The sequence below is a fragment of the Pseudomonas sp. 5P_5.1_Bac1 genome, from assembly GCF_025466015.1.
GTDB lineage: Bacteria > Pseudomonadota > Gammaproteobacteria > Pseudomonadales > Pseudomonadaceae > Aquipseudomonas.
In genome coordinates this window covers 1-56,268 of record NZ_JANLNX010000056.1, presented here as the reverse complement: position 1 = coordinate 56,268, position 56,268 = coordinate 1, and the positions used below count along the sequence as shown (strand labels likewise).

Below are 56,268 nucleotides of genomic sequence, written 5' to 3'. Positions count from 1 at the left end.
ACTGCGGGCCGGGGCCGCCTGGGGCGCCGGCGCAGGTGGCGCACCCCAGTTGGATTGCGGAGCGCTGCCAGGACCATCACGCCAGCCGCCGCCGCTCGAAGGGGCCGGCGCAGCCGCAGGCTGGCTCGGCGCCGGACGGGTACCGGAACCGAAGATGCTCGACAGGAAACCACCACTGCTTTGCTGCGCCGGCGCACTCGCGGCGGCGGCGGCCTGGGCCTTTGCCGCCGCCAATTCGGTCTGCAACTGCCGGTTCTGCTCGTCGAGGCGCTTGATCGCAGCCTCCTGGACCAGGATCGCCTGGGCCATGTAGTACGGCGCGGCGGCGTGTTGCTGAACAAGGCCCGCGATATGAGCCTGGGCCTGGGCATCCCGCGGTGCGCCTTCGGCTTCGGCCTGGCGCAGCCTGGCGAACAGGCCATCGATCAGGGTTTGTTCTTCGTGATTCATGACGCGACCTCTCTAGTACGGTTGCAGTGAACATGAAGACAAGCATCGCCAATTCAATGCGACACCGGCATGAAACTTTGTTCAGATTCGGCCCCTGCGCTAAAGTGGCCGCTTGCTTTGGACTTCGAAAACGACCCATGAATCCGCTCAGCGTTCTGCGTGACTCCCTGTATTTCTTCCGCCGCCACCTGATCAGCATCGCCGGCCTGTGCCTGCCGCTGGTGATCATCGAGGCCCTGTGCACTCAATTGCTCTACGGCCAGTTGGGCGATGAAGCCTCGCCCGCCTACGGCTTGTTGGTGGGGCTGCTGTTCTACCCGCTGTACAGCGCCGCCCTGATCCTTTATCTCGACGCCCGCAGTGACGGCCATGAGCCGCTCAAGCGCAACCTGATGGCGCGGGCCCTGCAGTTGTGGCCGTCCTTCGCCCTGCTGGTGCTGCTCAGCTCGCTGCTGATCATGGCGGGCATCTCGCTGTTCATCCTGCCCGGCATCTGGGTGATGACCAATCTGGTGTTCGCCGAGTACCTGCTGGTGCTGCAAGGCCGCGCGCCGATCGCCGCCATGCGCGAGAGCTTCCAGATGGTCAACGGCCACTTCTGGCGGATCCTGGTGTGCATGCTCGGGGTCATGGCGCCGCTTTGGCTGTTCAACGGGCTTACCCTGGCGATGCTGCCCGAGCAGGTCAGCCCGGTACTGGAACTGCTGGTCAATGTGCTCAACAGCTTCGTGCAACTGTTCAGCACGGTGGTGCTGTTCCGCCTGTTCATGCTGATAAGCGAGTCCACCCCGGCGCGTTCCTGAACCCCGGGGCTATGCTCAATCGTCACACCCGACCTTGCCGAGCCCGATGACCCGACTACTGCGCAACCTCCTGCTGATACTGCTGTTGATCGCCGTCCTGCTCTGGCTGCTGGCCTGGCAGGCGGGTTGGCGACCGGAGCCGGAAGAAACGGTGCCGGTGGCCTGCACCGCCCCGGCCAAGCCGCTGATTCCCGGCCAGCAGCTCAAGGTGATGAGCTGGAACGTGCAGTACCTGGCGGGCAAGCGCTATGTGTTCTGGTATGACGAGGCCAAGGGCGACGACCGCCGCCCCACCGAACAGGACCTGGCCGTCAACCTCGATGAAGTGGCGCGGGTGATCCGCGCCGAGCAGCCGGACATCGTCCTGCTTCAGGAGCTGGACAACAACGCCAAGGCCAGCGATTACCAGGACCAGTTGGCCCTGCTGCGCGAACGTCTCGCCGACCTTTACCCCTGCGCCGTCCAGGCGTACCAGTGGAAAGCCGAATTCGTCCCCGACTGGCATATCGCCGGCAGCGTCGGCCGCACCCTCGCCACCCTCAGCCGCTACCCGATCCAGCAGGCGCAGCGGATCCAGTTGCCGCGGGCGTCCGACAACCTCCTGAGCCGTTTGCTCCAGCCGCAACAGGCGGTGCTGGTCAGCTACCTGCCGTTGCGCGAGGGCGGTCAGTTGGCGGTGCTCAACACCCAACTGGCGCAGCATGAACCGGGCAGCGACGTGCAGGCGCGCCAGGTCGCCGAGCTGGAGCGATTGCTCGACCAGTTCGAACGCCAGGGCACGCCGTGGTTGATCGGTGGGGATTTCAATCTGCTGCCGCTGGGGCAGTACCGGCGGTTGAAGCCGGAACAGCGCCAGTTCTATTCGGCGGACAGTGAGCTGCATGTGCTGTGGGACAAGTACCCGATGATCCCCGGCAATGCCGAAGCCACCGGCGCCGATCGTTCGGCGTGGCTGACCCATTTCCCCAATGACCCGCAACTGGACGGGCCGGACCGGACGCTGGATTACCTGTTCCACAGCCCGAAACTGCGTCGGGTGAATGCGCAGGTGTTGCAGCAGGACACGTTGGAGATTTCCGATCATTTGCCGGTGACAGCACGGCTGTTGTTGCCGATGCCGCCGGAGTCCTGAGCAGGGGAGTTCTGGTGCACGTCAGTAGATTGTCTGCGCGCTCAAGATCGAGCGCCGCCCGCGCGGCGCTCGATCTCAAGCACGCACCCCATCACCCGGCATGCACATCAAACACCCCACCCTTAGATCAGTACTGCTGCCCCGGCACCCAACTGGTCCCCGCCAACGGCACCCGCGCCATCGCCGCCGCTTCCACCGTCAGCGCCACCAGATCCTCGGGGTCAAGGTTGTGCAGGTGCGACTTGCCGCACGCCCGCGCCATGGTCTGCGCTTCCAGCACCAGCACCCGCAGGTAATTCGCCAAACGACGCCCCGCTTCCACGGGATCGAGGCGCTTGGACAGTTCCGGGTCCTGGGTGGTGATGCCCGCCGGGTCGCGGCCGTTCTGCCAGTCGTCGTAGTAACCCGCCGCCGAACCGATTTTCTTCAGTTCTTCATCCAGCCGCGGATGGTTGTCGCCCAGCGCCACCAGCGCCGCGGTGCCGATCGCCACCGCATCTGCCCCCAATGCCATGGCCTTGGCGACGTCGGCGCCGTTGCGGATGCCGCCCGACACGATCAACTGAACCTTGCGGTGCATGCCCATCTCCTGCAGCGCCTGGACCGCCTGCGGAATGGCCGGAAGAATCGGAATGCCAACGTGCTCGATGAACACTTCCTGAGTCGCCGCGGTGCCGCCTTGCATGCCGTCGAGGACGATCACATCAGCACCGGCCTTCACCGCCAGCTTGACGTCGTAGTACGGGCGGCTGGCGCCGATTTTCACGTAGATCGGTTTTTCCCAGTCGGTGATTTCCCGCAGCTCGGCGATCTTGATCGCCAGGTCGTCCGGGCCGGTCCAGTCCGGGTGACGGCAGGCGCTGCGCTGGTCGACGCCGATCGGCAAGGTGCGCATGCCGGCCACACGCTCGGTGACTTTCATCCCCAGCAGCATGCCGCCGCCGCCCGGCTTGGCGCCCTGGCCGAGGACGATCTCGATGGCGTCGGCCTTGCGCAGGTCATCCGGGTTCATGCCGTAGCGCGACGGCAGGTACTGATAGACCAGGTGCTGCGACTGGCCGCGTTCTTCCGGGGTCATGCCGCCGTCACCGGTGGTGGTGCTGGTGCCGGCGATGGTGGCGCCACGGCCCAGTGCTTCCTTGGCGTTGGCCGACAGCGCGCCGAAGCTCATGCCGGCGATGGTCACCGGGATTTTCAGGTGGATCGGCTTCTTCGCGAAGCGGGTGCCGAGCACGACGTCGGTGCCGCACTTCTCGCGGTAGCCTTCCAGCGGATAGCGCGACACCGAGGCGCCGAGCAGCAGCAGGTCGTCGAAGTGCGGCAGCTTGCGCTTGGTGCCACCACCGCGGATGTCATAGATGCCGGTCTCGGCGGCGCGCTGGATTTCCTGGATGGTCAGGCGGTCGAAGGTCGCGGACTCGCGCAGCACAGGGGGTTGTTTTTCGCTCATGGGAATACTCCTCGCCGCAGGTCAGTAGGCGGATGCGTTATCGACTTTGAAGTTGTAAAGCTGGCGAGCCGAGCCGTAGCGTTTGAAGCTCGCCGGGTCTTCGGCGAAGCCGGCGCGGTTGAGCAACTCGGCCAGTTCGCTCAGGTGCTCGGCGCGCATCTCTTTCTCGATGCAGTCCGAGCCCAGCGACTTGACCGTGCCCTTGACGTAGATGCGCGTCTCGTAGAGCGAATCGCCCAGCGCATCGCCGGCATCGCCGCAGACCACAAGGCGCCCGGCCTGGGCCATGAAGCAGCTCATGTGGCCGATGCTGCCGCCGACCACGATGTCGACGCCCTTCATGGAAATCCCGCAGCGCGCGCCGGCATCGCCCTCGATCACCAGCAGGCCGCCATGGGCGGTGGCGCCGGCGGCCTGGGAAGCGCTGCCTTTGACCCGCACCGAGCCGGACATCATGTTTTCCGCGACGCCGACGCCGACGTTGCCGTGCACGGTGATGCAGGCTTTCTGGTTCATGCCGGCGCAGTAGTAGCCGGCGTGGCCCTGGATATCGATACTCACGGCCTGGTTCAGGCCCACCGCCAGGTTGTGCTTGCCGTCCGGGTGGCTGACCAGCCACTCGCGGTCCTGCACCTCGCCGTGCAGGGTCTGGTTCAGTTCACGCACCGTGGCGCTGGAAAGGTCGATGGTTTTCATGTGCGGGGCTCCTCAGGCACGTTCCCAGATGTACATGGTGGCGGGTTCGGGCTCCCAGACTTTCGCCTTGTCGATGCCCGGCAGGCTGGCCAGCGCCTGGTATTCGGAGGCCATGGCGACGTAGTCGTCGGTCTCGGCAAGGATCGCCGGCTTGCAGGCGATCGGGTCGCGGATCACGGCGAAGCCGTTGCGGGTGCCAATGGCGAAGGTGAAGAAGCCGTCGAGGTCTTCGAGGGATTTATCCAGCGCCTCTTTCAGGCTGTCGCCCTGGCGCAGGCGCCAGGTCAGGTAGCCGGCGGCGACTTCGGTGTCGTTGTCGGTCTCGAAGGTGATGCCTTCGCGTTTGAGTTCCTGGCGCAGGCGGAAGTGGTTGGACAGCGAGCCGTTGTGCACCAGGCACAGGTCGGCGCCGGTGGAGAACGGGTGGCTGCCTTCCATGGTCACGGCGCTTTCGGTGGCCATGCGGGTGTGGCCGATGATGTGGCTGCCTTTCATCCCGGCGAGGCCGAAGCGCTCGGAGATTTCTCGCGGCAGGCCCATGCCCTTGAGGATTTCGATGCTCTGGCCGGCGCTCATGATGCGCACGTCCGGGGCCAGTTCGGCGAGGGCGGTGCGCACCGGTTCCTCGGCGCTGTGGGCCTTGAGCACGGCGGCGCTGGCGTTCTGGAACCAGTCCAGCGAGCAGCCGAGGCGGCCTTCCAGCTCGCCCATCAGGTGTTTCCAGTCGTAGCCGAGGTCGGTGGCCTGCAGGGTCAGCTTGACCCAGCCGTCGGCGACTTCATCACCGTAGATAGCGAAGCCGGCGCTGTCCGGGCCGCGGTCGGTCATGGCTTCGAGCATGGGTTCGAACAGTTTGCCGAGCTGGCCTTCAAGCTCGGGCTTCTTCAGGTAAAGGCCAACGATTCCGCACATGGCATGTCTCCTTGGGGCAGATGAAATTGGAGTGGTTGTCAGAAAAATTCGGTGTAACGCTGGATCTCCCAGTCGGAGACGTGGCGGCTGTACTCCACCCATTCCATGCGTTTCTGGCGGATGAACTCGTCGACGATCCCGGCGCCCAGCACTTCGCGGAACAGCGGGTTGGCGGCCAGGGCGTCGGTGGCTTCCTTGAGCGACTGCGGCAGGGTCTTGATGCCGCGAGCAGCGATTTCTTCGAGGCTGAGGTTGTAGAGGTTCTCGTTACACACGAAGTCCGGTTCCAACTGGCGCTCGATGCCGTCGAGGCCGGCGGCGATGATCGCGGCGGTCACCAGATACGGGTTGCAGCCAGCGTCCGGCAGGCGGAATTCGAGGCGGCCGTAAGGCACGCGGACCATCGCTGAACGGTTGTTGGAGCCGAAGGCAATGAACGCCGGGGCCCAGGTCGAGCCGGACAGCGAGCGACCGACGACCAGGCGCTTGTAGGAGTTCACCGTCGGCGCGGCGAAGGCACACAGCGCGGGGCCATGAGCCAGCAGGCCGGCGGCGAAGTGATAGGCCATTTTCGACAGGCCCATGCCGCTCGGGTCGCTCGGGTCGTGGAACAGGTTCTTGTTGGTCGCGCTGGCGATCGACAGGTGGAAGTGCATGCCGTTGCCGGCGCGCTTCGGATCGGGCTTGGGCATGAACGAGCAGATCATGCCCATGTCATTGGCGATCTCGCCGGCGGCCATGCGGAAGAAGGTGAAGCGGTCCGCCGACTCCATGGCGTCGCTGTAGGTGTAATTGATCTCGAACTGGCCGTTGGCGTCTTCGTGGTCGATCTGATAGATGTCGAAGCCCACCGGCTGCAGCGCTTCGGTCAGGCGCTCGAGGAATTCCCGCGAGCGCGACAGGCCCTTGTAGTCGTAGCAAGGCTTGTCGAGGTTGTCCGAGGCGTCCACCAGTTGCAGCTTGCCGCCGGCGTCGCGGCGGAACAGGCTGAATTCCGGTTCCAGGCCGGTGTTGAGGATCCAGCCTTTGTCAGTCAGGCGCTGCACCTGCTGTTGCAGCACGTAGCGGGTGTCGTAGGGCCAGGGCTCGCCGTTGACGTGGCCGATGCAGACGATCCGGCCGTAGCCCGGCTGCCAGGGCACCGGCACCAGCGTGGACAGGTCGCCCTTGGCCATGAAGTCCGGACCGTGGGGTTCCATGCCCATGCCGCAGATGGCGAAGCCGGCGAAACCGGCACCGTCCTCGGCCACCGCCTTGAGCCCGTTGACCGGAACGGATTTGGTCTTCGCGGCGCCATGGATATCGACGAACTGGGCCAGCACGTACTTGATGCCGTGCTGTTCGATGATGCGCTGCGTTTCAACTGGCAACATGATTCTTCACTCCTGGAAAAGGGCAAGGCGGTCGATAGAAGGCAGGCGAACAAGGACGGAACGCGCCAGCATCTGTGCCCGAAGAAGCGAAACCCGCGGTGGGAAGCTGGCCTGGATCATGTGAATTCCAATCAGGAAATTTAGTTTCCTTGCAGGAATGCAATGCCCTTGCCAATTTTTCAGCGGCCAACAGAAATGGCCCCGGCGTTGCACCGGTCTGCTGTTTATATGGGAAACTCTCTTTCACCCGAGGAAAGTCCCGGCGCCCTGACCCGGCGCCGGGATCTTTTTTGCACTTTCTCAGTGCGAAATTAAATTTCCTGAACCGAAAACAAGCAGGATTGACCGACCGTGAATACCGAGACCCCGCCTCGCCTTCGCCTGGAGCAGTACCTGGGCATGCAGATCCGCCGCGAGCGCCAGGCCCAGGAGCTGAAACTGGCCGATGTGGCGCGCATCGCCGGGATCAGCCAAGGCATGTTGAGCAAGATCGAAAACGCCCAGGTGTCCACCAGCCTGGATATCCTCAGCCGCCTGTGCGACGTGCTGGGCATGCCGATGTCGAAGTTGTTCAGCCAATATGACCAGCCGGACGGCAACGCCATCCTGGTCAAGGCCGGCGAAGGGATGGAAGTGGTGCGCCGCGGCACCGAGAAAGGCCACACCTACCACCTGCTCAACCACACCCGTGGCCCGAAGAAGAATTTCGAGGCGTACATGGTGAGCATGGATGACGCCAGCGAAGAGTTCCCGACCTTCGCCCACCCCGGCACCGAGTTCCTGCACCTGCTGGAAGGTGAGCTGGTGTACCGGCATGGCAACCAGCTCTATCACATGCAGGCCGGCGACAGCCTGACCTTCGACGGTGATGTGCCGCATGGGCCGGAGAAGCTGGTGCAGGTGCCGATTCGGTTGTTGTCGGTGATGAATTACGGCAACGAATGAAGTGCTGATCGCGACGGCGTCGAGCCGTCGCGAAACATGCCCAGCGTCACCCTCGCAAAAGTTTCCTACCAAGATAAAAATTTTCCCCACAGGCTAGACCTGCACCTTCCTTTCGCCTATAAAAGCGCAAAAGGAATATTTTATTCCCACCAATAAATAATCTTCACCGACAAAACGTCGCTTCACCGCTGAAATTTCCGCCTTGCGAGAGCTGCCGCCACTCCACCCGAGGACCTGAAATGCAACACGCCACCAGCCACTACATCCTCAAGATCAGTTGTCCGGCAACGTCCGGCATCGTCGCGGCGGTTACCACTTACCTGGCGGAAAAAGGCTGCTACATCAGCGAAATGTCGCAGTTCGACGACGAGACCAGCGGGCGTTTCTTCATGCGTGCGGTGTTCCGTTTCAACGATCACTACGAAGGCGACATCGATGAGGTCGAGCAAGGCTTCGACCCGGTGGCCCGGCGCCTCGACATGCAGTGGAGCCTGCACGGCAGTTCGCAACCGATGCGCGTGTTGCTGATGGTCAGCAAATACGACCACTGCCTCGCCGACCTGCTCTACCGCCACCACAAGGGCGAGATGGACATGCAGATCACCGCCATCGTCTCCAACCACCTCGACCTGCGCCCGATGGCAGAACGCGAGGGCATCCGCTTCATCTACCTGCCGGTGACCCGGGACACCAAGTCGCAACAGGAAGCGGCGCTGCTGCAGATCGTCGAAGAAACCGGCACCGAGCTGGTGGTGCTCGCCCGCTACATGCAGATCCTCTCCGATGACCTGTGCAAACAGCTTGCCGGCCGCGCCATCAACATCCACCACTCGTTCCTGCCCGGCTTCAAGGGCGCCAAGCCGTACCACCAGGCCTACGCCCGCGGCGTGAAGCTGATCGGCGCCACCGCGCACTACGTGACCTCGGACCTCGACGAAGGCCCGATCATCGAGCAGGAAGTGCAGCGCGTGGACCACAGCTACCTGTCCGACGACCTCGTCAACGTAGGCCGTGATACCGAAACCGTGGCCCTGTCCAAGGCGGTGAAATACCACCTGGAGCACCGGGTCTTCCTCAACGACGACCGCACGGTGATCTTCCGGTGAACACGCCCATCTCCCCCAAAATCATCGACGGCAAGGCCGCCGCCGCCCGCGTCCTCGCCGAAGTGAAAAGCCAGGTGCAGGCGATGGAAACCGAAGGCATCACCCCCGCGCTGGCGGTGGTGCTGGTCGGCCAGGACCCTGCCAGCCAGGTCTATGTGCGCAACAAGGTGCTGCGCGCCGAGGAATGCGGCATTCGCTCGCTGGAACACAAACTGCCGGCGGAGACGGATGAATCCGCGCTGCTGGCGCTGATCGCGCAGTTGAATGCCGACCGCGACGTGCACGGCATCCTCGTGCAGTTGCCGCTGCCGGGGCATATCGACGAAACCCGCGTGCTCCAGGCCATCGACCCGCTGAAAGACGTCGACGGCTTCCACGCCGAGAACGTCGGCGGCCTCAGCCAGGGCCGCGACGTGCTCACGCCTTGCACGCCCGCGGGCTGCCTGCGCCTGTTGCACGACACCTGCGGCGACCTCGCCGGCCTGCACGCGGTGGTGATCGGCCGCTCCAATATCGTCGGCAAGCCGATGGCCGCGCTGCTGCTCAAGGCGCACTGCACGGTGACCGTGGTCCATTCGCGCAGCGCCAACCTGAAGGAACTGTGCCGCCAGGCCGACATCGTCGTCGCCGCCGTCGGCCGCCCGCGCCTGGTGGACGCCGACTGGCTCAAGCCCGGCGCGGTGGTGATCGATGTCGGCATCAACCGCATCAGCGAAGGCGAACGCTCGCGGCTGGTGGGTGACGTCGATTTCGACAGCGCCCTGCCCACCGTCTCGGCCATCACCCCGGTGCCCGGTGGCGTCGGCCCGATGACCATCGCCTTCCTGATGAAAAACACCCTGACCGCCGCCCGCCTGCAACAACCGGCGTCGGTCACTTTCGCTGAGCATCCGGAGGCCGCATGCCCTTCAATCTCCTGAAATACGGCCTGAGCTCCGAATACCCGGCGGAAGTCGATCTGCCGCCGCCGACCGAACTCAAGCCGTCCTACGACGTGGTCATCATCGGCGCCGGCGGCCATGGCCTGGCCATCGCCTATTACCTGGCCAAGTACCACGGCATCACCAATGTCGCGGTGCTGGAAAAGTCCTATCTCGGCGGCGGCAATACCGCACGCAACACCGCGGTGATCCGCTCCAACTACCTGACCAGCGAAGGCGTGCGCTTCTACATCGAGTCGGTGAAGATGTTCCAGGAGCTCTCCAACGAGTTCGACTTCAACATCATGTACTCCGAGCGCGGCCAGCTCACCCTGGCCCACACCGACGCCACGGTGCGCGCCTTCCGCCAGCGCGCCGAAGTGAACAAGCACTTCGGTGGCCGCACCGAGATGCTCGACCGCCAGCAGATCCGCGAACTGGTGCCGACCCTCAACCTCGACCCCGGTCACCTGCCGGTGATCGCCGGGCTCTGGCACATCGACGGCGCCACCGCGCGCCACGACGCCGTGGCCTGGGGCTACGCCAAGCAGGCGGCCAAGCGCGGGGTGGAAATCCACCAGCTCACCGAAGTGCAGGACCTGGTCATCGAGCACGGCCGCATCACCGCGGTGAAGACCAACCGCGGCACGGTGAAGTGCGGCTGCGCGGTGCAAGCCATCGCCGGCGCCAGCTCGCTGATGCTGCAAAAGGCCGGGATTCGCGCACCGATCCACACCTACCCGCTGCAAGCCATGGTCACCCAGCCGTTCAAGCCGTTCCTCGACCCGCTGGTGAGTTCGTCCGCCCTGCACTGCTACGTGCAGCAGACCAGCCGTGGCGAAATCGTCTTCGGCGGCGGCTCCGATCCGTACCCGCTGTACAACACCCGCTCGACCCTCGACCTCAAGGAAAGCCTGCTGGCCCACGCCATCGAGATGTTCCCGTTCATGGCCAATGCCAAGCTGATGCGCCAGTGGGCCGGGATCACCGACATGACCCCGGACTACAGCCCTATCATGGGCCTGTCGCCGGTGCAGAACTATTACCTCGATGCCGGCTGGGGTACGTGGGGCTTCAAGTCGACGCCGATCTGCGGCAAGACCATGGCCGAGTTGGTGGCCAGTGGTGGCCGCGTGCCGGAGCTGATCAAGCCGTTCGCCCTGGAGCGCTTCAGCACCTTCCAGCAGGTCAACGAAATGGGCGCCACCGCGGCCAGCCACTAAGGGGAACGTCATGAAAATCATGCACTGCCCGCTCAACGGGCCGAGAAACATCAGCGAGTTCACCTACGGTGGCGAGTTCAAGGCGATGCCCGACCCGGCCACCTGCAGCGACACCGAATGGGCCGACTACGTGTTCAACAGCGACAACCTCGCCGGCGTCGTCCGCGAGTGGTGGCTGCACAACGCCTCCAGCTACTGGTTCCTCGCCGAGCGCCACACCGTCACCGACCAGATCATTCGCACCTTCGACGCGAAGGAAATCTTCACCCAGCGGGTCGAGTTCGCCCCGCGCACCGAGGAGATCGCCGGATGAACCGCCTCCCCGCTCCGATGGGCCTGCTGATCGACCGCGAGCAGCCCCTGCGTTTCAGTTTCGACGGCACCGACTACCAGGGCTTCGCCGGCGACAGCATCGCCAGCGCCCTGCTCGCCAATGGCCGCTGGCTGCTCTCGCGCTCGTTCAAATACCACCGCCCGCGCGGCCCGCTGACCATGGCCGGGCAAGACGCCAACACCCTGGTGCAACTGCCGGACGAACCCAACGTGCTGGCCGACGCGCACGCCATCGACGCCGGCATGACCGTCACCGGACAGAACTTCAACGGCTCGCTGGACAACGACAAGGACGCGTACCTGGGCAAGTTCTCGCGCTTCATGCCGGTGGGTTTCTACTACCGCTCGTTCTACAAGCCCAAGGGCATGTGGAAAGTCTGGGAGCCGCTGATCCGCAAGAAAGCCGGCCTCGGCGTGCTCGACCTGAACTTCAAGCCGCAGTACTACGACAAGGCTTACCTGTTTGTTGATGTGGCGATCATCGGCGCCGGCCCCGCCGGACTCAGCGCCGCCCTCACCGCCGCCAATGCCGGGGCGCGGGTGCTGCTGGTGGAACAGCAGGCGCTGCTCGGCGGCTCGCTGACCTACGCCCGCTTCGACGCCGACGGCCAGCGTGCGCACACCCTGCGCCGCGAACTGGTGGACGCGGTGCAAGGTCACGCCAATATCCAGGTGCTGACCCAGGCCACCTGCAACGCTTGGTTTACCGACAACTACCTGCCGGTGATCCAGGGCCGGCGCATGTACAAGGTGCGGGCGAAGCAGTGCATCGTCGCCGCCGGGTCCTTCGACCAGCCGGTGGTGTTCCGCAACAACGACCTGCCGGGCGTCATGCTCGCCAGCGCCGCGCAACGGCTGATGAAGCTGTACGCGGTCAAGCCGGGCAACTGCGCAGTGGTGCTGAGCGGCAACGACGACGGCTACCTCGCCGCCCTCGACCTCGCCGAACAGGGCGTGAAAGTCGCGGCGCTGGTGGACATGCGCCAGCAACCCGCCGACATGGCACTGAAAGTCGCGCTGGAGAAACAGGGCATCCCCGTGCATGTCAGCAGCACCGTCTATGAAGCGCTGCACGACAAAGGCATGCGCCACGTCAGCGGCGTGGACATTCGCCGCATCACCGCCCAGGGCCAGGTCGCCGAACAGGGCCTGACGCTGGACTGCGACCTGCTGTGCATGTCCGCCGGCTACATGCCGGTCTACCAGTTGCTGTGCCAGGCGGGCGGCAAGCTGGCCTACGACGAACAGCGCGCCGAGTTCGCCATCAGCGGGCTGCCCGACGGCCTGACCGTCGCCGGTTCGGTGAATGGCCGCCATCAACTGGACAACGTGCTGCTCGACGGCAGCCGGGTTGCCGCCGCCGCCGTGCAGGCGCTGGGACTGGCGCCGGGCATCGGCGACGTCACCTTCGCCGGCGAGGCGCGGGTCAATTTCGACTGGCCGATCTTCGCCCACCCCAAGGGCAAGGATTTCGTCGACTTCGACGAAGATCTGCAAGTGCGCGATATCGTCAACGCCACCCGCAGCGGCTACCGCGACGTGCAACTGGTCAAGCGCTTCTCCACGGTCGGCATGGGCCCGTCCCAGGGCCGCCACTCGGCGCTGCCGACCGCGCGACTGGTCGCCCAGGCGACCCAGCGCAGCATCAGCGAAACCGGGGTGACCACCGCCCGTCCGCCGTTCGAAGCGGAAAAACTCGCCCATGTCGCCGGCCGCGCGTTCGACCCGTATCGGCAGACCGCCATGCACAGCCGTCATGTCGCCGCCGGCGCCAAACTGATGCCCGCCGGCATCTGGCAGCGCCCGGCCTTTTACGGCCAGCCCGGCGAGCGCGAGCGCTGCATGCAGGACGAGGTTCGCCAGGTGCGCGAGAAGGTCGGCCTGATCGACGTCTCGACCCTCGGCGGCCTCGACGTGCGCGGCGCGGATGCCGCCGAGTTGCTGGAGCGCATGTACACCATGCCGTTCAAAAAACAGCCAGTCGGCCGCACCCGCTATGGCCTGATGACCAACGAGCATGGTGTGGTGATCGACGACGGCGTCATCGCGCGCATGGCCGAACACCACTTCTACGTCACCGCCACCACCAGCGGCGTCGACCGCATCTACCAGCAGATGCTCAAGTGGAACGCGCAATGGCGCCTGGACGTCGACATCACCAACGTCACCGCCGCCCTGGCCGCGGTGAACGTGGCGGGGCCGCTGTCGCGCAAGGTGCTGGAGAAGGTCTGCGCGGACGTCGATCTGTCCGCCGAGGGTTTCCCTTATCTGGCGGTGCGCACTGGCCGCGTGGCGGGAATTCCGGCGCGGCTGATGCGGGTCGGTTTCGTCGGTGAGCTGGGCTACGAGATCCATGTGCCGGCGCGCCATGGCGGCAAACTCTGGGACGTGCTGATGGAAGCCGGCGCCGCGTTCGGCATTCGTCCGTTCGGCGTGGAAAGCCAGCGCCTGCTGCGCCTGGAAAAAGGCCACGTAATCATCAGCCAGGACACCGACGGCATGACCCACCCCGGCGAGATCGACATGCAGTGGGCGATCGGTCGCAAGAAGCCGTTCTTCGTCGGCAAGCGCTCCATCGAGATCCTCGAACGCCAGCCGCTCAAGCGCAAACTGGTGGGCTTCAGCCTGCCCAAGGGCAGCAGCCAGCCGCTGGAAGGTCACTTGGTGCTCAGCGGTGCGGACATCAGCGGCAACGTCACCTCCTGCGAGTACTCCGCGACGCTGGGCCAGATCATCGGCCTGGCCTACGCCGGCGCCGACCAGGCCGAACCGGGCATGCGCATTCCGATCCGCGTCGAAGGCGGCGAAGTGGTCCAGGCCACCGTGGTGAAACTGCCGTTCTACGACCCCGCCAACCAGCGCCAGGAGCTCTGAGCCATGACCAGCCTCAACCCTATCGAGCGCTGCGCGCTCATCGACCTGACCGACCTGCCGCGAGTGGGCTTTCGCGGCGCCGATGCCGCCGCCTGGCTGCAACAGCGTGGCTACGAACTGCAGCCGGCACCCAACCAGGCCGTGTTTCTCGCCGACGGCACGCTGGTGGCACGGCTGTCGCATACCGAGTATCTGCTGCTGGGCAGCCTGGTGGATCGCGGCGAGCGCATTGCCACCGAAGAAGCTGGCTGGCAGTTCAGCGAGCAGCGCAATTATCTGCTGCCGCGCCAGGACAGCCATGCCTGGGTGCAGTTGTCCGGGCGGCATGTTGCCGAGGTGATGGCCAAGCTGTGCGGCGTCGACCTGCGCAGCGAAGCCTTCCCTGTGGGGAGCGTGGCGCAGACCTCGGTGGCGCGGCTCAATGCGATTGTGATCAATGCCGGGAACGCGGAGTTGGCGCGGTTCCACATTCTTTTTGATCGGGCTTCGTTGGCGTATTTCCAGGACGCGCTGCTGGATGCGATGGGGGAGTTTGGGGGGTTGCCGGTGAGCCTTGAGAGTTTGCTTGGCTGATCTATTTTGGGGCCGCTCTGCGGCCCTCTCAGGAGACCCCAATGACCGCCATCGAACCCACCGACTACCACGTCCCCGCGCTGCAACGCGGCCTCGCCATCCTCGGCATGTTCAACGCTCGCCAGCGCACCCTGAGCATGCAGGACATGGCCGAGCGCCTGGCGGTCAGCCCCTCCGCCGTCTACCGCATCGTGCAAACGCTGGTGGACATGGGCTACCTGCGCAAGGTCGGGCGCAGCGATTTCGAACTGGGCAGCCGGGTCATCTCCGACGGCTTCGCCTACCTCGCCAGCCGCGACATCGTCGAAGTCGCCATGCCCCACCTCAACGACCTGCGTGACCGCACCTCGCTGTCCTGTCACCTGAGCATTCGCGAACAAACCGACAGCCTCTACATCTACCGCGCCTTCGCCCCGCAGCGCCTGACGGTGAACATCCCCATCGGGACCCGCCTGCCCTGTCACGGCACAGCCCTGGGCCGGGTACTGCTGACGGCCTTGAACGACAACGAACTGAGCCAGCTTTACCAGCACGTGCGCCTGGACGACTACCCGCCGCCAGCGCCCCGCACCCTGCCGGAACTGCGTCAGTTGATCGCCCAGGACCGCGAGCGCGGCTGGGTGCTGCACCGCTCGGATTACTCCACCGCCATCGCCACCGGGATCCGCGATCACAGCGGCGCCATCACCGCCGCGATCAACCTGTCCGGGCCGGATGCGGTGATGAACACGCCCGCAGCGCAGGAGGCGTTTCTCGATGCCCTGCTGGCGGCGAGCGGGGAGATTTCGGCGGCACTGGGGTTCAACGCCTGAAGGCGCTAGCGCTCTAGACCGGGCATCTCGGCAATCACACCTTGCGCGCATGCACTATCAATTCGCTTACGGTGCTTTGTCCCCGGCTGCTAGCCTAGCCCGCACACAGGACACGTTCGGCAGGTATCGCCGCCGCGCAGTTTCATGCGTGCAACCGTATAAAAAAAATAACGGGACTCCAGATGACCACTACCCAACACACCCTCACCGCGAAGGGTGACGAACAGCTTCGTCGCGTGCTCGGGCTGCCCGCCCTGGTCTTTTTCGGGCTGGTGTACATGGTGCCGCTCACCATCTTCACCACCTACGGCATCGTGACCGAAACCACCGGTGGCAGAACCGCAGGCGCCTACCTGGTGACCCTCGCCGCCATGCTCTTCACCGCCGCGTCCTACGGCATCATGGTTCGCCGCTTTCCGGTAGCGGGTTCGGCTTACTCCTACACCAATATCGCCTTCGGCTCGAATGTCGGCTTCCTCGCCGGCTGGTCGCTGCTGCTCGATTACCTGTTTATCCCGATGATCAACTACCTGTTGATCGGGCTGTTCCTGAACATCGCCTTCCCCGCCATTCCGGCCTGGGTTTTCGTCCTGGTGTCGATCGCCCTGGTGACCGTGCTCAACGTCCTCGGGATCCGCTCGGTGGCCAAGGCGAGCAACCTGATCGTCGGCGCGCAGGTGATTTTCATCGTCGTGTTCGTGGCCCTGTCCTGTAACTCACTGGGCAATGCCGGACCTGTCGATTACCTCTCGCCGCTGCTGGGCGACGGTAGTCAGCCTGGCTTCAACCCGCTGATGGCTGGCGCCGCGATCCTGTGCCTGTCGTTCCTGGGCTTCGACGCCGTATCGACCCTCGCCGAGGAAACCCGTGACGCCCGCCGCACCGTGCCGCGCGCGATCATGCTGACCACCCTGGCGGCGGGCGTGCTGTTCACCCTGCTGGCCTACCTCAGCCAGTTGGCGATCCCGGGCAGCCACTTCGAAAACGCCGACACCGCCGCCAATGAAGTGATGTTCACGGTCGGCGGCCAGTTCCTCGCCAACTTCTTCACCGCGGCTTTCGTGGCGGGCAGCCTGGGCTCGGCACTGGCTTCGCAAGCGGCCGTCTCGCGGATCATCTACAGCATGGGCCGCGACAAGCTGCTGCCGGAGCGCTGCTTCGGCACCCTGTCGGCGCGCTTCGGCACCCCGGTCAACGCGACCCTGCTGGTGTCGCTGATTTCGTTGGTGGCGCTGGTCATCGACCTGGGAACGCTGGCGTCACTGATCAGCTTCGGCGCACTGGTGGCCTTCTCGGCGGTGAACATGGCCGTGCTGCGCACCCACCTGTTCGCCAAAGGCCAGCCGAAAAACCTGCTGCTGCACGGCGTGGTGCCGCTGGTCGGCCTGGCCCTGACGCTGTGGCTGTGGACCAGCCTGTCCGCCCTGACCCTGAGCATCGGCCTGGCCTGGTTCAGCGTTGGCGTGGTCTACCTGCTGGTGCTGACCAGCGGCTTCCGGCGCAACGTGCAGGTTGCTGACTTTTCGGAAGCTGGCTGAGAGTCACCTGAAACCTGAGTGCGCTTTACGGCGCACTCAGGTCCCCCGCGGCTTGGCCCGCGCCGTTGCTTCCGCCACCAGCGGATCATCCGGCCAGTAGTGCTTCGGATACCTCCCCTTCAAATCCTTCTTCACTTCGGCGTAGGTACTGCGCCAGAAGTTCGCCAGGTCCTGGGTCACCTGCACTGGCCGCCGCGCTGGCGACAGCAGGTGCAGCAAGACCGTCTGCCGACCTTGGGCGATGCGCGGCGTGTCGGCCAGGCCGAACAGTTCCTGCATGCGGACCGCCAGCACCGGCGGGTGCTCGCTGTAATCGACGCGGATGTTCGAACCCGAGGGCACGCTGATATGCACCGGCGCCCATTCGTCCAGGCGCTGCGGTAGCGGCCACGGCAGCAAATTGCGCAGGATCGAGGAGAGGTCGAGCTGGGCGAAGTGGCTCAGGCGGGTGACCTTGCCGAGATACGGCTGCAGCCAGTCCGGCAGGGTCGCCAGCAAGGCGTCGTCGCTCAGGTCCGGCCATTCGCTCTCAGCCCCCGCGGCGAGATCGAGTTGGCGCAGCAGCGTCACCCGCGCCTGCCACTGGCGCAGTTCCGGGGTCCATGACAGTAGCGCCAAGCCCTTGCGTCGCACCAGGTCGAGCAAGGCGCGGGCACGGGCGTCGGCGTCCAGGCCGGTCAGCGGTTCGCGGCTGAGTACCAGTTCGCCAAGCTTGCGCTGGCGCTCGGCGCGCAGGACGTTTTCCTTTTCATCCCACTCCAGTTGCTCGACCACGCTGACCTGCTCGGCGAGCACGTCATCGAACAGCGCCGGATCAAGCTCGGCGGCCAGGTAGATGCGCTCTTCGCGCTGGCCCTGGCGGCTGCCGAGATCGGCGACCACCAACCAGGGCTCTTTCATCAAGGCATCGGCCTCGCCGAACTGCGCGGCGCGACCATTGGCCAGCCGGTACTCCGCGCCGCCAGCGCGGCGCTGCTGGGCCACCCGGTCCGGGTAGGCCAGCGCCAGCAGCGCGCCGAGCCAGCGCGGGTGATCCGGGTCGGCGACGGCGGCGCCGGCTTTGCCCCGCAGATAGCCACGGTACTGGCGCGACAACTGCCGCGCCCGCTGCACGCCACCTTGGCCGCCACGGTTGGCGCGGGTTTCGCCGCTGAGCAGGCTCAAGCGGCTGTGCAGGTCGGCGCCCGCACCGCGAAGAATGTCGCGCTCGCCGAGCAAGGCGGCGACATCACAGGCCATCGCGGTCAACCCCAGGTCCTGGCCGCGCAGCAACAGGTGGGCGATACGCGGATGCGCCGGCAGTTCGGCCATCGCCTGGCCGTGCGCGGTGAGGCCGAGGCGCTCCGCCGTCAGCGCGCCCAGGCGCAGGAGCAGGTCCTGGGCCTGGGCGTACGCGGCGGCGGGCGGTACATCGAGCCAGCGCAATTGCGCCGGGGTCACGCCCCAGCGGCTGAGTTGCAGGGCCAGCCCGGAGAGGTCGGCCTGGATGATTTCCGCGGTGCCATAGGCCGCGAGTTGCTCGTGCTGGGCCTCGGACCACAGCCGGTAACACACGCCCGGCTCCAGACGCCCGGCGCGACCCGCACGCTGGGTCGCGCTGGCGCGGGAAATACGCTGGGTATCGAGGCGGGTCATGCCGCTGCCCGGGTCGAAACGCGGCACCCGCGCCAAGCCGGCATCCACCACCACCCGCACGCCATCGATGGTCAGGCTGGTCTCGGCGATGTTGGTCGCCAGCACCACCTTGCGCGTGCCCGCCGGGGCCGGCTCGATGGCGGCGCGCTGGGCGGACAGGTCAAGTTCACCATGCAGCGGGCACAACAGGACGTCGGCGCGGCCATCCAGTGCGTCCTGCAAGGACTGATGCACGCGGCGAATCTCGGCCTGACCCGGCAGGAACACCAGCAGGCTGCCGCTTTCGTCGTCCAGCGCCTGCAGCACCGTGTCCACAACCCGTGGCTCGATGTACTCGCCTGGCTGGAACGGCCGGCTCCAGCGCATCTGCACCGGGAACATGCGGCCTTCGCTGCTGATCACCGGGGCGTCGTCGAGCAGCGCCGACAGGCGTTCACCCTCCAGCGTCGCGGACATCAGCAGGATTTTCAGCGGCGAATCATCGCGCAGCAGTTCGCGACCATTGAGGCTCAGGGCCAGGGCGAGGTCGGCATCAAGGCTGCGTTCGTGGTACTCGTCGAAGATCAGCAGGCCGACGCCCTCCAGCGCCGGATCGTCCTGCAGACGGCGGGTGAGGATGCCTTCGGTGACCACTTCGATGCGCGTGCGCGGGCCGACCTTGCTGTCCAGGCGGATGCGATAACCGACCGTCTCGCCCACCTTTTCGCCCAGTTCGCTGGCCAGTCGTTCGGCGGCAGCGCGGGCGGCCAGGCGCCGTGGTTCGAGCATCAGGATGGTCTGCCCGGCCAGCCACGGCTCGTTCAGCAGCGCCAGCGGTACGCGGGTGGTCTTGCCGGCGCCAGGCGGTGCTTCGAGCACGGCTTCGTGGCGTTGCGCCAAGGCTTCGCGCAGCGCTGGCAGAACGGCATCAATCGGTAAGGAAATCATGGTAGCCCTCAAACAATGGGGCGAGTATAACGGCGAACCCACCCTGCCCTATCATGGTCTTATCCCCTGAAGCCGGCCTTTTGCCGGTATCGTTGCGGCTTTCATTGCGGAGACTCTCAATGCGTATTTCTTCCCGTGTCACTGGCGGCGCCCTGATCGCGGCCCTGCTGACCCAGCTCACGGCCTGCGGCACCCTGTTCTACCCCGACCGCCGCGGCCAGATCGAAGGCAAGATCGACCCGGTGATCGTCGCCCTCGACGCGGTCGGCATCCTCTTCTATGTGATCCCCGGCCTGATCGCCTTCGGCATCGACTTCGCCAGCGGCGCGATCTACCTGCCGGGCGGCAGCACCGCGCAAGTCTCGCCAGAGAAGCTCAACGAAGCCATCGGCGCTGACGGCAAAGTGGACAACACCCGCCTGCAAGCCATTATCGAAAGCGAACTGGGCCAGCGTCTGCCGCTGAACGACCCACGCCTGATCCAGCACAAAGGCAGCACCGAACAACTGGCGATGTACGGCCTGGTTCCTGCCGCCTGACATGACCACCACCTCCGCCGAGCACGCTCGCCTGCTGCGCCTCGCCACCCGCGCTTCGCTGGCGGTGGCGTGCATCCTGATCGTCAGCAAGGCGATCGCCTGGTGGCTCAGCGGCTCGGTCAGCCTGCTGGCCGGCCTGACCGATTCGCTGCTCGACGGCGCCGCGTCCTTTCTCAACCTGATCGCCGTGCATTACGCGCTGCGCCCCGCCGATGAAGATCACCGTTACGGGCACGGCAAGGCCGAAGCGCTGGCGGGCATGGCGCAGGCGCTGTTTATCAGTGTCAGTGCGGTGCTGATCGCGTTTCAGGCCGTGGAGCGGCTGCAGAACCCTCAGCCGCTGGGCAATGCCGGGCTGGGCGTGGCGGTGATGGTGTTGTCGCTGGTGCTCACCGTGGCGCTGCTGATGGTGCAAGCGCGGGTGATCCGCATCACCGGCTCCACGGCGGTGCGGGCTGATTCGCTGCATTACCGTTCCGACCTGCTGCTCAACGGCAGCATCCTCGTCGCCCTGTTGCTGGCAGCGTTTGGCTGGCCGCAACTGGATGCGTTTTTCGGCTTGGGGATTGCGGTCTACATCCTCTGGAGCGCGCTGACCATCGCTCGCGAGAGCTTTGCCACGCTGATGGATGAGGAATTGCCGGCGGATGTCAGCGAGCGGATGCTCGGTCTGGTGTGTGCGGTGCCGGGCGTGGCCGGGGCGCATGACCTGCGCACGCGGGTTTCGGGAAATCGCTGGTTCGTGCAGGTGCATCTGGAATTGCCGGGGGCGTTGCCGCTGACCCAGGCGCACGGGTTGTGCGAGGACGCGGCAGCGGCGATCACACGGGAGTATCCGCGGGCCGAGGTGCTGGTACATGCGGATCCGGTTTAGGGGTGATCTCCAGGGCCTCAATCGCGGCGGTTCGGCACCCCGACACGCCAGCGATTGAGCCCCAAGATCAGTTGACGCTATACCCCCGCCCCGCCATGCAAGCCCCCATCGCCCGCCGATAGGTGTCCGCCACCTGCACCGGTGGCGCCTGGTTGGCATAGGCCGGGTCGAAACCACTCTGCTCCACCGCCCAGCGATGGCATTGGTAGCGGTCCTGCTCGACCTGCTGCGGCGGCTGGCCCTGCATCGGATAGGCGATCACGTCATAGCCACTGCCCTGCACCGGCACCGGCTGCTGGACCTGCGGCGGATTGACCACCACGTAGTCGCGGCTGTCATTCAGGTACTGGTAATAGGTGTCCGCCACCAGGAAGAACAACGCCCCGCCGATCCACATCTCGCGGGCGTAATCCGGCAGGTAGCTCACCCGCACGCCGTAAGGCGGGGTCACCACGACGTAGCCGCCGCCATGCGGGCGATACCAGTAGCCGCCAGAGAAAAAGTAGTCCTGGCCGCGATACGGCACCCGCGAAAAACGATCAGGGAAACGGTCGATGGTGTGTCCCGGCCGGTATTGCGGTCCCGGGCCCCAGCCATTGCCATGCCCGCTGGGGCGGCCGTTCCAGCTCGGCTGCTGCGGCCGTTGACCGCCCTGGTTGCCCTGCCAGTTCGGATTACCCTCGTTGCGCCGGGGGATGTCCTGGTAATGGCCCTGGCGCGGCGGCTGGGTCTGTCGCACCTCGTCAGGCCGCTGGCCCAGCGGCGATCCCTGCTGGTGCTGCTCGCCACCTCGGGACTCCGAAGGCCCGCGGTGATCCCGCTCGTCATCGGCATGGACGCCCAGGCTCAGGCAGAGCACGCCGACACCCACCAACGGCCAGATACGCAAGGTCATGCTGTTCCTCTTTCATCGTAGGAAATGATCACAGCGCCACTCTAGCAGGCGCAGTTCCGGTCGCCAGATGAAATCTCGGACATTAAAAAAGGGCGACCGTTGGGTCGCCCTTTGAGAATTTTGTCCTGGCTCGGCGCTTGTGACGCCGGCTCACCTCACACCTGTCTTGTGGACCGTGTGTAGCCCGGGGGCCAAGCACAACCCTGTGGGATTGCTGGCCGCGACTGTCCTGATTGAGTCAGTCGCCGTGGACGTGTGTCCGGGCAGTGATTCTGGAAACAATCATAGGAAAATAGAGGTGATAGAGGATTGCGAAGATTGCGGAAAAAAACACCACTTGCGCAATTTTTTACTAAATATTAATAATTGTCAGCAATTCAAACAGAAAAGGCCTGATCGATGAGCAAGCTGGACCGCTATGACCTGAGCATTCTCGCCGAATTGCAGCGCGACGCACGCATCTCCAACCAGGAACTCGCCGAGCGCATCGGGCTGTCGCCCTCGCCCTGCTCGCGACGGGTCAAGCAACTGGAAGACGACGGTTTCATCTCCCGCCAGGTCGCGCTGCTGGACCGCAAAAAGCTCGGCCTGAGCCTGACTGCCTACGTGCTGATCGGCATGGACCGACACACACCCGAGCGTTTCGAGACCTTCGAAGCGGCGATCCGCAACCTGCCGCAGGTACTGGAATGCAGCCTGGTCACCGGGATGGACGCCGACTACCAGCTCAAAGTGGTGGTGCCGGACATGGATCATTACCAGAAACTGCTGCTCGGTCACCTGACCCGTATCGAGGGCGTGACCAGCGTTCGCTCAAGCTTTGTCCTGAATCAAGTGTTGGCCAGTACGGAGCTGCCGCTGACGCACCTGCGTTAGTCAGCCCTGAGGGTGAGGCGTATACTTGCGCGCCTCACGCCGCCGGAGAAAATCGATGGATCCTGTGTTGTTCGAAGAGTGGATGATGACCATCCTCGTCACCATCCTGATTGGTTTCATGGGCTTCATCGTCTGGGACCTGGCAAAGAAGTCCAAGGCCGGCAAACTCGGCACGTTCATCCTGTTTTTCGCGCTCGGCCTGGGTGTCCTCGCCTTCGTCATCAAGAGCGTGGTGATCACCTGGATCGAGCTTCATCAGTAAGCCTCAGCGCTTCGCAGGCACTTCCTTCCACTGGCCTGGCTCAAGCCCGTCCACAGTCCAGTCGCCGATCCTGACCCGCACCAGACGCAGGGTCGGCAGCCCCACCGCCGCGGTCATTCGTCGCACCTGGCGGTTACGCCCTTCCTTGATGATCAACTCCAGCCAAGAGGTCGGCACGCTCTTGCGAAACCGCACCGGCGGATTGCGTGGCCAGAGGTCCGGCTCTTGCAGTTGCCGGGCCTGGGCCGGCAGGGTCATGCCGTCATTCAGTTCGACGCCGTCGCGCAGGCGCTGGATCTGCTCTTCGTTCGGCTCGCCTTCCACCTGCACCCAATACGTTTTTGGCAGCTTGTGCTTCGGGTCGGCGATGCGCGCCTGCAACTGGCCGTCGTTGGTCAGCAGCAGCAGGCCTTCGCTGTCGCGATCGAGGCGACCGGCGGGATAGACGCCGGGCACCGCGATGAAATCCTTGAGGGTCGCCCGCCCCTCGCCGTCGCTGAATTGGGTCAGCACGTCAAAAGGCTTGTTGAACAGGATCAACCGCGACTCGGCCGGCGGCGCCTTGGGCGGGCGTCGCGGACCGGCGGGTTTTGCCGCGGGGCGGCGCGGCGTGGAGCGTGGGGGTAACGGCATGGGGCCTCAGCGGAACGGCGGCTCGTCAAAACTGCGCAGTTTACGCGAGTGCAGCGAGTTCAGTTCGGTGCGCAGCAGATCGAGGGCGGCGATGCCGATCTTCAAGTGCTGGCTGACGGCGCGGTTGTAGAAGGCGTTGGCCGCGCCCGGCAGCTTGATCTCGCTGTGCAGCGGCTTGTCGGAGACGCACAGCAACGTGCCGTACGGCACCCGCAAGCGATAACCCTGAGCGGCGATGGTGCCGCTTTCCATGTCCACCGCCACGGCGCGCGACAGGTTGATCAACGGTCGTTCCTGAGCCCAGCGCAGTTCCCAGTTGCGGTCGTCGTAGGTCAGCACGGTGCCGGTGCGCAGGCGTTTCTTCAGTTCGTCGCCACGTTCGCCGGTGACCTGCGCCGCCGCTTCCTGCAAGGCCATCTGCACTTCGGCCAGGGCCGGGATCGGAATGTTCGGCGGCACCACGCGGTCGAGAATGCCGTCGCGCCGCATGTAGGCGTGGGCCAGCACGTAGTCACCGATGGTCTGCGACTGCCGCAGGCCGCCGCAGTGGCCGATCATCAGCCAGCAATGCGGACGCAGCACCGCCAGGTGGTCGGTGATGTTCTTGGCGTTGGACGGGCCGACGCCGATGTTGACCAGGGTGACACCATCGCCATCGGCGGCGATCAGGTGATAGGCCGGCATCTGGTAGCGGTGCCAGACCACCCCGGCCACCAGCGCCTGGGCCTCGCCGTTGTCCATGGCCTTTTCGATGATGACGTTGCCCGGCAGGACCATGCGCACGAAGCGCGGGTCGTCGCGCAATTGTTCAAGGCCATGGCTGATGAACTGGTCGACGTAGCGGTGGTAGTTGGTCAGCAGGATCCACGGCTGCACATGGCGCCAGTCGCTGCCGGTGTAATGCACCAGGCGGCGCAGCGAGAAGTCCACCCGCGCGGCGTCGAACAGCGCCAGCGGCAGGGTCTCGGCGCTGCCCCAGTCGTACAGGCCGTCAGCGATACCATCGGTGGCGGCGGACAGGTCGGTGCTCGGGAACACCCGCGCCAGCGCCGCGGCGGTGATGCCGGTGCCGGCCAGTTCATCGCCCTGCTCGACCACGTAGGGGTAAGGAATGTTCTGTTCGCTGACGCCCACTTCGACGGTGACGGTGAAGTCCTGCATCAACGGGCGCAGTTGCTCCAGCAGGTAGCCTCGGAACGCCGCCGGATGGGTCACGGTGACGCTATAAGTGCCCGGCAACTGGACCTTGGCGTAGGCCCGGGTGGTGGCGGCGACCTCACCGTTGTAGTGATAGGTCAGGCGCAGTTCGGGATAGCGGAACTGCGCACGCTCGTCCGCATCCGGCTCGGTACGGTCCTTCAGGTAGCGCTTGAGCGCCTGGCTCAAGGCGGTAGTCGCGTTTTCGTGCAGGGCCGCGAGGCGATCGACAGCTTGCTCGGCGGTTTCTACGACAACGAAGGCTTCATCAAAACGGCTCACTGGTTACTTCCTGTCTGACATGCAGGTTTCCATCTTGCCTACATCCGCGGCCAAAGGCACGCCCGTTCAGAGCGGCCAGGCCGGCGTGGCCCGTTGCACCAGCGCGGCGACGTCCACGCCTCGCGGCAAGGTGCCATAGACCCGCCCGCCGCCACTGAGCCGGCTGGCGATAAAGGCGTCGCTCACCGTGGCGTTGCCCGCCTCCAGCAGCAGCTTGGCCTGCAGACCGACGGCGATTTCTTCGACCAGTTGCCGGGCGCGGTACTGGATATCGCCGGTGTCGGCGAACGCCGCCTTGAGGTTGCCGATATGCGCGGCCAGACGCGGGTCGCCGTGGCCGTCGCCGAGTTCGGCGAACAGGCTGTCGAGAACACCCGGCTCTTTGGACAACGCCCGCAGCACGTCCAGGCACTGGACGTTGCCCGAGCCTTCCCAGGTCGAGTTCACCGGCGCCTCGCGGTACAGCCGCGGGAGAATGCTGTCTTCGACATAACCGGCGCCGCCCATGCATTCGGCGGCCTCGTTGATCATCGCCGGGGCGCGTTTGCAGATCCAATACTTGCCCACCGCCGTCACCAGCCGGGCGAAGCGGGCCTGGTGCGGATCGTCGAGATGGTCGAGGGCGTGGCCCATGCGCAGGCTCAGGGCCAGCGCCGCTTCGCTTTCCAGCGCGAGGTCCGCCAGCACGTTTTGCATCAGCGGCTGTTCCGCCAACAGGCGGCCGCTGACCTGACGGTGCGCGCAGTGATGGGCCGCCTGGGTCAGGGCCTGGCGCATCAACGCGCTGGAGCCGACCATGCAATCGAAGCGGGTCATCGCCACCATCTCGATGATGGTCGGCACGCCGCGGCCTTCCTCGCCGATCATCCAGGCCAGGGCGCCGCGAAACTCGACTTCGCTGGACGCGTTGGACCAGTTGCCGAGCTTGTTCTTCAGGCGCTGCACGTAGAACTCGTTGCGCTGGTCATCCGGGCGATGGCGCGGCAGCAGGAAGCAGCTCAGGCCCTTTTCGGTCTGCGCCAGGGTAAGGAAGGCGTCGCACATCGGTGCCGAACAGAACCACTTGTGGCCGACCAGCTCGTAGGCCTGGCCCGGCCCCGGCGAACCCACCGGGTAGGCCCGGGTGGTGTTGGCCCGCACGTCGGTGCCGCCCTGTTTCTCGGTCATCGCCATGCCAATGGTGACCCCGGCCTTGTGCCGGTCGCCGACATTGCGTGGGTCGTACTCGGTGGCCAGCACCTTGGGCAGCCAGTAGTGCGCCAGCTCCGGCTGCAGTTTCAGCGCCGGCACCGCGGCGAAAGTCATGGTCAGCGGGCAGCCACTGCCGGCTTCGGCCTGGCTGTGCAGGTAGGTCATAGAGGCGCGGGCGACATGCGCGCCTTCCCGCGGGTCGGTCCAGGGCAGTGACGGCAGGCCGTGTTCGACGGCCGTGCGCATCAGTTCGTGATAGGCCGGATGAAACTCCACCAGATCGATCCGGTGGCCGTAGCGGTCGTGGCTGACGAACTGCGGTTTGTTCTGGTTGGCGAGAAAACCCGCCTCCATCAGTGGCCCGCCGGCAAGGGCACCGTAGGCATCGATCCGCGACTCGGCCCAACCGGCCCCGAACCTGCGACTCCATTCCTGCAACGGCAGGTCGAGGCGGTAGAGGTTGGCGCCATCGAGGGACGGCGGCTGGTTGGTGACTTCGTGGGTTTCAGCGTACTGATGCAGGTTCATGCGGGGGCTCCTGATCGATAGGACGTGTCTGAAAAAGCCAGTGAATCACGCCCTACGCCAGGGTCAAAGTGACATAAACGCCACACTAGCCGCGATATGACACCTGCCCGTGGGCGTCGACCTGCGGCGCTGCCAGGGTCACCGCTACATCGAGTTCGAAGCGGCTGCCCTCGCCCGGCACCGAGCTGTGCTGCAATCGGGCATCGATCAGCCCGGCCAGCTTCCGGCAGATCGCCAGGCCAATACCGAGCCCGCCGTATTCACGGCTCATCGAGCCATCGACCTGGAAGAAACGCTGGTACAGCAGGGTCTCGTCCAGCGCGGCGAAGCCAATGCCGCTGTCGCGCACGACGAAACTCAAGTGCAGCGACTGCCCCTGCGCCCGGCCACCCCGCACCTGCAGGCTGACGCCGCCGCGGTGGGTGAACTTGAGGGCGTTGTCGAGCAGGTGGCCAAGGCACAGGGCCAGCTTGTGCCGGTCGCCGACGATCCGGTCCGGCAGTTCTTCCGCCGCGTCCAGGTTCAGCAGCAGGCCCTTGTCCAGGGCTGTCGGGTGGAACCGCCCGCGCAATTCATGCAGCAGGCCACGCAGGCTGAACGGCTCGTTGCGCGCGGCCAGCCGGCCGGCCTGCAGTTCAGTGAGGACGAGGATGTCATCGACCATGCGCATCATGTTCTGCGCAGCAACACTGGCGGTGTGCTGGTAGTGGCCCAGCTCGGCTTCCAGCGGCAGCGTCTGCATCAGTTCCAGCGAGCCGATCACGCCGTTCATCGGGGTGCGCAGTTCGTGGGTCACGGTGGCGAGGAATTGATCCTTGAGGCGGTTGCTGTGGGCCAGTTGCTGGTTCATTTGCTCCAGCGCATGACCGGCTTCGCGCAGGGTTCGTGCCTGTTCGTCACGCATGCCGTTGATCCGGTCGGCCAGGGCCAGCGACAGCAGGCCAACCTCCAGCGCCGCGCCGATCTGGCTGGCGTACATGGTGAGGAAGACGTTGGGCAGGTAGCCGAGCACCATCAGCGTGTTGACCAGGCCACCGAGCAGGAACGCCGACCAGGCGATGATGAAGTAGCGCGCTACCCGCATGCCTCGCCGCCAGGCGAACACGCCGGCGGCAAAGATGCACAGGGTGAAGGCCAGCGCCAGCGCGGTGGCCAGGCGCAAAGCGAGGCCGTAGCTGAACGCCAGCGACATCAACATCACCAGCGCCGAGCAGATCACCAGCCCCAGCAGCAGACGGTCGAAGGCCCGGCTGTGGCGGGACATCTGCAGGAAACTGCGGGCGAACTGGCAACCGAACAGGCCGGCAGCGCCGATGAACAGCGGCGTCGCGGCATTCGCCCACCACGGGCTGTCCGGCCAGAAATAGGCCACCGCCGCACCGTTGACGGACAACTGATAGAGACCGAACGAGGCGATATAAAGGATGTACCAGAGGTAACTGGTGTCGCGCACGCTGACATAGATGAACAGGTTGTAGACCAGCATCCCCAGCAGCACGCCGTAGATCAGCCCGAGCACATAGATCTTCGCCGGCAGGGCTTCCACATAGGCCTGGCTGGACCACAGCGTCAGCGGCGCCTGCACCGAGCCTTCGCTTTGCAGGCGCAGATAAACGGTCAGCGACTGGTCCGGCTGCAAGGGCAGTTCAAACAGGTAGTTGTTCTGGGCGATCTGTCGGCTGGCATACGGCAGCGCATCGCCGGTGCGTTGGACCAGGCGATAACTGCCGCCGGCGTCCGGCAAATACAGCTCAAGGTGGTCCAGCGGCGGGTAGGCGAGCTCGAGCAGCCAGGTGCGCGGCGCGGCCTGGGGCATGGCGTTGTAGTGGAGGTCGATTTTCAGCCAGAACGCGGACTTGGAATAACCGGCGTTGAGCACATCAGCCTGGTGCGGCTGGAAGTGGGTGGCAAAGGATGGCGCACTGACCTGGGCGATGGAGGCACTGCCGTCGTGGTCTTCGAACACCTGCATGACGCGGCCCAGGGGCAGGTTTCGGGTCGAGTCGTCGAACTCCACCGCATCGGCCAGCAACGGAAGCCAGCCCAACAGAACGATCAGCAAATAGCGCATACAGCCCCAGCGTGGCCTGCACGGTCGCGTCGCGATGCCTCCTGTCCGTTTGAGACGACGAAATCCGGCAGTGCCTGATGTCAATTTCGAAGCGCGCAAGTATAGCCGCTCGGCGCTGCCAGCGACCACGGAGAATTTCAAGGCGGCCGCTCTATCCCGGCCTACACAGCCATAAAACAAAATATTTCTGACCGGTCGATCAAAAAACTCGCGCGCGGCGGCAAACCCGCTAAAAGAGTTTGGTGGTAAGCTCGCGCACCATGAATATCTACAGCTCCCGCCCCGTTGTCCTCTGTCTCTCCGGCCACGACCCCAGTGGCGGCGCCGGCTTGCAGGCAGATATCGAAGCCCTGATCGCGCAAGGCTGTCACGCCGCTCCGGCCGTGACCGCACTGACCGTGCAGGATACCGTCAATGTCCAGGACTTCCGCGTGCTCGACCGCGAGTGGGTGCTGGCCCAGGCCAACATCGTCCTGGCTGATTCCGAGGTCGCCGCGGTCAAGCTCGGCATGCTCGGTTCGCTGGAGATGGTCGAGACCGTGGTCGAACTGCTCAGCGCGCACCCGCACCTGCCGGTGGTCTGCGATCCGGTGCTGCGCGCCGGTGGCGGCGGTCGGCTGGGCAAGGACGAAGTTGGCTACGCGATCCGCGAACGCCTGCTGCCGCTGGCAACCATCGCCACGCCGAACCTGCCCGAAGCACGCATCCTCGCCGAACTGCCCGAGGGCACGGCCGACGAATGCGCGGAAAAACTCCTGCCGTTCGTCAAGCACCTGCTGATCACCGGCGGCCACGGCGAAGAAACCGAAATCCACAACCGTCTTTACAGCCGCGACGGCGAGCAATCCACCTGGACCTGCCAGCGCCTGCCCGGCAGCTACCACGGTTCCGGCTGCACACTGGCCAGCGCCCTCGCCGGCCGCCTGGCCCTTGGCGAGCAACTGCCGAGCGCGGTGCGCTCGGCGCTGGATTACACCTGGCGGACCCTGCGCGACGCCGAACAACTGGGCAAGGGCCAGTTCGTGCCCCGCCGCCTGCCCCTGGATTTCTGCTCCTGAAACACTGATTGCTGTGAGGCGCCTGTAATGAAGCTACGCGGTTTGTATGCCATCACCGACAGCCAGTTGCTGGCCGGCCGGTTTCTGCCTTATGTCGAGGCCGCGCTGGAAGGCGGGGTGACCCTGCTGCAATACCGCGACAAGAGCGAAAACCAGGCGCAACGCCTGCGCGAGGCCGAAGCCCTGCGCGACCTCTGCGAGCGCTACAAGACCCACCTGATCATCAACGACGACGCTGAACTGGCCGCGCGCCTGGGCGTCGGCGTGCACCTGGGGCAGACCGACGGCCCGCTGACCCCGGCGCGGACCCTGCTCGGGCGCCAGGCAATCATCGGTTCCACTTGCCATGCCCAGCTTGATCTGGCCGAACAGGCCGCCCGCGAAGGCGCCAGCTATGTCGCCTTCGGCCGCTTCTTCAATTCGGTGACCAAGCCCGGCGCGCCGGCGGCCAACGTCGAGTTGCTGGAGCAGGCCCGCACGCGGATCAAACTGCCGATCGCAGTCATCGGCGGCATCACCCTGGAGAACGCTCCACCGCTGGTCGAGCACGGCGCCGATCTGCTGGCGGTGATCCACGGCCTGTTCGGTGCCGACAGCGCGCAAGAAGTCACCCGCCGCGCCCGTGCCTTCAACGCCCTCTTTACCCGTATCTGATTTGCGAGAGACCACCATGTCCCGTTCCGAAATCCTGTTCGCCAACGCCCAGAAACACATCCCCGGCGGCGTCAACTCGCCGGTCCGTGCCTTCCGCAGCGTCGGCGGCACCCCGCTGTTCTTCAAACACGCCGAAGGCGCCTACGTCACTGACGAAGACGACAAGCGTTATGTCGATTACGTCGGCTCGTGGGGCCCGATGATCCTCGGCCACAGCCACCCGGACGTGCTGGCATCCGTGCGCAAGCAACTGGAGCACGGCCTGTCCTACGGCGCTCCGACCGCGATGGAAACCGAGATGGCCGATCTGGTCTGCTCGCTGGTGCCGTCGATGGAAATGGTGCGCATGGTCAGCTCCGGCACCGAGGCGACCATGAGCGCCATCCGCCTGGCCCGTGGCTTCACCGGTCGCGACAGCATCATCAAGTTCGAAGGCTGCTACCACGGTCACTCCGACAGCCTGCTGGTGAAAGCCGGCTCCGGCCTTCTGACACAGGGCGTGCCAAGCTCGGCCGGTGTACCGGCGGACTTCGCCAAACACACCCTGACCCTGCCGTTCAACGACATCGACGCGGTGGCGAAAATGCTGGCCGAAGTGGGCCAGGACGTGGCGTGCATCATCGTCGAGCCGGTGGCCGGCAACATGAACTGCGTGCCGCCGGCGCCGGGTTTCCTCGAAGGCCTGCGCAGCCTGTGCGACCAGCACGGCGTGGTGCTGATCTTCGACGAAGTGATGACCGGTTTCCGTGTCGCCCTCGGCGGCGCCCAGGCGCACTACGGCGTGACTCCGGACCTGTCGACCTTCGGCAAGATCGTCGGCGGCGGCATGCCGGTCGGCTGCTTCGGTGGCAAGCGCCACATCATGGAACAGATCGCCCCGCTGGGCCCGGTCTACCAGGCCGGTACCCTGTCCGGTAACCCGCTGGCCATGGCCGCCGGTCTGACCACCCTGAAGCTGATCAGCCGTCCGGGCTTCCACGACGAGCTGAGCGCCTTCACCAGCCGCCTGCTGGACGGCCTGCAACAACGCGCCGACGCGGCGGGCGTACCGTTCGTCACCACCCAGGCGGGCGGCATGTTCGGCCTGTACTTCACCGGGGCCGACGATATCGTCACCTTCGAAGACGTGATGGGCAGCGACACCGATCGCTTCAAGCGCTTCTTCCACCTGATGCTGGAAGGCGGCGTGTACCTGGCGCCAAGCGCCTTCGAAGCGGGCTTCACCTCGATCGCCCACGGCGAAACCGAACTGAAGATCACTCTCGATGCCGCCGAGCGGGCCTTCGCCAGCCTGAAGTAAACAGCGGGCAAACATAACGGGGGCGAAAGTCTTGAAGCCAATGGCTTGTAAGACTTTCGCCCCTGTTTATTAAGAATTAACCAAAGGCGTGACAGTTAATTCCGTCTCATTAACAGAAATTCTGGTAAAGACTTTGTAAGGTTGGCGCTGCTTATCCCATAATGTGCCACCAGACACACTTTGGCCGCAGCTTTGCAGAGGTAAGTCGATCACCATGAACCGCGCCGGCCGCGCCCTCGTCCTGGGCTGCCTGTTGCTACTTCAGCCCCTGCTGGCCATGGCAGGCGGTAACTCGTTGCTGATCCCCACCACGGGCCGCTGCACCCTCAACACGTCCCCAGAAGAACTCGCCGACGCGGTGACTCGCTGCAAGCAGTCCGCGCAATCCGGCGATGCCCAGGCGCAATACGAACTGGGTGAGTTCTATCACGATGGCAAGAACACTCCGCGCGACCTCAATCAGGCCCTGAATTATTTCGAGCAGGCTTCGCTGCAAGGCCACGCCGACGCGCAACTGCAACTGGGCACGATGTTCTTCCGCGGCGAAGGCGTCCCCGCCAATAACGTCCAGGCGTATATCGTGCTGAAGATGGCGGCGGTCAACGGCGCCGAGGATGCGCTGGACCTGGCCGACCAGGTGGCGGCGCAGATGCAGCGTGATGAACTGGAAGTCGCCACCCAGGTGCTCGGGCAGATCTTCCGCAAGTATTTGCTGGAGCTGCAGACCGTCGACGGTCGCACCCCCTTCTCGCCACTGCCCTGATCCGGGCTTATTTCTCCGGCTTACTTATCCGAGATAGGCATCGGGAACGGCATCACATTGCTGACGCCCTTGGCCTCACTGATCTTCGGCGTACCCAGGCGCTCGACTTCATCGATTCGCACGATCGAATGCATCGGCACAAAGCTGCGGGTGACACCTTCGAACTGCGCCTTGAGCTTCTCTTCGCTGGGATCGACCACCACCTGGGTGCGCTCGCCGAACACGAATTCCTCTATTTCGAGAAAGCCCCACAGATCACTCTGGTAGATCTGCTTGGCATACATCTCGAATACCTGACCCTGATTGAGAAAGATCACTTTGTAGATGGGGGCTTCACGCTTGGTCATGTTCGGCAGGCAAGATCGGAATCAAAGAGGGCGCGAACTATAGCACAGGCCCTTGGGACCACTGGCGTGGGAACAGTCCGCCACCGGTCCTGCACTGTACACCCGTTGGGTCACCCGATGATCGCGCACGGTGGCGGGCCCGGACAAACCCGCCACCCATTGATCGTTTCAGCGCTTTCGCAGGCACGCGGCTGGGGTTATCCTTCACCACATATTTCTTGCCCAAGGGCGGCTTAAAACAACCTTGAACGCACCCATCGAACCCCATCGTTTCATCCTCGAGCCCTTCGAAGCTCACCGTTTCGCCAACCTGTGCGGCCAGTTCGACGAGCACCTGCGCCTGATCGAACAACGCCTGGCCATCGAAATCCGCAATCGCGGCAACCAGTTCGAATTGATTGGCGAGCCCAAGGTCACCTCCTCCGCCGAGCAACTGCTGCGCCGTCTCTATCGCGAGACCAAGGCCACTGAACTGTCGCCGGAAATGGTCCATCTGTACCTCCAGGAATCCACGGTTGAAGCGCTGGAAAACCCGGCCATCAACGAAGTCAGCGTCTCGCTGCGCACGCGCAAGGGCACCATCCGTCCGCGCGGGCTGAACCAGCAACGCTACGTCAAGGAAATCCTCGGCAACGACATCAACTTCGGCATCGGCCCGGCCGGTACCGGCAAGACCTACCTCGCGGTAGCCTGCGCCGTGGACGCGCTAGAGCGCGAACAGGTGCGACGCATCCTGCTGGTGCGCCCGGCGGTAGAGGCGGGTGAAAAACTCGGCTTCCTGCCCGGCGACCTGGCCCAGAAGATCGATCCGTACCTGCGCCCGCTGTACGACGCCCTGTATGAAATGTTCGGCTTCGAGCACGTGACCAAGCTCATCGAGCGCCAGGTCATCGAAATCGCCCCGCTGGCCTACATGCGTGGCCGCACGCTGAACAACAGCTTCATCATTCTCGACGAGAGCCAGAACACCACCGTCGAGCAGATGAAGATGTTCCTGACCCGCATCGGCTTCGGCTCCACCGCCGTGATCACCGGTGACATCACCCAGGTCGACCTGCCGCGTGGCACCAAGTCGGGCCTGGCCCATGTCATCGAGGTGCTCAAAGGCGTGCCGGGCATCACCTTCACCCATTTCCAGCCCAAGGACGTGGTGCGCCATCCACTGGTGCAACGCATCGTCGAAGCCTACGAGCGCTTCGAAGACCAGCAGGCCAAGGCTGAAGGCAAACCGCGCAATGCTTGAACTGGACCTGCAACGGGCGACCGAAGCGGCCGCCCCCGATGACGCCCTGTTCCGCCGCTGGTGCGAACTGGCCCTGCGCCAGCGCACTGCCGACTCGGAAATGACCATCCGTCTGGTGGACGAAGCTGAAGCCCGCGAACTGAATCACACGTACAGGCACAAGGACTACGCCACCAACGTACTGTCCTTCCCCGCCGACGTCCCCGACGACATGCTCGATATTCCGCTGCTGGGCGATCTGGTGATCTGCGTGGCAGTGGTCGAGCGTGAAGCCGCCGAGCAAGGAAAGTCCCTTGAAGCCCACTGGGCGCACCTGGTCATCCATGGTTGCCTGCACCTGTTGGGCTACGACCACATCGATGACGATGAGGCCGAGGAAATGGAAGCACTGGAACGAACGTTGCTAGCAGAACTGGGTCATCCGGACCCTTATGCCGACGACGAAAACGACACACCTCACACCGATATCTGCAAGGACCACGAGTAACCGCCATGAGCGAAGATCGATCGAGCAACGGGCAAAAGTCCTGGCTGGGCAAACTGACCCAGGCTTTTGCCCATGAGCCGAAAAACCGCCAGGAGCTCCTTGAGCTGCTGCGCGAAGCCCACCAGAACAAGCTGCTCGACAGCGAAGCGCTGACCATCGTCGAAGGCGCCATCCAGGTCGCCGACCTGCAGGTGCGCGACATCATGGTGCCGCGCTCGCAGATGATCAGCATCAAGTCGTCGCAGTCGCCCCGCGAGTTCCTCCCGGCGATCATCGACGCCGCGCACTCGCGCTATCCGGTGGTTGGCGAAAGCCACGACGATGTCCTCGGCGTCCTGCTCGCCAAGGACCTGTTGCCGCTGATCCTCAAGGAGAACGGCGACAGCTTCAACATCAAGGACCTGCTGCGCCCGGCCACCTTCGTGCCCGAATCCAAGCGCCTGAACGTCCTGCTGCGCGAGTTCCGCGCCAACCATAACCACATGGCCATCGTCATCGACGAATACGGCGGCGTGGCAGGTCTGGTGACCATCGAGGACGTGCTGGAGCAGATCGTCGGCGATATCGAGGACGAGCACGATGTCGAGGAAGACAGCTACATCAAACCGCTGCCCAGCGGTGATTTCCTGATCAAGGCGCTGACCCCGATCGAGAACTTCAACGAGTTCTTCGACAGCGAGTTCTCCGACGACGAGTTCGACACCGTCGGTGGCCTGGTCATGAGCGCGTTCGGGCACCTGCCCAAGCGCAACGAAACCACTGAAATCGGGCCGTATCGCTTCCGTATCCTCAACGCTGACAGCCGCCGGATACACCTGCTGCGCCTGACTCCCGTCACCCGCTAAGGACCACCATGCGTTGGATCACCCGCCCCGGCTGGCCCGGTAACCTGCTGGCCGTGGCGGCCGGCGCCCTGACTCCGCTGGCGCTCGCGCCGTTCGATATCTGGCCGCTGGCCTTGCTGTCGCTGGGTCTGTTCTACCTCGGCCTGCGCGAGCTGAGCCCGCGCCAGGCGCTAGGTCGCGGCTGGTGCTACGGCTTCGGCCTGTTCGCCGCCGGCACCTGGTGGATCTACGTCAGTATCCACACCTACGGCGGTGCCTCGGCGCTGCTGGCCGGCGGGCTGATGCTCGCGTTCTTCGCCTCCATCGCCTGGTTCTTTGCCCTGCCCGCCTGGCTCTGGGCGCGCTGGCTGCGGCGCAACGAAGCGCCACTGGCCGACGCCTTGGGCTTCGCCGCCCTGTGGCTGGGCCAGGAAGCCTTCCGCGGCTGGTTTCTGACCGGCTTCCCCTGGCTCTACGCCGGTTACAGCCAGCTTGACGGCCCACTCGCCGGCCTCGCGCCGGTGGGCGGCATGTGGCTGGTGTCCTTCACGCTGGCATTGACCGCCGCGCTGCTGTGCAACCTGCGTCTTCTGCGCCAGCGCAAAGCCTTCCTCGCGGCCGGCATCGCCTTGCTGGTCGGCCCGTGGACCATCGGCCTGGGGCTCAAGGGGCATGCCTGGACCGTGCCGTCCGGCGATCCCCTGAAGGTCGCGGCCATCCAGGGCAACATAGAACAAAGCCTGAAATGGGAACCCAACCAGTTGCGCAGTCAACTGGAGCTGTACCGCGACATGAGCTTCACCAGCAAGCCGGTTGACCTGATCGTCTGGCCGGAAACCGCGGTGCCGGTGTTCAAGGATTCGGTGCAAGGCTATCTGGACATGATGAGCGGCTTCGCCGGAGATCGGCATTCCGCGCTGATCACCGGGGTTCCGGTGCGGCAGATCGAACACGAGCAGCGGCGCTACTACAACGGCATCACCGCGATCGGCGAAGGCGACGGCACCTACCTGAAACAGAAGCTGGTGCCCTTCGGCGAATATGTTCCGCTGCAAGACCTGCTGCGCGGCCTGATCGAATTCTTCGACCTGCCCATGTCCGACTTCGCCCGCGGCCCGGCCGACCAGCCACTGCTGCAGGCCAAGGGCTACCAGCTTGCGCCGTTCATCTGCTACGAAGTGGTCTACCCGGAACTGGCCGCGAGCCTGGCGGCACGCAGCGACATCCTCCTGACCATCAGCAATGACACCTGGTTCGGCAAGTCCATCGGCCCGCTGCAGCACCTGCAGATGGCGCAGATGCGCGCCCTTGAAGCCGGACGCTGGATGATCCGTTCGACCAACAACGGCGTTACCGGCCTGATCGACCCGTTCGGTCGCATCACCGCGCAGATTCCGCAGTTCGAACGCGCCATCCTCTACGGCGAAGTGGTGCCGATGCAGCAACTGACGCCTTACCTGCAATGGCGTTCGTGGCCGCTGTTGATCCTCTGCACGCTGTTGCTGGGCTGGGCATTGCTGACCAGCCGGATCGCCAAGACGGTCTGAGCCTCAGTAGAAAAGTCGGTAACCGACAAGGCCAACTGCTTCGTTGAACAGTTGGCCGCTTTGCCACATCACCTTGCTGTGCGGCAGCCAACCGCCGAACGGGTAGCCGTGGTCGATGCCCATGAAGCCCACCGGCGCTGGCACCACGTCAAAACCAGCCTGCTGGAAACTCCAGACCGAGCGCTGCATGTGCCAGGCCTGGGTCACCACGACAACCCGCTTGACCCCTTGTGGCAGCAGCATCGCGGCGCTCAGCTCGGCATTCTCCCAGGTGGTGCGGCTCTCTTCCTCCAGCCAGCGCACCGGCACACCGAAATCCCGCTGCATCGAATCGGCCATCAGCCGTGCTTCGCTGGGCGGCGAGCCGTAATGCAGACCGCCCGTGGTCAGTACCGGCAGCCCGGACGCCTTGGCCAGTTGCGCGGCATAGCGCATGCGTTCGAGGGCCACCCCGGTTGGCTGGTCTTGCGAGCCCCAGGCCGGGTCGCCGCGCTCGCGCCCTGCACCGAGGACGACGATGGCATCAGCGCGCTCGGCCAACGTTGCCCACTGGTCCACGCTCAACGCCGGCTCGGTCTCGAGCTGACTGGCCATTTGCTGCATCACCACCGGCAGGCTCATCGCCAACAGGCCGCCGAATCCCGCGACGAAGCACAAACGGGCCGTACGCGGCCACGATTTGCGCAGCCACCAGCCGGCAATCAGCAGCACGAAGAAAATGCCTGGCGGCATCAACCATTGTTTGACGAAAAAACGAAACGGCATCGGGCATCTCCCTGAAATGCGCGAAGCCTAAGAGAAATCGGCGCCTGGAAACAGTAACCAGGCGCCGTATCGGAGAAAAGAATGCTGCGGTGGCGCACTCCAGACTGCGCCGTGATAGGCCTAACGCTATTTGCGTTGCAGCGCTCGGGTGTTGAGCGCTGCGGTGGAACGTGCCTTGTCCTTGAGCCAGATGACCCGACCCGAAGGGGGCGCTTCCATTGAGGGTGCAACGCCGGAAACTTTTTGCCCGCGTGCCGGCGCGGACTCGAGATAGGCTTTGATAACGTCGAACTCGGCGCTGCTCAAACCACGCAGTTCCAGTTCGTCGGGCATTTCATCGCGTAATCGAACCGAGGTCCGGGCCACATCCAGGGCCAGTCCCAGACGGTCGATCAGTCGTTCGTAAAGCTCCGGTTTCAATGCTTGTAGCTGCGAATCTCCCATCCGTTCACCTCATCGAAGATAAAATTCATCTCCCCCAGACATGAGCTTAGCGTCACCGGCAAAAGCGGCTGGACGCCGCGACCAACGGCCCTGGCGCCGGCCCGCGATGCAATCAGGGTTTCCCACGACCGTTGGGGGTCATGTATGCTACGGCGTTCACTCTTGACACCGGATTACCGGGCACAAACGGTTTTCAACCGGCCTGGATAAGGTCTCCCATTTCTCAGCGCAAAGTAGCCATGCACGAACACTATCAGCCCCGCGAAATCGAAGCCGCCGCCCAGTCCTACTGGGACGAGCACAAGTCTTTTGAAGTCAGTGAACAGCCAGGCAAGGACACTTACTACTGCCTGTCGATGTTCCCGTACCCGAGCGGCAAGCTACACATGGGGCACGTGCGCAACTACACCATCGGCGACGTGATCGCGCGCTACCAGCGCATGCTCGGCAAGAACGTCCTGCAGCCGATGGGCTGGGATGCCTTCGGCATGCCGGCGGAAAACGCCGCGATGAAGAACAACGTCGCGCCGGCCAAGTGGACCTACGAAAACATCGACTACATGAAGACCCAGCTCAAGAGCCTGGGCCTGGCCATCGACTGGTCGCGTGAAGTCACCACCTGCAAGCCGGACTACTACCGCTGGGAACAGTGGCTGTTCACCCGCCTGTTCGAAAAAGGCGTGATCTACCGCAAGAACGGTACCGTGAACTGGGACCCGGCCGATCAGACCGTACTGGCCAACGAGCAGGTCATCGACGGCCGTGGCTGGCGTTCGGGCGCGCTGATCGAGAAGCGCGAAATCCCGATGTACTACTTCAAGATCACCGACTACGCCGACGAACTGCTGGAAAGCCTCGACGATCTGCCGGGCTGGCCCGAGCAGGTCAAGACCATGCAGCGCAACTGGATCGGCAAGTCCCGCGGCATGGAAGTGCAGTTCCCCTATGACGAGGCGAGCATCGGCGAAGCCGGCGCGCTGAAAGTCTTTACCACCCGTCCCGACACCCTGATGGGCGCGACCTACGTCGCCGTCGCCGCGGAGCACCCGCTGGCCACCCTCGCGGCCCAGGGCAACCCGGAACTGCAAGCGTTCATCGACGAATGCAAGAGCGGCAGCGTCGCCGAAGCCGACATCGCCACCCAGGAAAAGAAAGGCGTGGCCACCTCGTTGCTGGTCCGTCATCCACTCACTGGCGAGAAACTGCCGGTGTGGGTCGCCAACTACGTGCTGATGCACTACGGCGACGGCGCAGTCATGGCCGTACCGGCCCACGACGAACGCGACTTCGAATTCGCCAGCAAGTACCAACTGCCGATCAAGGCTGTGGTCCGCACCAGCGCCGGTGATGAAGTCGGTAGCGAATGGCAGGCCGCCTACGGCGAGCATGGCCAACTGATCAACTCCGGCGAGTTCGACGGCCTGGACTTCGCCGGCGCTTTCGACGCCATCGAAGCCGCGCTGATCCGCAAGGAGTCGGGCAAGTCTCGCACCCAGTTCCGCCTGCGCGACTGGGGTATCAGCCGCCAGCGCTACTGGGGCTGCCCGATCCCGATCATCCATTGCCCGTCCTGCGGCGACGTACCGGTGCCGGAAGACCAGTTGCCGGTCACCCTGCCGGAGAACGTGGTGCCGGATGGCGCTGGCTCGCCACTGGCGCGCATGCCCGAGTTCTACGAGTGCACCTGCCCGAAATGCGGCACTGCGGCCAAGCGTGAAACCGACACCATGGACACCTTCGTCGAGTCGTCCTGGTACTTCGCCCGTTACGCGTCGCCGAACTACGAAGGTGGCCTGGTCGATCCGAAAGCGGCCAACCACTGGTTGCCGGTCGACCAGTACATCGGCGGCATCGAACACGCCATCCTGCACCTTCTCTACGCGCGTTTCTTCCACAAGCTGATGCGTGACGAAGGCCTGGTCAGTTCCAGCGAGCCGTTCAAGAACCTGCTGACCCAGGGCATGGTGGTCGCCGAGACCTATTACCGCGTTGCCAGCAATGGCGGCAAGGACTGGTTCAACCCGGCCGACGTCGAGCTCGAGCGTGATGCCAAAGCCAAGATCATCGCCGCACGCCTGAAGACCGACGGCCTGCCGGTGGAAATCGGCGGCACCGAGAAGATGTCCAAGTCCAAGAACAACGGCGTTGACCCACAGTCGATGATCGATGCCTACGGCGCCGATACCTGCCGCCTGTTCATGATGTTCGCCTCGCCGCCCGACATGAGCCTGGAATGGTCCGACTCCGGCGTCGAGGGTGCAAGCCGCTTCCTGCGTCGTGTCTGGCGCCTGGCTCAGGCGCATGTCGCCCAGGGCCTGCCGGCCAAGGCCGACCTGAGCAGCCTGAGCGACGCGCAGAAAGCCGTGCGCCGCGCTACGCACTCGGCGATTCGCCAGGCCAGCATCGATGTCGGCCAGCACCACAAATTCAACACCGCCATCGCCCAGGTGATGACCCTGATGAACGTGCTGGAAAAGGCCGCCCAGGACAGCGAGCTGGACCGCGCGCTGATCCAGGAAGGTCTGGAAGCCGTGACCCTGATCCTGGCTCCGATCACCCCGCATATCAGCCATGGCCTGTGGCAGAGCCTCGGCCACAGCGGCCCGGCGATCAACGCCGGCTGGCCAGCCGTGGACGAAAGCGCCCTGGTGCAGGACAGCCTGCAACTGGTCATCCAGGTCAACGGCAAGTTGCGCGGGCAGATCGAAATGCCTGCCGCCGCCAGCCGCGAGGACGTCGAAGCCGCCGCACGCAGCAACGAGAACGTGCTGCGCTTCACCGAAGGCCTGACGATCCGCAAGGTCATCGTGGTACCCGGCAAGCTGGTCAACATCGTCGCCAACTGACAGGACCGGGCGCCCTGGCGGGCGCCCGCACAGACAAGGCCCACAAGGTTTCAAGGGAGCAACAAGATGATCAAACGCAATTTGTTGGTAATAGGCCTGGCGGTAATGCTCAGCGCCTGCGGTTTCCAACTGCGTGGTACCGGGACCAACGAGCTGGCCATCAAGGAACTGGATGTGAGCGCCCGTAACGCTTACGGCGAAACGGTCACTCAACTGCGCGACGTGCTGAAGAACAGCGGCGTCAACGTCCATGCTGGCGCGCCGTTCAAACTGGTCCTGACCAACGAAGTCGAAAACCAGCGCGCCGCCAGCTACGCCGGCTCCGCTCGCTCGGTGGAATACGAGCTGAGCACCGAACTGTCCTACGAGATCCAGGGCCAGAACAACACGCCGCTGCTCAACGACAAGCTGGAAGTCCGCAAGATCTACGTGCATGACGGCAACAACATCACTGGTTCCGGCCAGGAAGCAGGCCAGATCCGCAAGGAAATGCGTCGCGACCTGGTACAGAACATGGTGCTGCGCCTGCAACTGCTGACTCCGGCCCAGCTCGACGAGCTGCAAGCCAAGGCCGACGAGCGCGCCCGGGCAGAAGCCGAGGCACTGGAAGCGGCCCGCCGCGCCCAGGCAGCCCAACCCCAGCAATCGCCGCTGGAAATCCCGGCCCGCTGAGGCTGAACGGGGCGCTTCGGCGCCCCGACTTCTTTTATGAAACTTGCTCCCGCCCAGCTCAACAAGCACCTGCAAGGCGCGCTCGCCCCGGTTTATGTGGTCAGCGGCGATGATCCGCTGCTGTGCCAGGAAGCCGCCGACGCCATTCGCCTGGCTGCGCGCCAGCAGGGCTTCGATGAGCGTCAGGTATTCAGCGCCGACGCCAACTTCGACTGGGGCACCCTGCTCCAGGCGGGTGCCAGCCTCTCGCTGTTCGCTCAGAAACGCGTGCTGGAACTGCGCCTACCCTCCGGCAAGCCCGGCGACAAGGGCGCTGCGGCGCTGATCGAATATTGCTCACGCCCCGCCGAAGACACCCTTTTGCTGATCAGCCTGCCCAAGCTCGACGGCAGTGCGCAGAAAACCAAGTGGGGCAAAGCACTCGTCGAAGGGCCGCAGGTGCAGTTCATCCAGATCTGGCCGGTCGACACCCAGCAACTGCCGCAATGGATCAACCAGCGCCTGGCCCAGGCCGGGTTGGCGGCGCAGCGTGATGCGGTGGAACTGATCGCCGCGCGGGTCGAAGGCAACTTGCTGGCCGCCGCCCAGGAAATCGAAAAGCTCAAGCTGCTCGCCGACGGCAACACCATCACCGTAGAAACGGTCCAGGGTGCGGTCGCCGACAGCGCGCGCTTCGACGTCTTCGGCCTGGTCGACGCCATCCTCAATGGCGAAGCCGCCCACGCCCTGCGCATGCTCGAAGGCCTGCGCGGCGAAGGCGTCGAGCCGCCGGTGATTCTCTGGGCCCTGGCCCGGGAGCTGCGCGTCCTCACCGGCCTGGCCCAGCAGTACAGCCAGGGCGTACCGTTGGACAAAGCCTTCAGCCAGGCTCGCCCGCCGGTCTGGGACAAGCGCAAGCCACTGATGAGCAAGGCACTGCAACGCCATTCGGCACAGCGCTGGGGTCAACTGCTGTTTGACGCCCAACGCATCGACGCGCAAATCAAGGGCCAGGCCCAAGGTTCGCCGTGGACCAGCCTGACCCGCCTTTCGCTGCTGATGGCCGGGCAGCGGCTGAACCTGCCGGCGGAATAACCGCCAGGATCGTGACCAACGGCCTTGCGACGGACGCGTGACAGTCCTATAGTTCGCGCCGAATCCACCCAGGCAGGACCTCTCCCATGAGCAAGAAATCGGCAAAATCCCGGCCGAACAAGGCCAAATCCATCATTGCCCAGCCCCTGTTCCGCAGCCGCCAGGAACAACCGGAAAAGGGCAAAGGCAGCTACCGCCGCGAAGCCTTCCAATCGAGAGATTGGGAGGCTTCTTGCTTTAAGGCCGCATGAAGGCAGGAAATCCACAGGCATGATATGGTCGTCACCTGACCCGTATTACCTGGATTCGTGCATGCCCTTCCGCCTTTCCCGTCGCTGGCAACTCCGCCAACTGACCGCTGCTTTCAGCCTCATCCTGCTCGTTGCCTGCGCCGAGCACCCGACCGCCGCCGATGCCCTGCCCATCGCGCCAGTCCAGCCGGCCCCGGTCCTTGTCCAGCCCACGCCATCCGCCGACATCGTAGTCCAGCCACAGCAAACGTTCGCCGAGTGGCAGGCCAGTTTCCGTCAGCAAGCGTTGCAAGCCGGCGTATCGCCAAGCCTGTTCGATCGCGCCTTTGCCGGCATCACCCCGGATATGGATGTGATCAAGGCCGACCGCAGTCAGCCGGAGTTCAGCCGCCCGGTATGGGAATACCTCGACGGCGCGCTGTCGCCGCTGCGGGTGCGCAACGGCAAGGCACTGCTGGCGCAGAACAGCGAACTGCTGAGCCGCATCGAGCAACGCTACGGTGTAGAGCGCAATGTGCTGGTGTCCGTCTGGGGCATGGAAAGCAATTTCGGCCAGTTCCAGGGCAACAAATCGGTGATCCGCTCCCTCGCGACCCTGGCCTATGAAGGCCGTCGCCCGGCATTCGCCCAGGCACAGTTGCTGGCGGCGCTGAAGATCCTGCAGAACGGCGATATCGCCCCCGAAGCCATGCGCGGCTCCTGGGCCGGGGCCATGGGCCAGACCCAGTTCATCCCCACCACGTACGACACCCATGCCGTGGACTTCGACGGTGACGGCCGCCGCGACATCTGGAACAGCTCCCCCGACGCCCTCGCCTCCACCGCCCACTACCTGCAAAGTTCAGGCTGGAAACGTGGTGAGCCTTGGGGCTTCGAAGTCGAACTGGCACCGGGTTTCGATTACTGGCTGGCTGACGGCACTCAACGCAAAACCGTCGCAGAATGGCTGCACCTGGGCCTGAAACTGCCAGCCGGCGCTCGCGTCCCGGCCGGCAGCGAGCAACTCTCCGCCGCCCTGATACTGCCTGCGGGCTACCGTGGCCCGGCGTTCCTGGTGCTCGACAACTTCCGCGCGATCCTCAAGTACAACAACTCGTCGTCCTACGCCTTGGCCGTCAGCCTGCTGAACGAGCGCTTCGACGGCGCCGGCTATATCCGCGGCGCCTGGCCCAAGGACGATCTGCCGTTGAGCCGCAGCGAGCGCATCGAGTTGCAGGACCGGCTCAATGCCACCGGGCATGAGGCCGGCACGGCAGATGGCATTATCGGCGCCAACACCCGCAAAGCGATTCGCAATGCCCAACAGACCTTGGGCTGGCCGGCGGACGGGTATCCGACGCGCAAGTTGCTGGATAGCCTGCGCGCGCGCTGAAGGCCGCTATCGCGAGCAAGCTCGCTCCTACAATGTCCGCGTGATAATCCTGTAGGAGCGAGCTTGCTCGCGATGCCAAATACACAAAAAAGCCCCCGCACCTTGTCAGGTGCGGGGGCTTTTTTACAGGTCGGGATCAGAGCTTGATCTTGGCCTCATGCGCCTGCTGGTCGGCGTGGTACGAGGAACGTACCAACGGACCGGAAGCGACGTTCTTGAAGCCCATCTTGTAACCTTCCTCGGCGAACCAGGCGAAGGTGTCCGGGTGGACGAAGCGCTGCACCGGCAGGTGGCTGCGCGAAGGTTGCAGGTACTGGCCAAGGGTCAGCATGTCGATGTTGTGCTCGCGCATGCGGTGCATGACTTCGATCACTTCGTCGTCGGTCTCGCCCAGGCCGAGCATCAAGCCCGACTTGGTCGGTACATGCGGGACCAGTTCCTTGAACTTCTCCAGCAGGGTCAGCGACCACTGGTAGTCCGAGCCCGGACGCGCGGCCTTGTACAGACGCGGTACGGTCTCCAGGTTGTGGTTGAACACATCCGGCGGCTCCTGGGCGGTGATCGCCAGGGCCACATCCATACGACCACGGTAGTCCGGCACCAGGGTTTCCAGCTGGACGCCCGGGGACAGCGCGCGAATCTCGCGGATGCAGTCGGCGAAGTGCTGGGCACCGCCATCACGCAGGTCGTCACGGTCCACCGAGGTGATGACCACGTACTTCAGGCGCAGGTCGGCGATGGCGACCGCCAGGTTCTTCGGCTCGTCAGCGTCCAGCGCTTTCGGGCGGCCATGGCCGACGTCGCAGAACGGGCAGCGACGGGTGCAGATGTCACCCATGATCATGAAGGTCGCGGTACCGCCGGAGAAGCACTCACCCAGGTTCGGGCAGGATGCCTCTTCGCAAACGCTGTGCAGCTTGTGTTTGCGCAGCAATTGCTTGATGCGATCGATCTCCGGAGAAATCGGGATGCGCACGCGGATCCAGTCGGGTTTCTTCGGCAGTTCGTCAGTGGGGATGATCTTTACTGGGATACGCGCAACCTTCTCGGCGCCACGCAGTTTCACACCGGCTTCAACCTTCGGCCGAGGGGCCGGGGTCACGGTGCTTTGCACCAGTTCTTGCACAATAGTCATTTTCAGTCGATTCCGCCCGCAAGGGTCGTCTGCTCAGCATAATCGAGGTGCTTGACCAGCTGTCCGCGCAGCCTTGCCCTGACCTCGGAGAGTTCGATCGGCCCTGCCTGGTCGCGTAGCTGGGTCATGGCCAGCCCGGCATACCCGCAGGGATTAATTCGGCGGAATGGCGCAAGGTCCATGTCCACATTCAAGGCAAGGCCATGGAACGAGCAGCCATTGCGGATTCGCAGGCCGAGGGACGCGATCTTCGCTCCATCGACATAAACACCCGGCGCATCGGGCTTGGCCGCGGCCTCGACACCGTAGCTGGCGAGCAACTCGACCAGACAGCGTTCGATACGCGTCACCAACTCACGGACACCAAAGCCCAGACGACGCACGTCAAGCATGAGGTAGGCCACCAGTTGGCCGGGGCCGTGGTAGGTCACCTGGCCGCCGCGATCGGTCTGAACCACCGGGATATCGCCCGGCACCAGCAGGTGCTCGGCCTTGCCGGCCTGGCCCTGGGTGAAGACCGACGGGTGCTCGACCAGCCAGACTTCGTCGCCGCTACCCGGCTGACGCTGGTCGGTGAACCGGCGCATGGCATCCAGCACCGGTTCGTAAGGCAGCAGGCCGAGGTCGCGAAAGCCGAGGCTGGCGGACATCAAAGCACCATTTTTACGATACCGGTGGCACGCAGGGCACTGTTGATGTCGTGCAGCTGGTCTTCGCCGGTAGCGACGATGTGCAGTTGCACGGTGGTGTATTTGCCTTCCTTGCTCTGGCGCTCAGCAAGCGTGGTCATATCGACCTCGGCGTATTTCTTGAGAACTTCGATCACGGTGTCCTTGAAGTGGACCACGGTGTCACCAATTACCTTGATTGGGTAATCCGCGCAGGGGAATTCGATTTTTGGCGCTTTGACGTCAGCTTGAGTCATGGCAGTACCGGCCTCGTAAGCCGTGGCAACAACAATGCCCCTGCATGGTGGCAGGGGCATGGCAGGTCACGATATCAGTTGAACAACCCGTAGAAGAACAGACGAATGCTATCCCACACCCGGCGGAAGAAACCACCTTCCTCGACGCCGTCCAGCGCAATCAGGTCGGCGCTGTGAACAACGTTGTCATCCAGTTTGACTTCGACTTTACCGATCACGTCACCTTTGGCGATCGGTGCAACCAGTTGCGGGTTCATGGTCATGCTGGCGGCCAGTTTCTTCAATTGGCCTTTAGGCAACGTCATGGTCAGGTCTTCGGCCAGACCGGCTTTGACCTGGCTGCTGGTGCCCTTCCAGACCTGGGCCTGAGCCAGCTCGGTGCCTTTCTGGTAGAAGGTCTGCGTTTCGAAGAAGCGGAAACCGTAGGTCAGCAGCTTCTGGGTCTCGGCGGCGCGGGACTGTTCGCTGTTGGTACCGAATACCACGGCGATCAGGCGCATGCCGTCACGAACGGCGGACGATACCATGCAGTAGCCGGCTTCGTCGGTGTGGCCGGTCTTCAGGCCATCGACGGTCTTGTCACGCCACAGCAGCAGGTTGCGGTTGGGCTGCTTGATGTTGTTCCAGAAGAACTCCTTCTGCGAGTAGATCGCGTAGTGAGCCGGGTCTTCGTGGATGATCGCGCGAGCCAGCACGGCCATGTCGTGCGCCGAGGAGTAGTGCTCCGGGTGCGGCAGGCCGGTCGGGTTCATGAAGTGGCTGTTGCTCATGCCGAGGTCGCCGGCAGTCTTGTTCATCATGTCGGCGAAGGCGTCTTCGCTGCCGGCGATGTGCTCGGCCAGCGCCACGCTGGCGTCGTTACCCGACTGGATAATGATCCCGTGCAGCAGATCGCTGACGGTGACCTGGGTGCCAACCTTGATGAACATCCGCGAACCACCGGTGCGCCAGGCGTTTTCGCTGACAGTTACCGGGTCGCTCTCGCCGATCTGTCCGCGACGGATATCCAGGGTCGCGATGTAGGCGGTCATCAACTTGGTCAGGCTCGCCGGAGGCAGACGCTGGTCGCCATTGTTCTCGACCAGGATGTTGCCGCTGGAGGCTTCCATGAGCACGTAGGACTTGGCTGCCAGTTGCGGCGGCGACGGCATCATCTGCTCTGCCGCGAATGCGGCAGGGGTGATCATCAGCGGAACAAGCAGGCAAAGGCGTTTGGCAAAGGTGGTGATGTTCATCCGTCTCTCGAAATGGCTTATGGGCTCATGCCCTGAAGGGCAAAGTTACAAAAGGCGCTGCGACAAACCGCCGCGCCTGCGAGCAAAACCGCCATTGTACATGGCTGTTCGGCCCGGCTACATGACAAACCGACCAGTCCCCCCGGTCAGTCCGCCGTGACTACTTTCGCCTGTCCCAGGTTGGCCAGGCGTACGCTGTCCTGCATCTGCTGGACCTCGCCCTGACTGCGGATCGGCCCCAGGCGCACGCGGTGCAGGGTCTGCTGGTTGCGCACGATGGAACTGATGAACACCGGCGCGCTGACCATGCCGCTCAACTTGGAGCGTAGCAACTCGGCGGCGTCCGGGTTGGCGAATGCGCCAACCTGCAGGAATGTGCCGCCATTGGCCGGCACACTGTTGCTGGCGACCTGCACCGGCAGGACTGCGGCGGCGTGCTGCTGCGGCGGCGGCGTCCACTGTTCGACGGTGCCGGTGCTCGCCGCAATCGGCTTGGCCTGGGCTACCTGAGGCTGGTCGAGTACCAACGGCGCCGGGCGCCCCTTCTGGGCCCACCATTGCTGCGGGTCGATGCCCTCGACGCGAACCCGCGCGGTGCCGGTTTCGGCGTAACCGAGCTTCTTCGCTGCCGCATAGGACAGGTCGATGATACGGTCGGAATAGAACGGGCCGCGGTCATTGACCCGCAGGATCACGCTGCGGTTGTTGTCCAGGTTGGTCACCTTGACGTAGGCCGGCAGCGGCAGGGTCTTGTGCGCCGCAGTCATGGCGTAGAGGTCGTAGACCTCGCCGTTGGCGGTGTTCTGCCCGTGGAACTTGGTGCCATACCAGGACGCGGTGCCCTGGGCGACATAGTTGCGCGAGTCGGGGATCGGGAAGTAGGTCTTGCCCAGTACGGTGTACGGGTTGGCCTTGTAGTTACCGGTGTGCACGGTTGGCGTGGCGTCCGGGATCTTCGAGACATCGACGTCCCACCACGGCGCGCCGTCCTTGTGGGCCCGGTTGATGTCCAGCCCGGGCTTGGCGCGGACCACGTTGCCGCTGCTGCTCTGGGTCGGACGGCTGGAAGAACAACTGACCAGCACCAGGCCAAGCGCCGCGCAGCCCAGCAGTTTCAGCGATGTAGCAGAGAACAGTATGCGCATTACCGGGCGCCCCTTGCCTGAACCAGCAGGTCTGAAAGTTGATGTACCGCCATGGCGTACATCACGCTGCGGTTATAGCGAGTGATCGCGTAGAAGTTCTTCAGGCCAAACCAGTACTCGGGGCCGTTTTCGCCTTCAAGCCGGAAAGCGGTGACCGGCAGATCATCGCGCAGCGCATCATGACTCGACCAGCCCAATGCCCGCAACTCCCCCACCGTCTTGACCGGCTCGATGCCCGGGCTCAGGCCTTCGTCGACACGCTCGCCACGGACCATGGCACGACTGACCACCGGCTCGCCGGCAATCCAGCCGTGGCGCTTGAAGTAGCTGGCGACGCTGCCGATGGCGTCGTCGGGGTTGTTCCAGATGTTGATGTGGCCGTCACCGTCGAAGTCCACGGCGTAGGCGCGGAAGCTGCTCGGCATGAATTGCGGCAGCCCCATGGCTCCGGCGTAGGAACCCTTGAGGGTCAGCGGATCGATCTGCTCTTCGCGGGCCAGCAGCAGGAATTCACGCAGTTCCTTGCGGAAGAACGGGGCCCGCTGCGGGTAATCGAAGGCCAGGGTCGACAGCGCGTCCATGACCCGGTAGTTGCCGGTATTGCGGCCAAAGAAGGTTTCGACGCCGATGATCGAGACGATCACCTGCGCCGGCACGCCGTATTCCTGCTCGGCGCGGGCCAGAGCAGCCTCGTGCTGGCGCCAGAAGTCCACACCACGGGCGATACGCGCGTCGGTGAGGAACATCGGCCGGTATTCTTTCCACGGCTTGACCCGTTCTGCAGGACGGGAAATGGCGTCGAGGATCGCCTGCTTGCGCTGGACATCGCGGAACACGCCCATCAACTGCTCACCGGCGAACCCGTAGTCACGGGTCATCTCGCCGACGAATTCGGCTACCTGGGGGGATCCATCGTAGTCGCCGGCGCTGGCCTGCTGCACGCCGCCGAACAGCCCGATCAGGCCCGCCAGAGGTACACAACGGGCCATCCAGCCACGCATTGCTTGCATCAAGAAATTCACCTTACTCAAACCTGCGCGATCCATTTGCGGTGGGTATGGATCGACATGAGAACGCCAAACGCTGACAGCAGCGTCACCAGCGAAGTTCCACCATAACTAATGAAGGGCAGCGGCACGCCCACGACGGGCAGCAATCCGCTGACCATGCCGATATTGACGAAGACGTACACGAAGAAGGTCATGGTCAGGCTGCCGGCCAGCAACTTGCCGAACAGGGTCTGGGCCTGGGCGGTGATCACCAGCCCGCGGCCGATCAGCAGCAGGTAGATCAGCAACAGCGCGCAGATGCCCACCAGGCCGAACTCTTCGCCGAGCACGGCGATGATGAAGTCGGTGTGGCTTTCCGGGAGAAAGTCCAGGTGCGACTGGGTGCCCAGCAGCCAGCCTTTGCCGAATACGCCACCGGAACCGATCGCCGCCTTCGACTGGATGATGTTCCAGCCAGTGCCCAGCGGATCACTTTCCGGGTCGAGGAAGGTCAGGACCCGTTGCTTCTGGTAGTCATGCATGACAAAGAACCACATCGCCACCGCCACCGGCACGGCCGCCGCCAGCACGCTGATGATCCAGCGCCAGCGCAGCCCGCCCATGAACAGCACGAACGCACCGGAAGCGAGGATCAGCAGCGCTGTCCCGAGGTCAGGCTGGCGAACGATGAGGATGAACGGCAGGCCGATCAGCACCAGGCTGATCAATACGTGTTTCAGGTGCGGCGGCAGCGTGCGCTTGGCCAGGTACCAGGCGATGGTCGCCGGCATGATGATCTTCATGAATTCCGACGGCTGGAAGCGAATCACCCCGGGAATGTTGATCCAGCGCGTCGCACCCATGGCGTTGTGGCCCATCACGTCCACCACCACCAGCAGGATTACCCCGAACACGTAGCCCAGCGGCACCCAGCGCGCCATGAAACGCGGTTCGAGCTGGGCAATGACGAACATCGAGACCAGGCCGATACCGAACGACGTCGCCTGCTTGAGCAGCAGGTCCCAGTTCTTGCCGCTGGCCGAATAAAGGACGAACAGGCTGCCGGCCGCGAGGGTCAGCAGCAGGATCAGCAAAGGGCCGTCGACATGGATGCGCTGCAGGAAGCTGGCGCGCCGACGCATCACGTCCTCGCTGGAGAGCATGCGATCGAAATTACTCTTCACGGGGCCGGTTCCTGGGCAACGGTGGCGGAGGGGTCAGCGTATTCGGGTTTGAGACGGCCATGTTCGTCCAGCAGCCAGGCGTCCATCACCTGACGCAGCACCGGCGCAGCGACACCCGAGCCGGACTCGCCGTTCTCGACCATCACCGAGATGACGATGCGCGGATCTTCGGCCGGGGCGAAACCAACGAACAGGGCGTGGTCGCGATGGCGCTCTTGGACCTTGTTGCGGTCGTACTTCTCGCCCTGCTTGATCGCCACGACCTGGGCCGTACCGCTCTTGCCGGCAATCCGATACTGGGCGCCAACAGCGGCTTTGCGCGCGGTGCCGCGGGCGCCGTGCATCACCTGTTCCATGCCGTGAGTGACCTTGGCCCAGTCGGACTTGTCACGCAGGACGATGTCTTCCATCGGGTTCGGATCGACCGGCGGCTGGCCTTCGATGGTCTTGGCCAGGTGCGGACGGATCCACTTGCCCTTGCTGGCGATCAGCGAGATGGCCTGGGCCAGTTGCAGCGGCGTGGCCTGCATGTAGCCCTGGCCGATCCCGAGAATCAGCGTCTCGCCCGGGAACCAGGCCTGGCGGCGGGTGGCGCGTTTCCATTCGCGGGACGGCATCAACCCCGGCGATTCCTCGAACATGTCCAGCGCGACCTTCTGGCCGATGCCGAAGCGGTTCATGTAGCTGGACAGCTTGTCGATGCCCATCTTGTGCGCGAGGTCGTAGAAGTAGGTGTCGTTGGACCGCATGATCGCCGTGTCGAGGTCGACCCAGCCGTCACCGGTGCGGTTCCAGTTGCGGTATTTGTGATCGTAATTGGGCAGTTGGTAGTAGCCCGGGTCGAACACCCGTGTCGAGGCGTTGACCACCCCGGAATCGAGGCCGGCGACGGCAACGGCGGGCTTGATGGTCGAGCCCGGTGGATAGAGCCCGCGCAGCACGCGGTTGAACAACGGCCGATCGATCGAGTCACGCAGCTCGGCGTAGGCCTTGAAACTGATGCCGGTGACGAACAGGTTCGGGTCGAAGCTCGGCTGGCTGACCATCGCCAGCACTTCGCCGGTTTTCGGGTCGAGGGCCACGATGGCGCCGCGACGCCCGCCCAACGCGGCTTCGGCCGCTTCCTGCAGCTTGATGTCGAGGCTCAGGACGATGTCCTTGCCGGGAATCGGGTCGGTCCGCTTGAGCACCCGCAACACTCGGCCGCGGGCGTTGGTCTCGACTTCCTCGTAACCCACCTGGCCGTGCAACTCGGGCTCGTAGAAGCGCTCGATGCCGGTCTTGCCGATATGGTGGGTGCCGCTGTAGTTGACCGGATCGAGGACCTTCGCCTCTTTCTCGTTGATCCGTCCGACGTAGCCGACCGAATGAGCGAAATGCGCACCTTGTGGATAATGCCGCACCAACTGCGCCACCACTTCCACACCGGGCAGGCGGAACTGGTTCACCGCAACCCGGGCGATCTGCTCCTCGGTCAGCTCGAACAGGATCGGCACCGGCTCGAATGGCCGACGCCCCTGTTTCATGCGTTTCTCGAACAGCGCGCGGTCGTCCGGAGTCAGCTCCAGCACCTCGACGATCACGTCGAGGACCGCCTGCCAGTCGCCGGAACGCTCCCGGGTCATGCTCAGGCTGAAGCTGGGACGGTTGTCGGCGATGATCACGCCATTGCGGTCGAAGATCAGCCCGCGGGTCGGCGGAATCGGCTGCACGTGCACCCGATTGTTCTCCGACAGCGTGGAGTGATACTCGTACTGGATCACCTGCAGGTAATACAGGCGAGCGATCAGCACGCAGATCAGCAGAAGGATCGCCACTGCACCGACCACGACGCGGCTACGCACCAGACGGGCGTCTTTCTCGTGATCCTTGAGGCGAATCGGCTGCGACATTGAAAAGGCTTACAGGCTTATTTGTGGTAAGGGTGCCCGGACAAAACAGTCCAGGCGCGATAAATCTGTTCGCCAATCAGTATCCGTACCAATGGGTGTGGCAGGGTCAGCGGAGACAGCGACCAGCGCTGCTCGCTGCGCGCACAGACTTCCGGCGCCAGCCCTTCGGGGCCGCCGACCATCAGGTTGACGGTACGCGAATCCAACCGCCAGCGGTCGAGCTCGACCGCCAGTTGCTCAGTGCTCCAGGGCTTGCCATGGACCTCCAGGGTGACAATCCGTTCCCCTGGCTGGACCTTGGCGAGCATGGCCTCGCCCTCCTGACGAATCAGGCGAGCGACGTCGGCATTCTTGCCCCGGGTGTTGAGCGGAATTTCCACCAGTTCCAGGGACAGCTCGGACGGCAGGCGCTTGGCATATTCATGCCAGCCTTCCTCGACCCACTTGGGCATGCGCGAGCCGACCGCGATCAGGCGCAGACGCATGACGCTTCCTTATTCCCGGTCTTTGAGCTTGTCGGAATAGTCGTGGACGTTTTCCGGGCTGTGGTGCTTGCCATCGGCGGCGCGGCTTTGCTCGGCGCCAGCCCACAGACGCTCCAGATCGTAGAACTGGCGCGCGGCGGCGGTCATCATGTGCACGATGACATCGTTCAGGTCCAGCAGGACCCAGTCGCTGTCGCCCTTGCCTTCTTCGCCCAGCGGCATGACGCCCTTGGTCTTGACGAACTCGCGAACCTTCTCCGCCATCGCGTTGATCTGGCGATTGGAGGTACCGGTGGCGATGATCATGTAGTCGGTCAGGCTGTGCTTGTCGTGCACGTCGATGACCTGGATATCCTGGGCCTTGACGTCTTCCAGGGCCGATTTGGTCAACTGGACCAGCTCTTCGCCGGTGATTTTCTGCTTGGTCATAAAAAACTCGTTCAACTCATTGAATGAGGCGCCCGCGGGGCGCCTGCAGTTCTACGCACGGTAAAGGCCGTGCGTTTCGATATAGGCCAGTACTGCGTCCGGCACCAGGAACCTCACCGACTTGCCGCTGGCCAGCAGCTGTCGGATTTGCGTGGCAGACACCGAAAGTGGCGTCTGCCAAACGAACGAAATGTTCCCCGCCGGGCCGGACATGGCGGTGGGATCGCTCTCCGAGCGCGCAGCCAGCAGGTTGCGCAACTCGTCAGGGGGCTCGACATCGGCATCCGGGCGTTGCAGCACCAGGATGTGACAATGTCGCAACAATTCTTCCCAGCGATGCCAGCCGGGCAGGCCGCAAAAGGCATCCCAGCCCAGCAGCAGGAACAACTGGTCGTCGGCGCCCAACTCGGCGCGCATCGACTCCAGGGTGTCGATGGTGTACGACGGCTTGTCGCGGGCCAGCTCACGGGCATCCACGCTCAGCCGGTCAACACCTTCGACGGCGCAACTGACCATCGCCAGACGGTCCTGCGGCACCACATGCGGCGTGTCGCGGTGCGGTGGCCGGGCGTTGGGCAGCAGGCGCACCTCGTCGAGCCCCATCAGCTCGACCACTTCCAGCGCACTGCGCAGGTGACCGATGTGCACAGGGTCAAAGGTGCCACCCAGCACGCCGATACGCCGGACCGCCTGGGCCTTGCTCAACTCAGCAGGACTCCTGTCCACGCAACTGGCCGTCACCGACGACCACGTATTTCTCGCACGTCAGGCCTTCCAGACCAACAGGGCCGCGGGCGTGCAGCTTGTCGGTGGAAATGCCGATTTCCGCACCCAGACCGTACTCGAAGCCATCGGCGAAGCAGGTCGGGGTGTTGATCATCACCGACGCCGAATCCACTTCGGCCACGAAACGCCGGGCCTGACCCTGATGTTCGGTGACGATGGAGTCAGTGTGGTGAGAACCATAGTGATTGATGTGTTCGATGGCCGCCTCGACGCCGTCGACGATGCGGATCGACAGGATCGCCGCCAGGTACTCGGTGTGCCAGTCTTCCTCGGTCGCCGTAACGGCCTCGATGATCTGCCGGGTACGCTCGCAACCACGCAGTTCGACGCCTTTTTCCCGGAATTGGCGGGCCATTTCCGGCAAGAACTCGGCCGCGACGGTGGCATCCACCAGCAGGGTTTCCATGGCGCCGCAGATGCCGTAGCGGTAGGTCTTGGCGTTGAACGCGATGCGCCGGGCCTTGTCCAGCTCGGCATGTTCGCCGACATAGACGTGGCAGATGCCATCGAGGTGCTTGATGACTGGCACCCGGGCGTCGCGGCTGATGCGCTCGATCAGGCCCTTGCCGCCACGGGGAACGATGACGTCAACGAACTCCGGCATGGTGATGAGCGCGCCCACCGCTTCGCGGTCGGTGACTTCCACCACCTGGACCACTGCCGGCGGCAGACCAGCCTCGGCCAGGCCGCGCTGGATGCAGGCGGCGATGGCGCGGTTGGAGTGAATCGCCTCGGAACCGCCGCGCAGGATGGTGGCGTTACCCGACTTCAGGCACAGGCTGGCGGCGTCGATGGTCACGTTCGGCCGCGACTCGTAGATGATCCCGATCACGCCCAGTGGCACGCGCATCTTGCCGACCTGAATGCCCGATGGCCGATAGCTCATGTCGCGAATCGCCCCGACCGGGTCCGGCAGAGTGGCCACCTGACGCAGACCGACGATCATGCCGTCGATGCGTGCCGGGGTCAGCGCCAGACGATCGAGCATGGCCGGTTCCAGGCCATTGGCCCGGCCGGCGGCCAGATCGAGTTCATTGGCAGCGGACAGTTCGGTGCGAGCCGCGTCCAGCGCGTTGGCGGCAGCGTGCAGGGCGCGGTTCTTCTGCGCGGTGCTGGCACGGCCGATCACGCGGGACGCCTCACGGGCGGCGCGACCCAGGCGGGTCATGTAGTCAAGAACGGACTCAGTCATGGGGCTCAGTGTCTTGGCGGAGGGGAAAATCGGACGAGTATAACTGCGACAGGGTTATACGCCCAGCGGTGACAGGCGGATGGTAGGACGTGAGTCACAGGAATGTGGCCCTTCGCGAGCAAGCTCGCTCCTACACGCCCAAAACGCAAACCGTGGGCGGTTTCTGGCGCAAGG

54 protein-coding genes (1 of these 54 only partly in view) are annotated in these 56,268 nt (G+C 64.3%); 28 read left to right on the top strand and 26 right to left on the bottom strand.

Features of this window, described 5'->3' with window-relative positions; all coding sequences use genetic code 11:
• Positions 1-450, bottom strand: partial view of a DUF2076 domain-containing protein gene (locus tag NTD82_RS12690; RefSeq protein ID WP_095159279.1) — the 5' portion only. It extends 279 nt beyond the left edge of the window; only the first 450 of its 729 coding nucleotides appear in the window; it begins with the start codon at positions 448-450; its stop codon lies off the left edge, out of view.
• Positions 451-587: 137 nt separating this feature from the next.
• Here NTD82_RS12690 and NTD82_RS12685 point away from each other — a divergent pair, with 137 nt between their 5' ends.
• Together NTD82_RS12685 and NTD82_RS12680 are read left to right on the top strand one after the other, a co-directional pair.
• On the top strand, positions 588-1,253 hold the full coding sequence (locus NTD82_RS12685) for a hypothetical protein (protein ID WP_262128980.1): 666 nt from the start codon (positions 588-590) through the stop codon (positions 1,251-1,253).
• 46 nt (positions 1,254-1,299) lie between these two features.
• Positions 1,300-2,385: an endonuclease/exonuclease/phosphatase family protein gene (locus NTD82_RS12680; RefSeq protein WP_262128979.1), complete on the top strand. Its 1,086-nt coding sequence runs from the start codon at positions 1,300-1,302 to the stop codon at positions 2,383-2,385.
• A 127-nt stretch (positions 2,386-2,512) separates the two neighbouring features.
• Here the strand turns inward: NTD82_RS12680 and NTD82_RS12675 are convergent, their stop codons facing one another.
• The 4 genes from NTD82_RS12675 to glnT are packed head-to-tail and all read right to left on the bottom strand — an operon-like array spanning position 2,513 to position 6,816.
• Positions 2,513-3,835 carry an FMN-binding glutamate synthase family protein gene (locus NTD82_RS12675; protein WP_262128978.1) on the bottom strand — a complete coding sequence of 441 codons (1,323 nt, stop codon included), beginning with the start codon at positions 3,833-3,835 and terminating at the stop codon, positions 2,513-2,515.
• 21 nt (positions 3,836-3,856) lie between these two features.
• Complete coding sequence (locus NTD82_RS12670) at positions 3,857-4,531, bottom strand: protein glxC (RefSeq protein ID WP_095159283.1); 675 nt, start codon at positions 4,529-4,531, stop codon at positions 3,857-3,859.
• 12 nt (positions 4,532-4,543) lie between these two features.
• A complete protein-coding gene (locus NTD82_RS12665; RefSeq protein WP_262128976.1) occupies positions 4,544-5,443 on the bottom strand; it encodes a class II glutamine amidotransferase in 900 nt (299 codons plus the stop codon).
• Positions 5,444-5,481: 38 nt separating this feature from the next.
• Positions 5,482-6,816, bottom strand: a complete 1,335-nt coding sequence (glnT, locus tag NTD82_RS12660; protein ID WP_262128975.1) for a type III glutamate--ammonia ligase — start codon at positions 6,814-6,816, stop codon at positions 5,482-5,484.
• A 351-nt stretch (positions 6,817-7,167) separates the two neighbouring features.
• On the opposite strand from glnT, the gene NTD82_RS12655 reads away from it, so the two are divergent.
• The 9 genes from NTD82_RS12655 (at position 7,168) to NTD82_RS12615 (ending at position 17,140) form a co-directional block, all read left to right on the top strand.
• Entirely contained in the window at positions 7,168-7,761 is a 594-nt protein-coding gene (locus NTD82_RS12655; RefSeq protein ID WP_095159286.1) for a helix-turn-helix domain-containing protein, read from the top strand.
• 239 nt (positions 7,762-8,000) lie between these two features.
• Positions 8,001-8,867, top strand: coding sequence for a formyltetrahydrofolate deformylase (gene purU / locus NTD82_RS12650; protein WP_262128974.1), 867 nt, complete (start codon positions 8,001-8,003; stop codon positions 8,865-8,867).
• Between the two features lie 8 nt (positions 8,868-8,875).
• Positions 8,876-9,787, top strand: a complete 912-nt coding sequence (gene folD, locus NTD82_RS12645) for a bifunctional methylenetetrahydrofolate dehydrogenase/methenyltetrahydrofolate cyclohydrolase FolD (protein WP_410017047.1) — start codon at positions 8,876-8,878, stop codon at positions 9,785-9,787.
• Positions 9,769-11,010, top strand: coding sequence for an FAD-dependent oxidoreductase (locus NTD82_RS12640; protein WP_095159288.1), 1,242 nt, complete (start codon positions 9,769-9,771; stop codon positions 11,008-11,010). Before folD ends, NTD82_RS12640 begins: the two co-directional genes overlap by 19 nt.
• A 10-nt stretch (positions 11,011-11,020) precedes the next feature.
• Positions 11,021-11,323, top strand: coding sequence for a sarcosine oxidase subunit delta (locus NTD82_RS12635; protein WP_095159289.1), 303 nt, complete (start codon positions 11,021-11,023; stop codon positions 11,321-11,323).
• Positions 11,320-14,217 (top strand): FAD-dependent oxidoreductase, encoded by a 2,898-nt coding sequence (locus tag NTD82_RS12630; RefSeq protein ID WP_262128972.1) that lies wholly within the window; start codon positions 11,320-11,322, stop codon positions 14,215-14,217. The genes NTD82_RS12635 and NTD82_RS12630 overlap by 4 nt, the downstream gene beginning before the upstream one ends.
• Before the next feature lie 3 nt (positions 14,218-14,220).
• Positions 14,221-14,790 carry a sarcosine oxidase subunit gamma gene (locus NTD82_RS12625; RefSeq protein ID WP_262128971.1) on the top strand — a complete coding sequence of 190 codons (570 nt, stop codon included), beginning with the start codon at positions 14,221-14,223 and terminating at the stop codon, positions 14,788-14,790.
• A gap of 41 nt (positions 14,791-14,831) precedes the next feature.
• The gene (locus NTD82_RS12620; protein ID WP_095159292.1) at positions 14,832-15,602 is read left to right on the top strand and encodes an IclR family transcriptional regulator; all 771 of its coding nucleotides are present in this window, start codon (positions 14,832-14,834) and stop codon (positions 15,600-15,602) included.
• A gap of 182 nt (positions 15,603-15,784) precedes the next feature.
• Complete coding sequence (locus tag NTD82_RS12615; protein WP_262128970.1) at positions 15,785-17,140, top strand: APC family permease; 1,356 nt, start codon at positions 15,785-15,787, stop codon at positions 17,138-17,140.
• A gap of 36 nt (positions 17,141-17,176) precedes the next feature.
• On the opposite strand, the gene hrpB is transcribed toward NTD82_RS12615, so the two are convergent.
• Complete coding sequence (gene hrpB, locus NTD82_RS12610; RefSeq protein ID WP_262128969.1) at positions 17,177-19,702, bottom strand: ATP-dependent helicase HrpB; 2,526 nt, start codon at positions 19,700-19,702, stop codon at positions 17,177-17,179.
• 119 nt (positions 19,703-19,821) lie between these two features.
• On the opposite strand from hrpB, the gene NTD82_RS12605 reads away from it, so the two are divergent.
• Together NTD82_RS12605 and NTD82_RS12600 are read left to right on the top strand one after the other, a co-directional pair.
• Complete coding sequence (locus NTD82_RS12605) at positions 19,822-20,241, top strand: polyribonucleotide nucleotidyltransferase (protein WP_095159295.1); 420 nt, start codon at positions 19,822-19,824, stop codon at positions 20,239-20,241.
• A 1-nt stretch (position 20,242) separates the two neighbouring features.
• Positions 20,243-21,115 (top strand): cation diffusion facilitator family transporter, encoded by an 873-nt coding sequence (locus NTD82_RS12600; RefSeq protein WP_262128968.1) that lies wholly within the window; start codon positions 20,243-20,245, stop codon positions 21,113-21,115.
• A gap of 67 nt (positions 21,116-21,182) precedes the next feature.
• Here the strand turns inward: NTD82_RS12600 and NTD82_RS12595 are convergent, their stop codons facing one another.
• Positions 21,183-22,010 (bottom strand): DUF6515 family protein, encoded by an 828-nt coding sequence (locus NTD82_RS12595; protein WP_262128967.1) that lies wholly within the window; start codon positions 22,008-22,010, stop codon positions 21,183-21,185.
• A 399-nt stretch (positions 22,011-22,409) separates the two neighbouring features.
• Between NTD82_RS12595 and NTD82_RS12590 the strand changes: the two genes are divergently transcribed.
• Both NTD82_RS12590 and NTD82_RS12585 read left to right on the top strand, forming a co-directional pair.
• Complete coding sequence (locus tag NTD82_RS12590) at positions 22,410-22,886, top strand: Lrp/AsnC family transcriptional regulator (RefSeq protein WP_009394930.1); 477 nt, start codon at positions 22,410-22,412, stop codon at positions 22,884-22,886.
• Between the two features lie 55 nt (positions 22,887-22,941).
• Entirely contained in the window at positions 22,942-23,148 is a 207-nt protein-coding gene (locus NTD82_RS12585; RefSeq protein WP_095159298.1) for a DUF2788 domain-containing protein, read from the top strand.
• Between the two features lie 3 nt (positions 23,149-23,151).
• On the opposite strand, the gene NTD82_RS12580 is transcribed toward NTD82_RS12585, so the two are convergent.
• The 4 genes from NTD82_RS12580 to NTD82_RS12565 all read right to left on the bottom strand — a co-directional run bounded on the left by NTD82_RS12580 (position 23,152) and on the right by NTD82_RS12565 (position 29,050).
• Positions 23,152-23,781, bottom strand: coding sequence for a pseudouridine synthase (locus NTD82_RS12580; RefSeq protein ID WP_262128966.1), 630 nt, complete (start codon positions 23,779-23,781; stop codon positions 23,152-23,154).
• A 6-nt stretch (positions 23,782-23,787) separates the two neighbouring features.
• Positions 23,788-25,260 (bottom strand): AMP nucleosidase, encoded by a 1,473-nt coding sequence (gene amn / locus NTD82_RS12575; protein ID WP_095159300.1) that lies wholly within the window; start codon positions 25,258-25,260, stop codon positions 23,788-23,790.
• A 66-nt stretch (positions 25,261-25,326) separates the two neighbouring features.
• On the bottom strand, positions 25,327-26,979 hold the full coding sequence (locus tag NTD82_RS12570) for an acyl-CoA dehydrogenase family protein (protein WP_262128965.1): 1,653 nt from the start codon (positions 26,977-26,979) through the stop codon (positions 25,327-25,329).
• An 85-nt stretch (positions 26,980-27,064) separates the two neighbouring features.
• On the bottom strand, positions 27,065-29,050 hold the full coding sequence (locus tag NTD82_RS12565) for a sensor histidine kinase (RefSeq protein WP_262128964.1): 1,986 nt from the start codon (positions 29,048-29,050) through the stop codon (positions 27,065-27,067).
• A 260-nt stretch (positions 29,051-29,310) separates the two neighbouring features.
• Between NTD82_RS12565 and NTD82_RS12560 the strand changes: the two genes are divergently transcribed.
• From NTD82_RS12560 to NTD82_RS12545, 4 genes are all read left to right on the top strand, one after another.
• Entirely contained in the window at positions 29,311-30,108 is a 798-nt protein-coding gene (locus NTD82_RS12560) for a hydroxymethylpyrimidine/phosphomethylpyrimidine kinase (RefSeq protein ID WP_262128963.1), read from the top strand.
• A gap of 27 nt (positions 30,109-30,135) precedes the next feature.
• A complete protein-coding gene (gene thiE, locus NTD82_RS12555) occupies positions 30,136-30,762 on the top strand; it encodes a thiamine phosphate synthase (protein WP_262128962.1) in 627 nt (208 codons plus the stop codon).
• A gap of 16 nt (positions 30,763-30,778) precedes the next feature.
• Entirely contained in the window at positions 30,779-32,062 is a 1,284-nt protein-coding gene (hemL, locus tag NTD82_RS12550; protein ID WP_262128961.1) for a glutamate-1-semialdehyde 2,1-aminomutase, read from the top strand.
• Positions 32,063-32,276: 214 nt separating this feature from the next.
• Positions 32,277-32,825 carry a tetratricopeptide repeat protein gene (locus NTD82_RS12545; RefSeq protein ID WP_095159306.1) on the top strand — a complete coding sequence of 183 codons (549 nt, stop codon included), beginning with the start codon at positions 32,277-32,279 and terminating at the stop codon, positions 32,823-32,825.
• 20 nt (positions 32,826-32,845) lie between these two features.
• On the opposite strand, the gene NTD82_RS12540 is transcribed toward NTD82_RS12545, so the two are convergent.
• Positions 32,846-33,172, bottom strand: coding sequence for a DUF1820 family protein (locus NTD82_RS12540; protein ID WP_095159307.1), 327 nt, complete (start codon positions 33,170-33,172; stop codon positions 32,846-32,848).
• A gap of 244 nt (positions 33,173-33,416) precedes the next feature.
• Between NTD82_RS12540 and NTD82_RS12535 the strand changes: the two genes are divergently transcribed.
• From NTD82_RS12535 to lnt, 4 genes are read left to right on the top strand one after another with little or no spacing between them, the layout of a single operon-like run.
• Positions 33,417-34,415 carry a PhoH family protein gene (locus tag NTD82_RS12535; protein WP_095159308.1) on the top strand — a complete coding sequence of 333 codons (999 nt, stop codon included), beginning with the start codon at positions 33,417-33,419 and terminating at the stop codon, positions 34,413-34,415.
• The gene (ybeY, locus tag NTD82_RS12530; protein ID WP_262128957.1) at positions 34,408-34,902 is read left to right on the top strand and encodes an rRNA maturation RNase YbeY; all 495 of its coding nucleotides are present in this window, start codon (positions 34,408-34,410) and stop codon (positions 34,900-34,902) included. Before NTD82_RS12535 ends, ybeY begins: the two co-directional genes overlap by 8 nt.
• Positions 34,903-34,907: 5 nt before the next feature.
• A complete protein-coding gene (locus tag NTD82_RS12525; RefSeq protein WP_095159310.1) occupies positions 34,908-35,747 on the top strand; it encodes an HlyC/CorC family transporter in 840 nt (279 codons plus the stop codon).
• Positions 35,748-35,755: 8 nt separating this feature from the next.
• Positions 35,756-37,273 carry an apolipoprotein N-acyltransferase gene (gene lnt, locus NTD82_RS12520; protein WP_262128955.1) on the top strand — a complete coding sequence of 506 codons (1,518 nt, stop codon included), beginning with the start codon at positions 35,756-35,758 and terminating at the stop codon, positions 37,271-37,273.
• A gap of 3 nt (positions 37,274-37,276) precedes the next feature.
• On the opposite strand, the gene NTD82_RS12515 is transcribed toward lnt, so the two are convergent.
• Positions 37,277-38,038 (bottom strand): YdcF family protein, encoded by a 762-nt coding sequence (locus NTD82_RS12515; RefSeq protein ID WP_262128953.1) that lies wholly within the window; start codon positions 38,036-38,038, stop codon positions 37,277-37,279.
• Positions 38,039-38,164: 126 nt separating this feature from the next.
• Complete coding sequence (locus tag NTD82_RS12510; RefSeq protein ID WP_262128952.1) at positions 38,165-38,482, bottom strand: hypothetical protein; 318 nt, start codon at positions 38,480-38,482, stop codon at positions 38,165-38,167.
• A gap of 239 nt (positions 38,483-38,721) precedes the next feature.
• Between NTD82_RS12510 and leuS the strand changes: the two genes are divergently transcribed.
• The 5 genes from leuS (at position 38,722) to NTD82_RS12485 (ending at position 44,697) form a co-directional block, all read left to right on the top strand.
• Complete coding sequence (gene leuS, locus NTD82_RS12505) at positions 38,722-41,328, top strand: leucine--tRNA ligase (RefSeq protein WP_262128951.1); 2,607 nt, start codon at positions 38,722-38,724, stop codon at positions 41,326-41,328.
• A gap of 66 nt (positions 41,329-41,394) precedes the next feature.
• Positions 41,395-42,000, top strand: coding sequence for an LPS assembly lipoprotein LptE (gene lptE, locus NTD82_RS12500; protein WP_262128950.1), 606 nt, complete (start codon positions 41,395-41,397; stop codon positions 41,998-42,000).
• A 36-nt stretch (positions 42,001-42,036) separates the two neighbouring features.
• A complete protein-coding gene (gene holA / locus NTD82_RS12495; protein ID WP_095159316.1) occupies positions 42,037-43,074 on the top strand; it encodes a DNA polymerase III subunit delta in 1,038 nt (345 codons plus the stop codon).
• An 86-nt stretch (positions 43,075-43,160) separates the two neighbouring features.
• Positions 43,161-43,325, top strand: coding sequence for an alternative ribosome rescue factor ArfA (gene arfA, locus NTD82_RS12490; protein ID WP_095159317.1), 165 nt, complete (start codon positions 43,161-43,163; stop codon positions 43,323-43,325).
• A 61-nt stretch (positions 43,326-43,386) separates the two neighbouring features.
• Complete coding sequence (locus NTD82_RS12485; RefSeq protein ID WP_262128947.1) at positions 43,387-44,697, top strand: lytic murein transglycosylase; 1,311 nt, start codon at positions 43,387-43,389, stop codon at positions 44,695-44,697.
• A 136-nt stretch (positions 44,698-44,833) separates the two neighbouring features.
• On the opposite strand, the gene lipA is transcribed toward NTD82_RS12485, so the two are convergent.
• The 12 genes from lipA to NTD82_RS12425 all read right to left on the bottom strand — a co-directional run bounded on the left by lipA (position 44,834) and on the right by NTD82_RS12425 (position 56,094).
• A complete protein-coding gene (gene lipA / locus NTD82_RS12480) occupies positions 44,834-45,832 on the bottom strand; it encodes a lipoyl synthase (protein ID WP_095159319.1) in 999 nt (332 codons plus the stop codon).
• 2 nt (positions 45,833-45,834) lie between these two features.
• Entirely contained in the window at positions 45,835-46,482 is a 648-nt protein-coding gene (gene lipB, locus NTD82_RS12475; protein ID WP_095159320.1) for a lipoyl(octanoyl) transferase LipB, read from the bottom strand.
• Positions 46,482-46,757, bottom strand: a complete 276-nt coding sequence (locus NTD82_RS12470; protein WP_095159321.1) for a DUF493 domain-containing protein — start codon at positions 46,755-46,757, stop codon at positions 46,482-46,484. The genes lipB and NTD82_RS12470 overlap by 1 nt, the downstream gene beginning before the upstream one ends.
• A gap of 74 nt (positions 46,758-46,831) precedes the next feature.
• Positions 46,832-47,992, bottom strand: a complete 1,161-nt coding sequence (locus NTD82_RS12465) for a D-alanyl-D-alanine carboxypeptidase family protein (RefSeq protein WP_095159322.1) — start codon at positions 47,990-47,992, stop codon at positions 46,832-46,834.
• Between the two features lie 146 nt (positions 47,993-48,138).
• Complete coding sequence (locus NTD82_RS12460; protein ID WP_262128945.1) at positions 48,139-49,137, bottom strand: septal ring lytic transglycosylase RlpA family protein; 999 nt, start codon at positions 49,135-49,137, stop codon at positions 48,139-48,141.
• On the bottom strand, positions 49,137-50,147 hold the full coding sequence (gene mltB, locus NTD82_RS12455; RefSeq protein WP_262128943.1) for a lytic murein transglycosylase B: 1,011 nt from the start codon (positions 50,145-50,147) through the stop codon (positions 49,137-49,139). The genes NTD82_RS12460 and mltB overlap by 1 nt, the downstream gene beginning before the upstream one ends.
• A gap of 17 nt (positions 50,148-50,164) precedes the next feature.
• Positions 50,165-51,268 (bottom strand): rod shape-determining protein RodA, encoded by a 1,104-nt coding sequence (gene rodA, locus NTD82_RS12450; protein ID WP_262128990.1) that lies wholly within the window; start codon positions 51,266-51,268, stop codon positions 50,165-50,167.
• A gap of 38 nt (positions 51,269-51,306) precedes the next feature.
• Positions 51,307-53,202 carry a penicillin-binding protein 2 gene (mrdA, locus tag NTD82_RS12445; RefSeq protein ID WP_095159325.1) on the bottom strand — a complete coding sequence of 632 codons (1,896 nt, stop codon included), beginning with the start codon at positions 53,200-53,202 and terminating at the stop codon, positions 51,307-51,309.
• 17 nt (positions 53,203-53,219) lie between these two features.
• Entirely contained in the window at positions 53,220-53,687 is a 468-nt protein-coding gene (gene rlmH / locus NTD82_RS12440) for a 23S rRNA (pseudouridine(1915)-N(3))-methyltransferase RlmH (protein ID WP_009397919.1), read from the bottom strand.
• A 9-nt stretch (positions 53,688-53,696) separates the two neighbouring features.
• Complete coding sequence (gene rsfS / locus NTD82_RS12435; protein WP_095159326.1) at positions 53,697-54,116, bottom strand: ribosome silencing factor; 420 nt, start codon at positions 54,114-54,116, stop codon at positions 53,697-53,699.
• A gap of 51 nt (positions 54,117-54,167) precedes the next feature.
• The gene (nadD, locus tag NTD82_RS12430) at positions 54,168-54,821 is read right to left on the bottom strand and encodes a nicotinate-nucleotide adenylyltransferase (protein WP_095159327.1); all 654 of its coding nucleotides are present in this window, start codon (positions 54,819-54,821) and stop codon (positions 54,168-54,170) included.
• Between the two features lies 1 nt (position 54,822).
• Positions 54,823-56,094: a glutamate-5-semialdehyde dehydrogenase gene (locus tag NTD82_RS12425; RefSeq protein WP_095159328.1), complete on the bottom strand. Its 1,272-nt coding sequence runs from the start codon at positions 56,092-56,094 to the stop codon at positions 54,823-54,825.
• Positions 56,095-56,268 lie beyond the last annotated feature (174 nt).

Excerpts from the sequence above, each read along its gene's own strand:
- NTD82_RS12685 (WP_262128980.1), top strand. The coding sequence starts at position 588 with ATGAATCCGCTCAGCGTTCTGCGTGACTCCCTGTATTTCTTCCGCCGC.
- NTD82_RS12680 (WP_262128979.1), top strand. The coding sequence starts at position 1,300 with ATGACCCGACTACTGCGCAACCTCCTGCTGATACTGCTGTTGATCGCC.
- NTD82_RS12675 (WP_262128978.1), bottom strand. The coding sequence starts at position 3,835 with ATGAGCGAAAAACAACCCCCTGTGCTGCGCGAGTCCGCGACCTTCGAC.
- NTD82_RS12670 (WP_095159283.1), bottom strand. The coding sequence starts at position 4,531 with ATGAAAACCATCGACCTTTCCAGCGCCACGGTGCGTGAACTGAACCAG.
- NTD82_RS12665 (WP_262128976.1), bottom strand. The coding sequence starts at position 5,443 with ATGTGCGGAATCGTTGGCCTTTACCTGAAGAAGCCCGAGCTTGAAGGC.
- glnT (WP_262128975.1), bottom strand. The coding sequence starts at position 6,816 with ATGTTGCCAGTTGAAACGCAGCGCATCATCGAACAGCACGGCATCAAG.
- purU (WP_262128974.1), top strand. The coding sequence starts at position 8,001 with ATGCAACACGCCACCAGCCACTACATCCTCAAGATCAGTTGTCCGGCA.
- NTD82_RS12640 (WP_095159288.1), top strand. The coding sequence starts at position 9,769 with ATGCCCTTCAATCTCCTGAAATACGGCCTGAGCTCCGAATACCCGGCG.
- NTD82_RS12635 (WP_095159289.1), top strand. The coding sequence starts at position 11,021 with ATGAAAATCATGCACTGCCCGCTCAACGGGCCGAGAAACATCAGCGAG.
- NTD82_RS12630 (WP_262128972.1), top strand. The coding sequence starts at position 11,320 with ATGAACCGCCTCCCCGCTCCGATGGGCCTGCTGATCGACCGCGAGCAG.
- NTD82_RS12625 (WP_262128971.1), top strand. The coding sequence starts at position 14,221 with ATGACCAGCCTCAACCCTATCGAGCGCTGCGCGCTCATCGACCTGACC.
- NTD82_RS12620 (WP_095159292.1), top strand. The coding sequence starts at position 14,832 with ATGACCGCCATCGAACCCACCGACTACCACGTCCCCGCGCTGCAACGC.
- NTD82_RS12615 (WP_262128970.1), top strand. The coding sequence starts at position 15,785 with ATGACCACTACCCAACACACCCTCACCGCGAAGGGTGACGAACAGCTT.
- hrpB (WP_262128969.1), bottom strand. The coding sequence starts at position 19,702 with ATGATTTCCTTACCGATTGATGCCGTTCTGCCAGCGCTGCGCGAAGCC.
- NTD82_RS12605 (WP_095159295.1), top strand. The coding sequence starts at position 19,822 with ATGCGTATTTCTTCCCGTGTCACTGGCGGCGCCCTGATCGCGGCCCTG.
- NTD82_RS12600 (WP_262128968.1), top strand. The coding sequence starts at position 20,243 with ATGACCACCACCTCCGCCGAGCACGCTCGCCTGCTGCGCCTCGCCACC.
- NTD82_RS12595 (WP_262128967.1), bottom strand. The coding sequence starts at position 22,010 with ATGACCTTGCGTATCTGGCCGTTGGTGGGTGTCGGCGTGCTCTGCCTG.
- NTD82_RS12590 (WP_009394930.1), top strand. The coding sequence starts at position 22,410 with ATGAGCAAGCTGGACCGCTATGACCTGAGCATTCTCGCCGAATTGCAG.
- NTD82_RS12585 (WP_095159298.1), top strand. The coding sequence starts at position 22,942 with ATGGATCCTGTGTTGTTCGAAGAGTGGATGATGACCATCCTCGTCACC.
- NTD82_RS12580 (WP_262128966.1), bottom strand. The coding sequence starts at position 23,781 with ATGCCGTTACCCCCACGCTCCACGCCGCGCCGCCCCGCGGCAAAACCC.
- NTD82_RS12570 (WP_262128965.1), bottom strand. The coding sequence starts at position 26,979 with ATGAACCTGCATCAGTACGCTGAAACCCACGAAGTCACCAACCAGCCG.
- NTD82_RS12565 (WP_262128964.1), bottom strand. The coding sequence starts at position 29,050 with ATGCGCTATTTGCTGATCGTTCTGTTGGGCTGGCTTCCGTTGCTGGCC.
- NTD82_RS12560 (WP_262128963.1), top strand. The coding sequence starts at position 29,311 with ATGAATATCTACAGCTCCCGCCCCGTTGTCCTCTGTCTCTCCGGCCAC.
- thiE (WP_262128962.1), top strand. The coding sequence starts at position 30,136 with ATGAAGCTACGCGGTTTGTATGCCATCACCGACAGCCAGTTGCTGGCC.
- hemL (WP_262128961.1), top strand. The coding sequence starts at position 30,779 with ATGTCCCGTTCCGAAATCCTGTTCGCCAACGCCCAGAAACACATCCCC.
- NTD82_RS12545 (WP_095159306.1), top strand. The coding sequence starts at position 32,277 with ATGAACCGCGCCGGCCGCGCCCTCGTCCTGGGCTGCCTGTTGCTACTT.
- NTD82_RS12540 (WP_095159307.1), bottom strand. The coding sequence starts at position 33,172 with ATGACCAAGCGTGAAGCCCCCATCTACAAAGTGATCTTTCTCAATCAG.
- ybeY (WP_262128957.1), top strand. The coding sequence starts at position 34,408 with ATGCTTGAACTGGACCTGCAACGGGCGACCGAAGCGGCCGCCCCCGAT.
- NTD82_RS12525 (WP_095159310.1), top strand. The coding sequence starts at position 34,908 with ATGAGCGAAGATCGATCGAGCAACGGGCAAAAGTCCTGGCTGGGCAAA.
- lnt (WP_262128955.1), top strand. The coding sequence starts at position 35,756 with ATGCGTTGGATCACCCGCCCCGGCTGGCCCGGTAACCTGCTGGCCGTG.
- NTD82_RS12515 (WP_262128953.1), bottom strand. The coding sequence starts at position 38,038 with ATGCCGTTTCGTTTTTTCGTCAAACAATGGTTGATGCCGCCAGGCATT.
- NTD82_RS12510 (WP_262128952.1), bottom strand. The coding sequence starts at position 38,482 with ATGGGAGATTCGCAGCTACAAGCATTGAAACCGGAGCTTTACGAACGA.
- leuS (WP_262128951.1), top strand. The coding sequence starts at position 38,722 with ATGCACGAACACTATCAGCCCCGCGAAATCGAAGCCGCCGCCCAGTCC.
- lptE (WP_262128950.1), top strand. The coding sequence starts at position 41,395 with ATGATCAAACGCAATTTGTTGGTAATAGGCCTGGCGGTAATGCTCAGC.
- holA (WP_095159316.1), top strand. The coding sequence starts at position 42,037 with ATGAAACTTGCTCCCGCCCAGCTCAACAAGCACCTGCAAGGCGCGCTC.
- arfA (WP_095159317.1), top strand. The coding sequence starts at position 43,161 with ATGAGCAAGAAATCGGCAAAATCCCGGCCGAACAAGGCCAAATCCATC.
- NTD82_RS12485 (WP_262128947.1), top strand. The coding sequence starts at position 43,387 with ATGCCCTTCCGCCTTTCCCGTCGCTGGCAACTCCGCCAACTGACCGCT.
- lipA (WP_095159319.1), bottom strand. The coding sequence starts at position 45,832 with ATGACTATTGTGCAAGAACTGGTGCAAAGCACCGTGACCCCGGCCCCT.
- lipB (WP_095159320.1), bottom strand. The coding sequence starts at position 46,482 with ATGTCCGCCAGCCTCGGCTTTCGCGACCTCGGCCTGCTGCCTTACGAA.
- NTD82_RS12470 (WP_095159321.1), bottom strand. The coding sequence starts at position 46,757 with ATGACTCAAGCTGACGTCAAAGCGCCAAAAATCGAATTCCCCTGCGCG.
- NTD82_RS12465 (WP_095159322.1), bottom strand. The coding sequence starts at position 47,992 with ATGAACATCACCACCTTTGCCAAACGCCTTTGCCTGCTTGTTCCGCTG.
- NTD82_RS12460 (WP_262128945.1), bottom strand. The coding sequence starts at position 49,137 with ATGCGCATACTGTTCTCTGCTACATCGCTGAAACTGCTGGGCTGCGCG.
- mltB (WP_262128943.1), bottom strand. The coding sequence starts at position 50,147 with ATGCAAGCAATGCGTGGCTGGATGGCCCGTTGTGTACCTCTGGCGGGC.
- rodA (WP_262128990.1), bottom strand. The coding sequence starts at position 51,268 with ATGCGTCGGCGCGCCAGCTTCCTGCAGCGCATCCATGTCGACGGCCCT.
- mrdA (WP_095159325.1), bottom strand. The coding sequence starts at position 53,202 with ATGTCGCAGCCGATTCGCCTCAAGGATCACGAGAAAGACGCCCGTCTG.
- rlmH (WP_009397919.1), bottom strand. The coding sequence starts at position 53,687 with ATGCGTCTGCGCCTGATCGCGGTCGGCTCGCGCATGCCCAAGTGGGTC.
- rsfS (WP_095159326.1), bottom strand. The coding sequence starts at position 54,116 with ATGACCAAGCAGAAAATCACCGGCGAAGAGCTGGTCCAGTTGACCAAA.
- NTD82_RS12425 (WP_095159328.1), bottom strand. The coding sequence starts at position 56,094 with ATGACTGAGTCCGTTCTTGACTACATGACCCGCCTGGGTCGCGCCGCC.